Origin of the sequence: Streptococcus infantis (genome assembly GCF_047463175.1) — a bacterium.
Taxonomy (GTDB): Bacteria; Bacillota; Bacilli; order Lactobacillales; family Streptococcaceae; genus Streptococcus; species Streptococcus infantis_AC.
In genome coordinates, this window is sequence record NZ_JASHEJ010000001.1 from 689,964 (window position 1) to 735,415 (window position 45,452).

Sequence of the window (45,452 nt, forward strand, 5' to 3'; positions counted from 1 at the left end):
TAAAGCGTTCTAAGAAATCTTGATCTGATTGATGCTGACGGATAGCTGTCGCTGAAGCAAAAACAACATCCTTGTCCACAGAATGATATCCTGCCCCCTGACGCTTGATTGGATGAAGTTTGATATCTCTCCCAGCAACTGCCTTGGCGTAGGCAAGAGCTAAGACATGATTGGGCGTATCACCCGAAAAATCAAGACCTGCAAATTCCTTCCACATGGCTTGGGTTTTCTGAGGGTAGGAGAGTGAATCAGGTAGATTTTGCACATATTTCTCCATCTCAGCACCACGCTCTGCATATAAGTAAGCGATCTTTTGATAATCCAGAACTTCCTCTGTCCCAAAGGAAAGGGTATCTATGCCCAAACGAGCCAAGAGTTCAACAGCACCTTGACCGAAAAAATCTGCTGCTTGAACACTGACTAAAAAAGGCAATTCCACTACCAAGTCCGCTCCATTCTCTAGTGCCATTTGAGCCCGTGTCCACTTGTCAACGATAGCCGGCTCGCCTCTCTGCATGAAATTCCCAGACATGGCAACAATTTTCAACCCATCTGCCTGTTCTAGCAGGTATTTGTGGCCATTATGAAAAGGATTGAACTCCGCGATAATACCTGTGATGGTCATGGCAATCTCCTACTTCTGCGCGACGAAAAACCAACGGGTGCTAGTTTCTGTAGGCTCTTTATCCTCAAAGTCAGCATAAAGCTTGAAGGACTTAAAACCAGCCTGTTCCAACAAAATATCATAGGTCAAGACTTCGTAGGTTCGCTCCTCATGCACTTCATCGTGACGACTAAAAGAACCATCCGCTTCCTTGACAAAAAAGGTCAACTCATGCACGATGGAGTGAGGAGCATCGTCCTCGTAGGTATCCCAAAGCATAGCAAAGTCTTCTGCATTTTCATGATAAGAATAGCCTGGAAAAACCTCATCTGTCTGGTAGGTCGAATGCACATCAAAGATGAAGACCCCATCTTCATTAAGGGCATTATAAACTTCTTTAAAGACGTCCCCGACTTCCACCTCATCCTGCATGTAGCAGATTGAGTCCGAGTAACATGTGACATAATCGAATTTCCCTGCCTTGGATAAATCCAGCATGTTACCTTCCATAAAATCAATCTTTTGCTTGGCTGAAGTAGCTCTCTTCTCGGCAATCTTCAACATATCTGCACTCAAATCAAGTCCAGTTACATCAAAGCCTGCTTGAGAAAAGCGCACAGACTGAATCCCTGTCCCACAAGCCAATTCCAAAAGTTTCTTTCTGTCCTTGGTTTTAGGCAAATGACGCAGCGAAAAATCCGTCCATTTATCGTATAAACTATCATCCATAACTGCATCGTAAACAGCCGCAAAAGTTTCATAAGTTGCCATAATCATGATACAAAGAGCGTCTCTGGCAAATACCACTCGCTCTTACCTTTCTATCCATTTTCTTCTAAAATAAGCAAATAAAACCCAGTTGACTGCAACTGAGTTCATCTACTAGGCCAAGGTTTCAGATAAATCTACAAAATCTGCCTCATGCCATAGTTTTTCTAGGTTATAGTGAGCACGCATTTCCTCTGAGAAGATATGCACAACGACACCACCAAGGTCAAGTAAAACCCAGCCTCCAGTTGCATCACCTTCAACATGGCTACCTTTAAAGCCTGCTTGGGCTACTTTTTCACGGATATTTTCAGCGATAGCGTCCAATTGACGGCTATTCATAGAGCTCGTGATGACAAAGTAATCTGTCACACTGGTCAATTCTTGTACATCGAGTGCGAGAATGTCCTCGGCACGTTTCTCATCAGCCGCTTTCACGACTAGTTCTAATAATTCTTTTTCGTTCATTTAGTCCTCTTTCAAATAGTGCACATAGGCGTTATAGGTTTCAAGGGTTTGGGGATAAATAGGCAATCCTTGGCGAGCCAAATGTTCCACAGTGCGAGCTGTTTCATAGGCTACTGCCTTATTGAGTGACAAACTTGCAATCTCACGCGCCTGGTCCACCCCTGGAAAGGCACGATTATGCTCGATGTAGTCTGCGACGTAGATAACCTTATCAAGGTCCGTCATCTGATCAGCTCCAACTGTATGAATTTCAATAGCTCGTAGGATTTCAGAATCTTGTAAATCTAAATCTTCCTGAATCTTGTAGATACCGACCATTCCATGCCAGACATTATTACCCCAGTTTTTTAGATTAGAGTCAAGTTGATAACGATCTATCAAGTTTAAAAATTCTTGATCTGATAGCTTTTTAGCATAGTCATGAAGGAGACCTGCCAAACCAGCTTTCTCAACATCCACACCAAAGCGCTGAGCCAATTCTATGGCTGCACGCTCTACACCCAGACAATGGGTTAGACGTTTTTCAGGTAGGAGCTCTGCCATTTTTTCCAACAATTCTTCACGCGAACAGTTGATATAGTCTTGGTATGCCATCAGTAGAGACCTTCTTTCTCGATATAGTCTAACACTGGTTTTGGCAAGAGAAAGTTAGGTGTACGACCTTGGGCGATGAAATCACGTACCATACTGGATGAAATATCCATGAGAGGCACATCCACCCAAATGACTGGATAAGAAGTCCCAGCCTTGTAGCGTGGTCGTTGAACTCCTACAAACTGAACGAGGTCGACCAGTTCATCAATTCTATACCATTTGGGTAAATAGTCTACCATGTCAGCACCGATAATGAAATAGTAATCGGTATCTGGATTCTTCTCTGTCAAAATCTTCATGGTGTCGTAGGTGTAGGAAATTCCCTTGCGCTCCAGCTCGATTTTCTCAATAGCTAAACCTTCGATTCCATCAATTGCCAATTCAAGCATCTTGAGGCGATGATGTTCAGGAATGGTTTCTTTTTTGTCTACGTGAGGTGGTTGGTATTCAGGCATGAGCAGAACTTGATCCAATCCCAACTGCTGGCGCACTTGGTCTGCCACGATAAGATGGGCGTTATGAACAGGGTTAAAATTTCCCCCTAAGATTCCAACTTGCTTGCGTTTTTTATCCTTGATTTCTGGCTCTAACTCCACTTTTGTAAAGGGAGTTAATAATTCGATTGCCATAGGCTAATCTCCTTTAGTCTTCTGTAAAAACAGTTTTTTGGAGTATATTTTTAAATTTCTTTAACTTTTTTAGAAATCTTACGATTTTCTTTCTTGCTTGATTGCTTATACAAAATCAAGATACGGCCGATTTTTTGGACTGTATCCACACCGATTTCTTCTTCCAAGATTTCAGCTACTTCGTGGATGTTTTCATCTGTGTTTTGCAAGAGTGTGACCTTGATCAATTCACGGGCATCAAGTGCCTGACGAACGCTGGTTTTGATTTGGTCGTTGAGTCCATTTTTTCCAATTTGGATGATGGGTTTGAGGGTGTGTGCCTGGCTGTTGAGGAAGGCACGTTGTTTCGATGTTAATGACATAATTCATTTAAAAGAGTTTCTTTTTATACTTTTCTGAAGTGGTGACGGACGTCAGCAAAGTCCTCTGGACTTTCATGACTAAAATTTGAGCCTAAGGTCTCAAATTTTCCGCAGTTGGTACAATCACTTGTACCAACTTACACCACGGCGAAAAGTATCTTCTATGGGCTCGCAGTGCTCGCCTTTATAAAGACAACCCTTTCCTTTCTGTGTTTAAATAATTGCTTTTCGTGTGACGACTCCGACGCCTTCTGGTGCCCAGACGGCGACTTTGGCAGTTCCTGTTACACGGATCCAGCCTAGTCCTGAGATAACGAGGTCTGTCTTATCCTTGATAGCAAAGACATGTTGGACCAGTTTTGGAAAGTCTTCTTTTTCCTTGCTATTCGGTGGTGTAAGGAGGGTTCCAAGGTGCTTGTCGTAAAAGGCACTCGCTCCTTCAAGCTTAGTACGATGAAGTTTGAGTTCATTATCAAAGAAAGCTGTAAATCCTTGCTTTTCTCCTGCAATGAAATCAAATCGTCCCAAGCCACCTAAAAATAGAGTTTGCTCAGGATTGAGCTGGTAGGTTTTAGGTTTGATTTCCTTTTTAGGACTGACATACTTGAGATTTTTGGCCGTCAAGTAATGGGCCATCTGATGACGATGGATAATTCCCGGTGTATCATAGATATAAGAACCATCATCAAGTGGGATCTCAATCTTATCTAAGGTTGTTCCTGGGAAACGTGAGGTTGTGATGACGTTCTGGTCACCCGTAATTTCCTGGATAATAGCATTGATAAGAGTTGATTTCCCAACATTGGTAACCCCAACTACATAGACGTCACGACCCTTACGATAGTGCTCAATTTTATCAATGACTTCCTTGATAGCATGCTTGTTTTGGGCTGAAGTCAGAACGACGTCAACAGGACGTAGACCTTCTTCGTGGGCACGTTCCATGAGCCATTGACTAATCTTACCAGGCTTAACAGACTTAGGAAGGATATCTTTTTTATTTCCAACCAAGAGCACATCATTGCCTGATACAAAGCGAGGCAAGCCTGGGATAACAGAGCCATTAAAGTCAAAGATATCAATCACATTGACCACCAAGGCATCACTGTCTCCCACCTCGTGCAAGAGTTTTAGGAAATCATCATCCGTCAGTTGCACATCCGTGATTTCATTGTAATGACGAAGACGAAAACAACGTTGGCAATAAACTTCACCAGTCTCCAAACCTTTTTCGAGTGCTGACTGAGGCGTAAACCCTAGACCAGTCTTATCTGTCGTCTGAATGGTTGCTCCACAACCAATACAGAGAATTTCTTCCATAGTTAGATTCCTTTTTTATATGTGATAGGCCCGTACTTTTCAGTGATTTGTTTTATGACACGACGCTCACGAGCACGGTTAATCTGTGTTTTGATAGAGTCGTGCTGAACTAAGGGCTTGACCAAAATCGAACGAATCCCAGCACGGTGAGCCGCTCGAATATCCGTCATGAGCTGATCTCCAACCATGACCACTTCGTTTTTCTCATAGTGAAATTCCTTCATGGCGCGGTCAATCCCGAAAGTAAAGGGCTTCAAAGCCCAATAAACATAGTCAATCCCAAATTTTTCAACCGCACGTTGAACTCGTTTTTTAGAGTTGTTGGACACTACGATAATGCGAATACCAGCATCACGAAGGTCATGTAACCACTGCTTCATTTCTGGAGTCCCATCAGGGTTATTCCAAGCAATCAGAGTGTTGTCCAAATCCACCAAAACAGCTTTGATCCCTTGGTTTTTCAGGCTTTGGACTGTCAAATCATAAACTGCTTCCACAGCAAAATCTGGCATGTAATTTTCAATCGCCATTCTGGCTCCTTCTCTTTTATTTTCTAGTAATTTTCTTCAGCCATTGAGATAAGGCTGCCCATAAAATCAAGCTAGCCATTAAGATATAAATCCAAGCATTTGGCTCTTCTGTAAATGGTAGAGGAACATTCATTCCGAAGAAACCTGTAATAACCGCAAGTACTGCTAGTAAGACGGAGATAATAGTCAAAACTGTCAAACTATCATTCAGGTTATTGTTTAGGATGTTGTTGTAAGAAGATGAGAGTTGTTGCAAGACTTGAGAAATCAAGTCTGTCATAGACACCAACTGATGGGCTTCAATCATTGCATCATCAAACTGCTCTCGTTCGACTTCATTAAATCTCCGATAAAGAGCATGGCCCTGGATATGTTCTAAGAGGAGTCGATTTTGTTTTGCCGCTGCTGTTAAGTAAACCATACCAGTCTCCAAGTCAGAGAGGGCGAAGAGATTTTTCTTTGTTGTTCTCTGACGAAGTAAGCTGTTGACTTCATCTTTACTCTTATCCATCTTTTCAATGATTGGATAATAGGCGTTACTAATGATTTCTAGACTAGCAAAAAGAAATTTGTAAATAGAAAGCGACTCATGGCTATCCAGATAAGCTAACATCTGATCAATGACATAAGCATTCTTATGGTTGCTGATGGTAATCATTCGTTTGTTTTCAACGATAAAGGTCATGGGAATCGCTTCATAGTAATCCTTGTCCTTTTCTAAGTCCAGAACATTGTAGATAAAGGTCACAGTCCCATTCTCACGGTTGTAATCCATATGGGCACGTTCATTTTTATCCAGCGCATATTCGATGGTTTCCTTATCCAATCCGTAGATTTCAGATAAATCTTCAAGATTTTTAATTTTTTCTACATCTAGATTGATCCAGACACAACCATTTCCTAATTGCTCATCTAAAAACATCGTTTCTCCTTTACCAAACTCTTTCTATTGTACCATAAATCAAGTAAAATTTCAGTTTAACTCGTCCCTTGAAAAATTGCTAACCACAGTAATATTACGGTTGGGAACAAAGTGGAGAGCCTGGTCTTCACCTCTTAGCTGAGTGGTTCGAATTCCGACACTAACTACTTTTCCCGATACAGTAATGGGACCATTTGTCAAAACAACTTCATCTCCAACATCTAACTGGCGTTCAAAGAGGATGAAAAAGCCATTAACCACATCCGATAAAAAGCCTTGAGCACCCATCCCTATTGCCACCCCAGCAATCCCAGCACCTGCCAGTAGACTTGATACAGGTAAGCCTAGAGTAGATAAAACAAAGTAGAGTAAAAAGAAATAGAGGGTGTAGTTCAAAATATTTTCAATCAATCTAGAAATTGTCTTTTGGCGAGCCTCATCTTTCTGGGAAAATTTTAAGGATGGTTTAACAACTCTTTTCACAACTTGATGGAGAATTATTTTAACGATATAAAAGACAATAAAAAGAAGGACTAGAGAGACTGATTTTGAAAACAACTCTTCTAGAATACTGCTGATATTTAACTTATCGATATAATTTTGAATAAATGTTGGCATAGTAAGCTCCTTTCCTAACATTATACCATAAAACGATATCTGAACCAGTTTGGTAAATATTCATTCTGCCTATACTATTATTAGATTCACTTGATTTCAAAACATATTTATACTATAATCAAACCACTACATGGAGAACAAATTATTTTCTCAATAACTCTCTTGGAATAGACCTTTCTACCTCATCTACTACCAAAACTTTAAAGCATTTATCTCAAGGAAAGTATTCTATGTCTATCACACAACGCACTCTTAAACTAGTCCTAGCAACTTGTTTTGCTTGTTTACTAGCTTACTTTTTTGATTTGTCATCAGCTGTTTCAGCTGGTATCATTGCTATTTTGAGCCTCTCTGATACACGAAGAAGCACGATCAAGCTAGCCCGCAATCGACTTTTTTCAACTCTTCTAGCTCTCTTAGTTGGTGTTATTGCCTTTCAACTAACTGGTTATCATATCTGGAGTTTTGGACTCTACTTAGCAGTCTATGTTCCCCTTGCCTATAAACTGGGTTGGGAAATTGGAATCACTCCTAGTAGCGTTCTGGTTAGCCATCTCTTAATCCAACAATCAACAGCACCAGCACTTTTACTGAATGAGCTCTTACTCTTCCTAATCGGTACTGGCTTTGCACTTCTGGTCAATCTCTACATGCCTTCACGTGAAAAAGAAATTCAACATTATCATACTCTTGTTGAAGAAAAACTCAGGGATGTTCTTCTACGGCTTTCTTACTATCTGAAAAGAGGAGATGGCCGTAATCAAGCTCAACTTGTAAATGAACTTGACCAACTACTTGATGATGCTCTTAAGCTAGTTTACCTCGATCACTCTGACCATCTCTTTCACCAGACAGATTATCATATTCACTACTTTGAGATGCGACAAAGACAAACGCGTATCTTAAGAAATATGGCTCAACAGATCAACACATGCCAACTAGCCGCTAGTGAGAGTTTGATTGTCGCTCAGCTCTTTTCAAAAACAGCTAGTCAATTGAGTCAAACCAATCCAGCCTATAACTTATTGAATGATATTGAGAGCTACCTAGAGGTGTTTCGCAATCGATCTCTCCCTAAAACTAGAGAAGAGTTTGAGACACGGGCTACGCTTCTACAACTCTTTCGTGAATTAGAGCATTTTATCCAGATAAAAGTAGATTTCTACAACCGTTATTCTGACAAAAACAGTAACAAATAAAAACTTCTATCGGCAACTCAGTTGCTGATAGAAGTTTTTTTGTTATGAATAGATTTAATTTTCGCGCTTCTTTCGAATCGATATGAGACTGATATCTCTCAAACTAAAGTAAGTAAGAGCCAGCATTCCCAATGTAATAAAGATTTCTGCTGGAAGTTGGAAAATCTGTAGGGCAGACAAGAGCAACAAGATTACGAGGGCAACAAGTCCAAAGACTAATATTACAACATTGACCGTCCCCTTGATACTTTGAGGTGTCGCAAATACATAGAGTAGTAATAAGAGTATCCCTATGATTAAATAGACCATCTTTATCTCTTTCTAGCTCTTATTCAGCTGATTTTTTCTTTTTGTTTGCTTTCTCACGCTCTGCCTTGTTAAGGATTTGTTTACGCAAACGAATCGATTCAGGCGTTACTTCCATATACTCATCGTCGTTCAAGAACTCAAGTGATTCTTCAAGAGTCAAGATACGAGGAGTTTTGATAACCGCTGTTTGGTCCTTAGTAGCAGAACGAACGTTAGTCATTTGTTTTGCTTTCGTGATATTAACAGTCAAGTCATTTTCACGAGAGTTTTCACCGATGATCATTCCTTCGTAAACCTCAGTACCTGGGTTGACAAAGATCGTACCACGTTCTTCGATAGACATGATAGAGTAGGTTGTAGCCTTACCAGCATCGATCGAAACAAGGGCACCACGGTGACGTCCACCAATTTCCCCTGGAATCAATGGCAAGTATTGATCGAAGGTATGGTTCATGATCCCGTAACCACGAGTCATTGACAAGAACTCAGTTGAGTATCCGATCAAACCACGCGCAGGAACTAGGAAGACCAAACGAGTTTGACCATTACCTGTTGCAATCATATCCAACATTTCACCCTTACGTTCAGAAAGGCTTTGGATAACAGAACCTTGGTATTCTTCTGGTGTGTCGATTTGCACGCGCTCAAATGGCTCGCACTTCACACCGTCAATTTCTTTGACGATAACTTCTGGACGAGATACTTGAAGCTCATAACCTTCACGGCGCATAGTCTCGATGAGGATTGACAAGTGCAATTCCCCACGTCCTGAAACTGTCCATTTATCTGGTGAGTCTGTTGGATCTACACGAAGAGATACGTCTGTTTGCAACTCAGCTTGAAGACGCTCTTCAACCTTACGAGAAGTGACCCATTTACCTTCACGACCAGCAAATGGTGAGTTGTTAACCAAGAAGGTCATTTGAAGAGTAGGTTCGTCGATGTGAAGAACTGGAAGAGCTTCAACTGCATCTGTTGGAGTGATTGTTTCCCCAACGAAGATGTCTTCCATACCTGATACGGCAATCAAGTCACCAGCCTTAGCTTCTTGGATTTCACGACGTTCCAAACCAAAGAAACCAAAGAGTTTTGTAACACGGAAGTTCTTGGTTGTACCATCCAATTTAGAAAGAGTAACTTGGTCTCCGACCTTAACAGTACCACGGAAGACACGTCCGATACCGATACGACCAACGAAATCATTGTAGTCCAAGAGTGACACTTGGAATTGAAGTGGCTCGTCTGAGTTATCGATTGGAGCTGGAATGTGGTCAATAATGGTATCGAAGATTGGCGCCATAGTCTTTTCTTGGTCGGCTGGATCATCTGACAACGAAGATGTTCCGTTGATTGCTGAAGCATAGACTACTGGGAAGTCAAGCTGATCATCATCGGCACCAAGCTCGATGAAGAGTTCCAAAACTTCATCCACTACTTCTGCTGGACGAGCTGATGGTTTGTCAATTTTATTGATAACAACGATTGGGACAAGGTCTTGTTCCAAAGCTTTTTTCAATACGAAACGAGTTTGAGGCATAGTACCTTCGTAAGAATCCACTACCAAGACTACACCGTCAACCATTTTCATGATACGTTCAACTTCTCCACCGAAGTCCGCGTGTCCTGGTGTGTCCATGATATTGATACGAGTTCCGTTGTAGGCAACTGCTGTATTCTTCGCAAGGATGGTAATTCCACGCTCTTTTTCAATATCGTTTGAGTCCATTGCACGTTCAGCTAATTCTGTACGCGCATCAAGAGTTTCAGATTGTTTTAATAATTCGTCAACGAGGGTTGTTTTACCGTGGTCGACGTGGGCGATAATCGCGATATTACGGATATCTTCTCTTAATTTTGTCATGATTTCCTCTGTTATATTCAAAAATTTATTTTCTAACTGAGCAATTATACCACAATTTTAAGCAAATGACTTAACTCAAGTAAGTGTAAATGTTTTCAAAAGAAAATTCATGACTTATCTTTTCTTTTCAAAAATCCCGACTTGTGATAAGATAGGCTGGTATGCGTTTAGATAATTTATTAGCCCAGGAAAAAATCAGTCGAAAAGCCATGAAACAGGCTCTCCTAAAAAAAGAAATCTTAGTAGATGGAGTCCCTGCTACTTCCCTTGCACAGAATGTTGATACGGGATTACAAGAGTTGATTTTTCAGGATAGAAAAATCCAAGGATATGAGCACACCTATCTCATGCTTCACAAACCAAATGGTGTCGTGACAGCAAGCAAGGACAAGAAGCTCCCAACGGTTATGGACTTACTACCTCAACACCTCCAATCAGACCAACTCTATGCTATCGGTCGGCTAGATCGAGATACGACAGGGCTCCTCCTCTTAACGGACAATGGACCTCTAGGTTTTCAACTTCTCCACCCTCAATATCATGTCGATAAAACCTATCAAGTTGAGGTGAACGGCTTGCTCACACCAGATCACATCCAGCAGTTCAAAAACGGGATTGTCTTTCTTGATGGAACTATTTGTAAACCTGCTCAGCTTGTGATTCTATCTTCAAGCCCTAGTCTCAGCCGAGCCACCATCACCATCTCTGAAGGGAAATTTCATCAGGTCAAGAAAATGTTTCTCTCAGTTGGTGTCAAGGTCACTGCCCTCAAACGAGTTCAGTTCGGAGATTTTCTATTAGATCCTGACCTAGCAGAAGGTCAATACCGACCCATGAATCAAGAGGAATTGAAAATCATTAAAAACTATTTAGAGAAAAGTAGATAAAACAAAAAAGCTTTAAATTTAAAGCTTTTTGTTTATTGCTTATCTAAAAAATACTGCGACGGCTACAATCCAGTTAAGTACAGAAATGACAATCCCTACGATATTAAGAATTTTTTCTGTTTTATACACTAGTTCAGATTGTTTTTCGTGCGAATTAGCCAAAACAAGTCCAACGATACCCAAAATAAGACCTACGACTGGAGATAACAAACCAAGGACGATAGATAGGATACCTAAAACAAGTGAGGCTTTTTTCTTTTCTTGCATAATAAAAACTCCTTAAATTTAATACAAATTAATTATATCACAAAAAGCTAAAACTTTATATTAAACATATGTGACAGATTTATTTCACATTGTTAGCTAGTCTTAACCTTGCCTGTCCAAGAATCTAACCCGTAAGAAAGGATATAAATTTCTGAGAAACCTTGTTTTTTCAAGAAAAGTGCTGCATTGGTTACACGTTGCGCACGTTGGTTTTCATATAGAAGGACAGGCTTATCCTTGCGAAGAGCTGCAAGACTTGTCTTCAATTGATTTGAAGGAATATTACGAGCTCCGAGGATATGTTTTCTGTGGAAGTCAGCTGGCTCACGCAAGTCAATTAGCTGACCTTTACGAATCAAAGATTCAAACTCTGCATTGTCTACAATTTTTGCTGCACGGCGAATACGAAGATAGTTGTATCCCATCCATCCCAACATCGCCACTACAAGTCCCCATAATACCCAAGTTACCATAATATCTAATCTCCATTTTTTTCTAAATAGTCTAATTCTAGTTTGTGCTCTCTGCGAAGAACAGCCTCCGCTTCTAGATAATCCAGTTTATCCATCAAACCTGCATCATAGATTCGAGATAGTTCAATCTTCATTAATTCAATGTCATAAAGACGTTTGCCCATATAGACAAGAATGCCGAACTGTTTGAGAAATTGTTGCACATCGTAGAGTGTTTTCATAGCTTTCATTTTAGCAAATAATCAGATTTTTTTCAATAGTTCCCAGGGAAGACTTCTACTGCTTACTAATTTTCTTAATACTCTGATAGAGAAGATACCCAACAATCATTCCAACAAAATTCTGCAACAAATTGTGAGGAATATCTGTCAGAGCTACACCCCAACCTTTCATCCAAGATGTCGCACATGCATATCCAGCTACCATGAGAAAAGTTGCTAAAACTAATCCAAGCCACTGCCATTTTCCTTTAAAACCTGCAAAGTAACCCTGCAAACCATGGAAAAGCAAGCTGAAGAACATCCAATGAGGATAGCCTGAGATCAGGTCAATAATGAAACCTCCTAGACCTCCCACAATAGCTCCTTCTCGTTTTCCATAATAAAAAGCAGTGAAAAAGATACCAGCATCTAAAAGAGTTAAGATTCCTGTTTGGGTTGGGATTTTGACAATATAACCTAAAACTACCGATAGGGCAGTCAGTATTGATAATAGGGCGATTTTACTTGTTTTTGTTTGCTTCATATTGTCTTACTCCATACTGATCTGCTTGTGCAATGGCACGGTAAACAAAGGCTTTGGAACTTTCAATTGCTGGTAAGAGCTCCTCTCCCTTGACTAACTGACTGGCAATGCTTGATGCAAAGGTACATCCTGCACCAGCATTCTGTCCTTCAATAACAGGATTTTCCAAAACTGTAAAGTTCTTTCCATCATAAAATACATCTAATGCCTTATCTTGACCGAGGCGATTCCCACCTTTAATAATGACTGCTGGTGCACCCAAGTCATGTAATTTTTGAGCTGCAACCTTCATATCGTCTAAGGTTTCAATCTTTTGGCCTGCTAGCAATTCTGCCTCAGGTAGATTGGGTGTAATTACAGTCACATAAGGGAAAAAGCGAATCAACTCTTGACAAAGCTCGCTGACAGCAACATCATGCGTTTCCTTACAAACGAGAACTGGATCCAATACCACTGGAACTCCTGTGCGTTCCTTGATAAAGTTAAGAGCTTTCTCAGCAACACCAACAGTCGGTAAGAGACCAATCTTAATCCCTCCAAACTCTACGCTCTTGAGGCTATCCAACTGTTGTTGGAAAATAGTCTCATCTGTTGGGAAGACCTCAAAACCATTTTCCGTCAAAGCAGTTAAACAAGTCATAGCTACAAAACCATGCAAACCATTTAAAGTATAGGTCGCAAGGTCAGCAGCTAGTCCACCACCACTAAAAATATCATTTCCTGAAAGTGCCAAAATACGATTATTCTTCATAACGAATCTCCTTCAAATACAAACCATTGGGTGCTGCAGTTGGACCTGCCAACTGTCTGTCTTTTTTCTCCAAAATCAGGTCAATCTGCTCTATCGGCATTCTGTTATTACCAATTTTCAGCAAGGTCCCGACCATATTTCGAATCTGCTTATAGAGGAAGCCATTGCCAGAGAAAGTAAAGGTCAAAAATTGACCGGTCTCGTCAACCCTAAGACTGGCTTCCGTGATCGTTCTTACCTTGTCCTCCACACTTGTTCCGGCAGCAGTAAAACCGGTGAAATCATGGGTTCCTTCTAATTTCTTCACAGCCTTTTGCATGCGTTCCACATCTAGTGGATAGGGATAGTGGGTGGCATAATGACGTCTCATAGGATTTTTAGGACGCCCTCTATCCACGATAAACTCATAGGTCTTGCTATGCTTGGCATAACGGCAATGAAAATCATCAGCCACTACCTCAATCGAAATGACATCTATATCTTCAGGACTTTGAGTATCGAGAGCAAAGCGAAGCTTTTCCTCATCCATCTGATAGGGAAGATCAAAGTGGATAACCTGCCCTAGCGCATGAACACCACTATCCGTTCGCCCTGCACCATGGATGGTAATGGCCTGCCCTTTATTTAATTTGGTTAAAGTTTTTTCAATTTCCTCTTGGACACTACGCGCGTGTGGTTGCCGTTGAAAGCCAGCAAAGGCGTAGCCATCATAGGAAATGATTGCTTTATATCTAGTCATGTATCTATTTTATCAAGAAAATTTCTCTGCAACAAGTTTGAAAACCAAAAATTGTACGGGTGCAGTTTTAGATATCAACTAGTCCTTACCTCGATTTTCTCATTATATATTTTCGTACAGGTACTTCAACCATTTGAACGATTTCAAATCCCTCTTTTTGGTAAAGATTTTTTGCTCTTTGATTTGCCTCGTAGACATTTAGAGAAATAGTATCTATGTCTTCATTTTCAAAGGCCAAACTAACAAATTTCCTTAAAGCCTGGCTACCTAATCCCTGCCCCTGTTTCTGAGGATTGATAAAAAATCTCCCGATATGAAGATTCCTGTCTTCTAGCCTGATTTTCTGGATAAGCCCCACAAACTCTTGTCCTTCAAATATTGAAAAAATTCCTTCCAGCTTTTGTAAGGATTGGACAATCAAGGGATAAGAAATTTTGGGTCCCATCCATTGCTTCTGAAAACTCTCTCCCAAAGCATTAGACCAGCGACAAATGAGTTGGGCATTTTCTATCTGAAGTCCTTTTTCAAAGTGAATTTTCATATTTGCTCCTAAAATTTCTCCTTTATCCAACTATTATACTCTTTCTCTTATTTTTTCCGAATTAATAAGTATGATTCATCTTTACTTTTTTCTTGTTGGAGCTATTCTTGCTTCCTTTCTAGGCTTAGTCATTGATCGTTTCCCTGAGCAATCCATTGTTTTCCCTGCTAGTCACTGTGATTCTTGTCAGACTCGCTTGAGACCACTGGATTTGATTCCATTTCTCTCACAGGTATTCAATCGCTTTCGCTGTCGCTATTGCAAGTCAAGCTATCCTGTCTGGTATGCTTTCTTTGAGTTGTCCTTGGGACTGCTCTTTCTAGCTGAGTCTGTGGGATTTTTAACTTTGGGGCAAGTCATCTTGATAACTGCCGGCTTGACTTTGGGCATCTACGACGTTCGTCATCAGGAATATCCCTTGATCGTCTGGCTAATTTTTCACTTAATCCTCATGTTTTTCTGTAGTTGGAATCTGGTTATGATTTTCTTTCTTATCTTGGGAATTTTGGCTCACTTCATCGATATCCGCATAGGTGCAGGGGATTTTCTCTTTCTGGCCTCTTATGCACTTATTTTTAGCCTAACTGAAATGCTGATTTTAATTCAATTCGCTTCCACTACCGGCATTCTAGCCTTTCTCCTACTAAAGAAAAAGAAAAGACTACCTTTTGTGCCTTTCCTCTTGCTGGCTGCTTGTATGATTATTTTTGGTAAGCTACTGCTTCTCGGATAAAGTCAGCGATTTCTGCTACTTGTCCTTCATGTAGAGCCTTAACAATCTTGGATCCGACGATGACGCCGTCTGATACTGCATTAAAGCGTTCTACATCATCCTGTGTAGATACACCAAATCCTGTCAAGACTGGAATATCTGCTACTTGATGAAGTTGAGCCAAGTGCTTGTCCAAATCATCTCGGTAGTTTCCTGATTTCCCTGTGATCCCATTGATAGCAACGGCATAGACAAAACCTTCAGCTCCCTCAATGAGTTCCTTTTGACGCTCCATTCCTGTCGTCAAGCTGACAAGTGGGATCAAAGCAATGTCTGTACCTGCCAAGAAGGGCTCTACAAAATTAGCATGTTCATGAGGTAGGTCTGGAATAATCAATCCCTTAACCGCTGTATCAGCAAGATCTCTGACAAATTTCTCCACACCGTACTGAAAGAGGGGGTTAAAGTAGGTCATGATAACAAGTGGAACTTCTGTTTCAATAGTCTTCAAAGTTTCAACTAGAGCCTGTGTAGAAGTACCACTAGCTAGACTGCGCAAGCCTGCTTCTTCGATAACTGGACCATCTGCAACTGGGTCTGAGAAAGGAACTCCCACTTCAATAGCAGACACACCCAAGTCTTCTAAAAAGTGGATTGTTTCAGCAAGTCCATCCAAACCTTTTTCATGGTCTCCAGCCATGATATAGGGAACAAAAATTCCCTTTTTTGCTGCTTTAAGAGTTGTCAGTTTTTCTGTTAAAGTCTTAGGCATGAGCTTCTCCCTTCTTTGCTGCATCTGCTTCCAAGCGGTCTTTGACTTGAACCACATCCTTGTCTCCACGGCCCGATAGGCAGACAATTATAGACTTATCTGGTCCAAGTTCTTTGGCCAATTTCACTGCGAAAGCGATAGCGTGACTAGACTCCAATGCTGGGATAATCCCTTCCACACGAGACAAGAGTTGGAATCCTTCCAAGGCTTCCTCGTCTGTCACTGGTACATAGGTCGCACGTTTGATATCATGGTAATGAGAATGTTCTGGACCGATACCAGGATAGTCCAAACCTGCTGAGATTGAGAAAGCTTCTAGGATTTGACCATGAGCATCTTGGAGCACATCCATGAGAGAGCCGTGGAGAACACCTGGACGACCCTTGGTCAAGGTAGCTGCGTGGTGCTCTGTATCCACACCGAGTCCTGCTGCTTCAGCACCATACATAGCTACTGTCTCATCTTCCACAAATGGATGGAAGAGCCCGATAGCATTCGAACCACCACCAACACAGGCTACTAGGGCATCTGGCAGATTTTCACCTGTCAAATCACGGTACTGTTGCTTGGCTTCTCGACCGATAACACTTTGGAAATCACGAACAATTTCTGGGAAAGGATGGGGCCCTAAGGCTGAACCTAGGATATAGTGGGTATCATCGATATTTGCCACCCATGAACGAAGGGCTGCATTGACCGCATCCTTGAGCACGCGTGAACCATCTGTCACAGCCTCTACCTTGGCACCCAAAAGTTCCATACGAAAGACATTGAGGGCTTGGCGTTTGACATCTTCCTCGCCCATGTAGATGGTACATTCCATGTTAAAGAGTGCCGCAGCTGTTGCAGTTGCCACACCATGTTGACCAGCACCTGTTTCAGCAATAATTTTCTTCTTGCCCATGCGTTTAGCCAGAAGAACTTGTCCCAAGGCATTGTTAATCTTGTGGGCACCTGTATGGTTGAGGTCTTCACGTTTGAGGTAAATCTTGGCTCCGCCAATATGCTGGGTCAAGTTTTTTGCGTAGTAAAGAGGAGTTTCACGACCTACATACTGGCGCAAAAGTTGGTTTAACTCCTCTTGAAAACTTGGATCTGCCTGACTTTCACGATAAGCCTCTTCCAATTCCAATACTGCTGTCATCAATGTTTCTGGGACAAAACGTCCACCGAATTTCCCGTAAAATCCATCTTTATTTGGTTCTTGATATGCCATTCTTTACCCTCTCTATAAATCTTCTAATCTTTTCATGATCTTTTTGTCCGTCTGTTTCTACTCCGCTTGATACATCTACTGCAAAGGGAGAGAAATGCTGAATTGCTCTTGCTACATTGTCCTCATTTAGCCCACCTGCGATGAAGAAAGGCTGAGATAGTTCTGTCGTATCCAGTTGCCCCCAGTCAAAGGTTTGTCCACTTCCTGCAACAGGAGCGTCAAAGAGTAGATAATCTGCCTGAGAATTGGGTACATGCCCCCCTTCATCAACCTGAACAGCCTGAATGCTGCCACAAGGCAAATCCTCAAACAAATCATCCGCCACCTGACCATGAACCTGCACAAAGTCCAAACCAACTTTGTCTACCGCTCCTAACAGTTCTGCCCGACTGGGTGAAACAAATACCCCAACTTTTTTTACATTTGCAGGAATAATCTCAGTCAACTCTGCTGCTTGTTCTACGGTCACCTGTCTTTTGCTAGGTGCAAAGACAAAACCGATATAGTCTGCTCCAGCTGACACAGCCGTTTCTACCGCTTCTATATTAGATAGTCCACAAATCTTAACCTTTGTCAATCTGCAACTCCTTGATTCTCTGGGCTACGTCTTCTGCTTGCATGAGGGCTGTTCCCACCAAAATTCCGTTAAAGTATGGTGAAACACGTTTTGCATCCTCCTCTGTAAAAATAGCAGATTCGGAAATGTAGAAGCAATCATCCTTGAAGTGTTTGGCCAAGTCTACACTGGTCTGCAAGTCGACTTCAAAGGTTGTTAAATTGCGATTGTTAACACCGATAATTTGAGCTCCAAGGCGGTGAGCAACTTCCAGTTCAGCCAAATTATGAGTTTCCACTAACACTTCCAGACCAAGCTCTGTCGCGTAGTCGTAAAGCTCCTTCAGTCGTTTTTCAGATAAGGCCGCTACGATGAGCAAGATGACGGTCGCACCTGCATTGCGAGCACGGATGATTTGCTTTTCATCGATGATAAAGTCCTTGTTGAGCGTCGGAATCTCTACCTGACTGGAAATTTCCCTCAGATAATCCAAATGACCTTTAAAGAAAACCTCATCTGTCAGAACAGAAATCATAACCGCGCCGTTAGCCTCGTAAGTCTGGGCCTGTTGTACGATATCCACATCAAGATTGATATCACCTAGACTTGGGCTTGCCTTTTTGACCTCAGCAATGATTTGCAAACGGTCTTGGTGATTCTTCAAAAATTCTGCCAAACGATAGGTCTGGCGCAAGGGCTGAACTTCCTCTCGCTCCATCTTTTCAACTTCGCGCGCCTTTTGCTCTAGGATACGTGATAAAAATTCCTGACTCATCTTTGATACTCCTGTAATAGTCTGAGTTTTTCAAGGGCCTTACCACTGGCAATCACTTGACGTGCCAATTCAACTCCGTCCTTGATACTGTCTGCTTTACCATTGGCATAGAAACCGAGACCTGCATTTAAGACTGTTGTTTCCAAGAATGGACTTGGTTCGTTATTAAGAACACTGACAAGGATGGCTGCATTCTCATGAGCATTTCCACCACGAATGTCCTCAATAGCAATGCGTTCCATTCCCAAATCTTCTGGAGTAAAGGTTGATAAAGTAATTTCACCATTTTCAAGAAGGGCAATGCTGGTAGTTCCATTCAAACCAGCCTCATCCAATCCTTCTGGACCAGCTACTACAATGGCACGTTTGCGACCCATGTTTTTCAAGACCTGAGCAGTACTTTCCAGAAGTTCAGGACGACTGATTCCTAGAAGCTGTGTTTCCAAAACCATTGGATGGATGAGCGGTCCTGTCAAATTCATGATAGTTGGAATTCCCAACTCCAAACGAGCTGGCATAATGTATTTCATGGCTGGGTGCATGTTTTTGGCAAAGAGAAAGACGATTCCTGTTTGGTCAAATACCTTACCCAATTGTGATGGTTTAAGGTCAATATTGATTCCCAAAGCTTGCAAGACATCTGCTGACCCAGATTTAGAAGAAATAGAGCGATTTCCATGTTTGGCCATGTGGATTCCCCCACCTGCCAAAACAAAGGCTGCAGTTGTTGAGATGTTAAAGCTAAATGACTTATCTCCACCTGTACCACAGTTATCCATAGCATCTTGGATGCTTGTTGGAATGTGTTGAGCATGTCCTCTCATGACTTGAGCAAGGGCTGTTCTTTCTTCCGGTGTCTCCCCTTTCATCTTGAGTGCTAAAAGGAGTGATGCGATTTGTGCTTCTGTTACTCGCCCTGTCACGATACGTTCGATAACATCTGTCATTTCAACACTTGATAGATCTTCAAAGTTCGCTAATTTTTCAATAATTTCTTTCATTTTATGTTCCTCACTTTACAACTTTCTCGATAAAATTCTGAATAGAAGATAGGCCATCTGGTGTTCCTATACTTTCTGGATGATATTGTAAGCCATAAATCGGCAAGTTTTTGTGTTGAATACCCATAATAGCTTGGTCATCTGTCGAACGAGCTGTCACTTCAAACTCTTCTGGCATCTCTTCAATTAAAATACTGTGGTAACGCATGACTGGACGATTGTCCTCAATCCCTTGATAGAGAATGGAAGGAGTCTCAAACCGAATCTGGCTTTGCTTACCGTGCATAACTTTAGGAGCCAAGCCCAACTTACCACCAAAGACTTCTGCGATGGCTTGGTGTCCCAAACAAATCCCTAGAATAGGTTTCTTACCTGCAAAATCACGAATCATTTCTTCCATTTTCCCAGCATCAGCTGGCCAACCTGGACCAGGAGAAAAGACCAGTCCATCTGCCTTTTCAGCATGTTCATAAAGATGTGGATCATCATTTCTCAAAACCTGAACTTCTGCGAAATTCCCGATATATTGAGCTAGGTTATAGGTAAATGAATCATAGTTGTCAATCAATAAGATCATGGTCTTAGTTCTCCCATTCTTGTCATAGATTTAGCTTTGTTAATCGTTTCTTGGTATTCGTTCTGAGCGATGGAATCATAAACAATTCCTGCACCAGCCTGCACGTAGGCTCTTTTATTTTTAAGAATCATGGTTCGAATAGCAATGGCAAAATCCATGTCTCCAGTTGCTGATAAGTAACCGATAGCTCCTGCGTATACGCCTCGCTTCTCTGTTTCTAGTTCATAGATGCGTTTCATGGCCCGAATCTTTGGTGCCCCCGATACTGTTCCTGCCGGAAGAGTCGCCTTCAAGGCATCCATAGCAGTCAGTTCTGGTAACAAACGTCCTTTAACCACGCTGGTCAAATGCATGACATAGCGGAAAAGTTCGACTTCCATATACTTAGTTACTTGGACACTTGCTGTTTCAGCAATTCTACCGATATCATTTCGTCCCAAGTCCACCAACATTCGGTGTTCTGCCGTTTCCTTTTCATCAGAGAGGAGATCACTTGCAAGTGCCGCATCTTCCTCGTCATTGGCACCTCTAGGACGTGTACCTGCAATTGGATTGGTTGTCACTATACCATTCTTGACGGAAACCAAGCTCTCAGGACTGGCACCGATAATTTGATAATCTCCAAAATCATAAAAGTAGAGGTAATTTGACGGATTGGTCACTCGGAGATTTCTGTAGAAGTCAAAAGGATTTCCAGTTACCTCTGCGGAGAAGCGCTGGCTAAGCACACATTGGAACATATCTCCATTGCGAATCAAGTCGCGAGCTGTTTCTACCATTTCTTCAAATTTCTGAGGTGCAATATGTGGTCTAAACTGAAGTGGAGAAACGTCCAAATCTTCAAATTCATTTGGAGCAGGGATTTTCAACTCTTCTAAAACCTGATCTAAAGCCACTTCTAGTTCTTCATTACTACGTTCACTGTAGAGAGCATCCTCGATGATATGAATTTTTTCTTTCTTATGGTCAAAAACTATATAACTCTCATAGACGAAGAAATGCATATCTGGCGTCCCAATCGTATCCTCAGGGAGCTGGCCAATTTCTTCATAGAGAGAAATCATATCGTAGCCAACAAAGCCAATAGCTCCACCACCAAAAGGTAGTTCTGAATGGTGCTGACTCTTATGAGTTACTTCATAAAGGAAATCCAAGGGATCACGATCAATCACTTGTCCATTTTGATAAAGGACTCCATTTTCGAACTTAATTTCAAAAACTGGGTTATAGGCCAAGATAGAAAAACGAGCATTTTCCTTTTCTCTTGGGATACTTTCAAGTATGACCTTGTGTTGTCCGTTTAAGCGCATATAAGCCAAGATTGGTGATAAAACATCTCCATGAATGATTCGTTCCATTGTAATTTCCCTTTCAGTTCTTCTTAAATTCCGTGTTGATTCTACAAAAAATCCCCACGCAAAATAACTTGCGTGAGGACGAAATTCGCGGTGCCACCTCAATTATAGGATTTCTCCTATCTCTCATTCCTGTCTCAGATAGCTCCTGTAACAGGTTGTGCGATAAAGGGCACTCCCTTGAGAATTATGTTTTCTTCTCTCATTTCAGATGGACCCAACCTTACAGCTTTCTCTGCTTGTTTTCAGCAACCACAAGCTCTCTGTGAGAGAAATCTCTGTATATTTTCCATCTTTTATTTTTTAGCTTCAAGGTAGTCTGCAATGGCAGCTACGTCCTTGTCTCCACGACCAGAGACATTGATGATGATAATCTCATCTTTACTTAGTTTTGGTGCACGTTTGACTGCTTCAGCGATAGCATGTGAGCTTTCAATTGCAGGGATGATTCCTTCTGTTTTGCTTAATAAAAGCAAGGCTTGGACAGCTTCTTCGTCTGTCGCTGCTACATATTCTACTCGACCAGAGTCTTTAAAGAAGGCATGTTCTGGACCAACCCCTGGATAGTCCAAACCTGCTGAGATAGAGTAAACTGGCGCGAGCTCTCCATCTTCCTTAAAGACTGCATAGGTCTTCATTCCATCAACGATACCAACACTACCCTTAGTCATAGTTGCTGCGTGCTTGTCTGTATCAAGTCCATGACCAGCAGCTTCTACCCCAACCAATTTTACTTCTTCATCAGCTACATACTGTGAAAAAGCTCCGATAGCATTGGAACCACCGCCCACACAGGCAATGACGTAGTCTGGTAGACGTCCTTCTTTTTCCAAGATTTGACGACGTGATTCTTCACTGATGACTTTTTGGAATTCATGAACAATAGTTGGATAAGGGTGAGGACCTACAGCAGAACCTAAAACGTAGAAAGCTTCAAGGTCATTCATCCATGCTCCAAAGGCTGCATCGACCGCATCCTTCAGAGTACGTGTTCCTGTTTCAACTGCATGAACAGTTGCTCCCATCATCTCCATACGGAAGACATTGAGACGTTGACGCTCCACATCTTCTGCTCCCATATAGACATCACATGCCATACCAAATTTGGCCGCAGCTGCAGCTGTCGCAACACCGTGCTGGCCAGCTCCTGTCTCAGCAATGACACGCTTTTTACCCATGCGTTTTGCTAGAAGGATTTGTCCCAAAACATTGTTCAGTTTGTGAGAACCCAAGTGGTTAAGGTCTTCACGCTTGAGATAAATCTTAGCTCCGCCTAGGTGCTCTGTCAAACTTTCTGCAAAATAGAGCGGTGTTTCGCGACCTGAATAATCCTTCAAGTAATGACGAAACTCAGCTAAAAACTCTGGATCATCCTTGTATTTTTCAAAAGTCACTTCTAATTCATCTAGTAAAACCTGAATTGGTTCTGGTACAAAACTACCACCAAATTGTCCAAAATATCCTTTAGTTGTCATAAATTTTTCCTCCTTCTGTATGAATCCGGCTTTTTGTTTGCTTTTGGTAGTGAAATGGTCTGGGGGACCATTTCAGCCTTTACTTAAAGAACAAGTAAAACTTGAATATTACTCTAAGTTCATGCCCTAATAAAAGATATACAAAATGACGGATAGAAAAAGCCCACACACGGAATATATTTCCATGTGAGGGCGTTCGTAACGCGGTACCACCTCAATTGTAAAGAGAATATCCCCTTTACATCTCTGCCTTGTCTAACAACAAGTTGCACTGTAAGGTGTGCCTACCGAATTTTCATTGTTTCAAATTCATTTTTTCAAATCAGCCCAATTTCACTACTTTCAACCACCTGTTCACAGTAACCACAGGCTCCCTGAAGATCAAAAATAACTACTTTTCTGATTTGTTGAGTTAATTATATGTTATTGTTTTTTCTTTGTCAATCGTTTTCATTCATTTTTTACTAATTTTTTTAATTATTTTTGTGAAGCACCTAGAATTTCTTCAGAAACTCTGACAAAAGTCTCAATGATATAATCTACTTCTTCGTCCGTTAATTTCGTGTGAAGTGGTAGTGTAATCTCGTTTACAAAGAAGGCATAAGCTCGCGGATAATCTGCCATATCGAAACCAAGATTCTTATAGGCTGTCAAAAGCGGAAGCGGTTTGTAATGAACATTACTTGCGATTCCTGCCTTGGCCAATTCTTGAATAATTTGGTTGCGTTGTTCGAGATTTGCTCCATCTACATGGGTGATGTAGAGGTGACGACAAGATTCAACAGTATCTGTCTCATGAGCCAATGGATGGATAGGAGTTCCTACAAATCCACGGTCATAGCGATCCACGATGTCCTTACGACGTTGTAATAAAGCAGGATAACGATCTAGCTGAACTAGACCTAGTGAAGCCATGATATCTGTCATGTTGCACTTGTAGGCTGGAGTTACGATATCGTATTCCCATGAACCTAGTTGCATCTTAGCAAGCGCATCTTTTGTTTGACCATGAAGAGATAGGATTTGGAATTCCTTATACATTTCTTCATCGTCAATCGCTGGATTGGCTTTCCAAGTGGCACTTCCTCCTTCTGCAGTTGTAAAATTCTTGACTGCATGGAAAGAGAATGATGTGAAGTCAGCGATTGAACCGGCTGGTTGTCCCTTATAGGTTGAACCTAAAGCATGGGCACTATCAGAGACAATCACAATACGGTTAAAGGCCTTTTGCCACTTGCTAGCAGCTGTAAAGAGGTCACGTTTCTTTTCTACAACTTGGAACAAACGGTCATAGTCACAGATAATCCCTGCAAGTTCAACTGGGATGATAACTTTAGTCTTCTCAGTAATAGCATGCTCAAGCTTGTCATAGTCCATTTCAAAGGTATTATCTTGGATATCAACCATCACTGGTATCGCACCTACGTGAGTGATGACACTACATGATGCTGTGTAGGTCATAGCTGGAACGATGACTTCGTCACCAGGTCCTACTTCAAGCACGCGCAAAATCAATTCAAGAGCTGCTGTTGCAGAGTTGAGGCAGACTGTCTTAGGCGTTTGAGTATAGACGGACAGACGACGCTCTAATTCTTTTGTCTTTGGACCTGTTGTGATCCAACCAGAACGAAGGGTATCGGCTACTTCAGCAATTTCAGCTTCGGTAATATCGGGTGGTGAAAATGGAATATTGTAATTTGGCATTGATTTACTCCTTTAACTGTATTCACTCTTGTGACTACTTTATTTTAAAACTTCAACTACAGTCTGGAACATGATCTTGATATCTCCGAAGAAATTAAAATCACGTAGGTAGGCTAGGTTAAAGTGCATTTTCTCTGGAAGAACTCTTTCTACATAAGTCTGATCAACTGTCATACCCTTTGACGTCATTTGACTGATAATAGTATCCTCGTCCTTATAGTTGATACTAGCCAGAGACGTAATTCCCGCCGGCAATAACAAGGTCGCCATCATCTCAGGACTATATTGCTCAGTGTAGCGTGGCACTTCAGGTCGTGTTCCTACAAAGGACATTTCCCCTTTTAGAACATTGACCAACTGAGGTAGTTCATCCAAACGAACCCGGCGAATGAAATTTCCAACCTTGGTGATGCGGCTATCATTTGCAGAAGTCACCAGACTTCCTTTCTTGTCCGCATCGGTTACCATGGTCCGGAATTTCCAAATCTTGAAATGTCGGTTGTACTGGGTTACCCGCACCTGCTTGTAAATGACTGGACCCTTACTATCTAGTTTGATCCAAATGCTTAGAATCAGAAATACGGGTGAGGTCAAGATTAACAAGATCAAGGCTAGAAACAAATCTAGACAGCGCTTGAGAATCAGAGAGCCTTTTCTTTTAGAAACAAGCTGGTAGTATGGTTTTACCTCACTTAATTGCATTTCTTGAGGTAGTTCATCCCATTTCAGCATGCACATTCTCCTCTGTTTTTAATATGTAATCTTTATTAACATTCTACATTATACCACAAAATGAAAGAGGCAGTGCAAGAAATATGTATTTTAAAGGAATTCTTCCCTAGGAAAGAGCCCCTGCCTGCAAGCTATACATCTTGTGATAGGTACCTCCCAAGGCCAAAAGTTCCTCGTGGGTGCCACTCTCGATGATTCGTCCCTTATCTAGTACATAGATACAATTAGCATCTTGGATAGTAGAAAGACGATGGGCAATGGCAATGGTTGTCCGTCCTTGTCTCATCTTGGCTAGGGAATTTTGGACCAAGGCTTCTGTTTCAGAGTCGATATTGGCTGTCGCTTCATCCAAAATCAGAATTTTCGGTTGACTGGCAACGGTTCTAGCAAAAGCAAGAAGCTGACGTTGACCAGTTGAAAAACTAGAACCACGCTCAGATACAGGAGCATCATAACCTAAAGGGAGATCTTGAATGAAGGAATCTGCATCAACAAATTCTGCTGCTATCTTAACCTGGTCATCGCTGATATCTTGGTACATGGCGATATTGGACTTGATGGTCCCATGATAGAGGAAGGGGTCCTGTAGAACCAAACCGATGTTTTTTCTCAGCTCCTCTTGACTATACTCTCGAATATCCACACCATCTAGGAGAACCCGACCTGACTGGAATTCATAAAAGCGCATGAGAACATTGATGATTGAAGATTTTCCCGATCCTGTATGTCCGACAAAGGCAATGGTTTCGCCTTTATTGACAGTAAAGGAAATATCATCGAGAATTTGGTGTTTTCCATCATAAGAGAAGGACACATGCTCAAAGCGAATATTCCCTTCTTGAATCTCAGCCTGGCCATTTTCTTGGACCGGTTCATAGTTGGTCTCATCGATCAGTGCAAAAACACGACCTGCTGACACCATGGATGTCTGAAGAGTAGAAAAGTTTTGCGTTACCTCGATGAGCGGATCAAAGAGGCGGTTGATGTACTGGATAAAGGCATACATAGTTCCTGCCGTTATTCCTAGATAAAGTCCACGATAGCCAAAGTAAGCCATCAAAACCGCATATCCCAACAGCTTCAACAAACTCATAACTGGACGTAAAAAGAGAGAATCCAAGGCTACTGAACGGTTAGCGTAGACTAAGTGTTCCTGGTTTATCTCATCAAACTCTTCTTGCAGGCGTTTTTCTTGGTTAAAGGCTTGAATAATACGAATTCCTTCGATATTTTCTGCCAGCTTACTGTTAATATCTGACAGTAGACTTCTGGTTTTTTCAATGACCTTGACCGATTTTTTACGGTAGAGATTAACCAAAAGGAAAATCAAAGGCAGAAAGAGCAAGACTAAAGCAGTCAGACGATAGTCCAAAACTAACATGGTATAAAGGGTCGTCACGAATATAAAGACTGCCGAGATAAAGCTAGATAAGATTCCCGAAAACATATCACTGATAGTCTCGGTGTCATTTGTCAAACGAGAGACAATAGAACCTGCAGGCGTTTTATCAAAGTAAGACATGCCTAGCTTCTCCATATTGGCAAAGGCATCACGTCGGATATCTCTAACGATGCTGTAGGAGACGCGCGCAAAAAGGAGATTCCCCACATATTGGACAATAGTTTGAAGAATGTAGAGACCATAGTAAACTAACAAAACTGTAACAGCAAGCTGATTAAGGTTGTTTAGATACTGGTCGATAAAGTGAGAAGCTACCAGGGGGATAATGCTCTTAACAACAGTCGTCGCAAGGAGAAAAGCTAAGGCTAAAAAGGTGAGGAGCCCATAGGGCTTAAGATAAGACAACAAACGCTTTAATACAGCCCATTGTTCTTGTTTATTCCGCATCTTCTTCTCCCTTCATTTCTAACTGTTGAGACTGGTAGGTCTGGGCATACCAACCATCCAAGGCTAGTAAGTCTTCATGCCTACCTCGTTCAATGATGCGACCATCCTGCATGACCAAAATCAAATCCGCATGAACAACTGCACTGAGACGATGGGCAGTGATGATAGTCGTTTTATCTTTGCGAGTTTCCTTGAGATTATCGATGATTGCGAACTCTGTCTTAGCATCCACTGCTGACAAAGAATCATCTAAAATCAAGATATCAGGATTTAAAATCATAGCCCGACTCATAGCCAGACGTTGCTTTTGCCCACCAGATAGACTAACACCTTTTTCCCCGATAACTGTATCAAATCCCTCAGGCATGGCTTGAATTTCTTGATAGACTTGAGCCAGCTTAGTTGCTTTCTCTACTGCAGAGAAAGGTAGGTTAGGATTTCCAAAACAAATATTCTCTAAGATGGAACTAGCAAAGAGAAATTGGTCCTGTGGGACGTATCCCATCAAACTTCGTAAGTCAGCTAGTCGATAGGCTCGAATGTCATGACCATTTAGATAAATAGCACCTTGGTCAACGTCATACTCACGTAGGAGCAATTTAATCAAAGCAGTTTTCCCTGAACCAGTCTGCCCAACCAAGCCCAAGGTTTGCCCTTTTTCGAGACTAAAATGTATATCTCTCAGCGTCTCTTCGTCTTCAAAGGCAAAACTATCAATAGCATATTCCAAGCGCCCATTTTCAATCCCGTCAAGTGGAGATTCTGGATCTTTGACAGGTGATTCTTGAGACAAAAGACTCTCAATTCGTTGATAAGAAACCTTCCCTCTTTGAGTAATATTAAATAGAAAACCAATCGCCATCAAGGGCCAGACCAACATATCTAAGTAAGAGATAAAGGTGACAAGATTACCAACGGTTACTTGTCCTGCTTGCACCATAAAGGCACCGACTAAGAGAGTTAAGGCATAGGAAGAACCAACAAAGAGTAGAACCATGGGGTCAAAGAGACTATCATATTTCATGGTTTGCAGATTCTTTTGGAAGGTCAAATTATTGACTTCCTGGAAAGATGCCAATTCATCAGACTGATAGCCAAAGGACTTGGTTACCTTAATACCTGATACAGACTCCTGAACCTTATTATTAAGTTCAGAAAAGGCTGCTTGTGATTCTCCGAAAGCCTTATGGGTCTTTCTCCCCAGACGACTAGTCGCATAGGCCATAAATGGCAAGGGTATAATGGCAACCAAGGTCATCTGCCAAGAAATGCTAAAGAGCATGGTCAAGAGAGTCACCAAGGCCGTGATAGAGGCATCCACCGCCGACATGACACCACCACCTGCTAGACGAGTCAGAGCATTGATATCATTGGTTGCGTGAGCCATCAAATCCCCAGTTCGATAATTCTGATAAAAAGCGGGAGACATCTTTGTAAAGTGTTCAAATAGCCTTGAACGCATGATTTGTCCAAGTCGGTAGGAGGTTCCTAGGATATACATGCGCCAAATATAACGCAGGTAGTACATTCCGAAAGCTGCCAGCAGGAGATAAAAGAGATGAAGCAGGAGCTCATCTTGTGTTAATCGTCCCGAAGTGATGGCATCGATCACGCGCCCCATGACCATAGGTGGGATGAGGTTTAGCACAGATACCAAGACCAGAGCTACAATTCCAACTAGGTAACGGCGTTTTTCTAATTTAAAAAACCACCAGAGTTTTTGGATGATGGACATAAAATTCCTTTCTAATGACAAATGGAAACCTGAGGCGACTGCCTCAGGTTTTTCCTATTCATAGGTGATGACACTAACTTAAACTTTGTCATATTTAGCGATAAAGATACTCAAAGGAGTAACATTTCATTTATTTTCAATCTTTTACATAAATCATTCTTTATTATATAGGAATGACCTGGATTTTTCAAACCATACGCTGGGGAATTGCTTCTTTTTCTGGTATAATATTGTCTATAATCTGAATGAAAAGGTAAACATTATGAAATTGATCTCATGGAATATTGATTCCCTCAATGCAGCATTGACGAGCGACTCTGCGCGTGCGAAATTATCACAAGACGTCCTCCAAACCTTGGTAGCCGAAGACGCTGATATCATCGCTATCCAAGAAACCAAGCTTTCAGCTACAGGGCCTACTAAAAAACACCTCGAGGTGTTAGAAGAACTCTTCCCTGGATATGAAAATACTTGGCGTTCCTCTCAAGAACCTGCTCGTAAAGGCTATGCTGGAACCATGTTCCTCTATAAGAAAGAACTGACTCCAACTATCAGCTTCCCAGAAATCGGTGCCCCTTCTACTATGGATTCTGAAGGACGCATCATTACCCTAGAATTTGATACATTTTTCGTGACTCAAGTTTACACACCAAATGCTGGTGATGGACTCAAACGCTTGGAAGAACGTCAAGTCTGGGATGTCAAATATGCTGAGTACTTGGCTCAACTAGACAAACAAAAACCTGTCCTAGCAACCGGAGACTACAACGTTGCCCACAAGGAAATTGACCTTGCAAACCCAGCCAGCAACCGCCGTTCACCAGGATTTACAGATGAAGAACGTGAAGGATTTACAAACCTTTTAGCCAAAGGATTTACAGATACCTTCCGCCATATCCATGGCGATGTGCCAGAACGCTATACTTGGTGGGCACAACGCAGCAAGACTTCAAAAATCAACAACACAGGCTGGAGAATCGACTACTGGCTCACAAGTAACCGTGTAGCAGACAAGGTTACCAAGTCAGACATGATTGACTCAGGCGCACGCCAAGACCATACACCAATTGTCTTGGAGATTGAATTGTAAGGAGTTTCTTTATGGACTACAATGCAGTTATTCCCGAGTTTATAGTCTCGAATCTAGAACAGTCTCGTTCCTTCTACTGCGACTTATTGGGATTCTCTGTCGAATACGAGCGTCCAGAGGAAAAATTTCTCTTCCTTTCGCTTGAAGACTGCCAACTTATGCTAGAAGAAGGCAACGCAGAAGAATTATCCCAACTGACTTATCCTTTCGGGCGTGGTGTCAATATTTCCTTTGGTATCAAGGATGTCCCTAGGCTCCATCAGAAATTGTTAGAATCCAACTATCCTATTCATCGTCCATTGACCAAAAGAGAATTTCGTGTTGGTGAACAATATATCTACCCTCATGAATTTGCAGTTTTAGACCCAGATGGCTATTTTTTAAGATTTAGCGAATAGAATGATAAATCATTAGAGTGAAAAAGTAATAAAAAAAGAGGCATGTGCCTCTTTTTTGTTTCCTATATCCTCACCTGTCTATCTTCAGATCGTTGTCCTGTGACAAACATGGTGAAGGTTGCCTTGCAGACATTTCGGCCATCTTGGTTGATGATGTCAACATCGACGACACAAGTGGTACGTCCTTGGTGGACACATTCTCCCTTGATAGTGAGAACATCGCCTAGATTTCCGGCTTTCAGATAGTTGATGGAAGACTGGAGTGTCACCCCGTCTAATCCTAGCGAAATCACCACAAGACCACTGATTTGGTCACAAAGGGTAAATAGATAGCCTCCATGGGCATTTCCATAGTAGTTGAGTGAAGAGTCCACTACTTTTGTCGTCACCACCACGTGACCGTCTCTCATTTTTTCAATTTCGTAATTTTCAAAGGCAGATATAGCGTCAAAGTGAAAATCTTTCATACGTTCCTCCTGATATTTCAAACGACACTATGATACTACTTTTCAAGACTCTGTGCAAGGGAGAAGCACTTATTCGGGCAAAATACCAACCTGCTCTACAAAGCGCATAAAGGCAGCTTGTCCTTCTTCTGTTTGCTTGTAAACTCCTGCATCTTCCAAAACTCGAGCAAAGATTTTTCCAACAGATTCTTGGACGATATTAAGAGCTTGGTCTTTGTCAGTCAATCCAGGATGGGCTTCTTTCAATTCATCCGCCCATTCTTGGTGATAATCCGCAATAGAAACATCCTCTCCGACTAGGTAAGCTGCTACTTGCTCCACTTCTTCCTTCAAGCGTGGTGGCAAGATTGCCAAGCCCATGACCTCTATCAAGCCGATATTTTCCTTCTTGATATGTTGGACATCCTTGTGGGGATGATAGATACCATCTGGGTGTTCTGGAGATGTTTGATTATCCCGCAAGACCAAATCCAACTCGAACTGCCCATCTCGTTTACGGGCTATCGGAGTAATGGTATGGTGCGGTGTTCCATTACTTTCTGCCAAGACCTGTACCCTTGGGTCAGAATACTGACGCCAAGCCAGCAAGATTTTATTCGCTAGCTCTGTCAAATCATCTTTTGAAGCCGAGGTCAAGCGAATGACTGACATAGGCCACTGAACAATCCCTGCTTTAACCGTTTTAAAACCTGCAAAGGTAAAGCTTTTCTGAATAGAAGCCACTTCCATTGGGAATACATGGCGCCCACCTTGGTAATGATCATGGGTCAGGATGGAGCCACCCACGATTGGCAAATCAGCATTTGAACCAGCAAAGTAGCCTGGAAACTGCTCCACAATTGCTAACAAACGTTCAAAACTTTGGCGACTAATGGCCATAGGACGATGCTTGCTATCTAGGAAAATACAGTGCTCATTAAAGTAAGCGTAAGGCGAATATTGGAAGCCCCACTCCTGCCCAGAAATATCAAAACGGATTATACGATGATTGCTTCTAGCTGGATGGTTGACACGACCATGGTAGCCCTCATTTTCCATACAGAGCTGACATTGAGGATAGTTACTGGATTTAACCAACTTAGCTGCTGCTATCTCTTTTGGATCCTTTTCAGGCTTAGAGAGATTGATGGTAATCTCTAGTTCACCGTAGTCAGATGGTACACGATAAGCAATATTCTTTGCGATGGCCTTTAGTTTGATGTAGTCATTTTTCTGACTGAGTTGGTAGAAGTCCGCAATCGCCTGCTCTGGCGACTGGGCATAGGTTGTCCAAAAGTCACGATTAACCTGGCTCGGACAAGGGGTTACCAAGTCCATGAGGTCAGCACCGAGAATTTCGCGCGCAGCCAGACTATCTTCAATCGTCCCTAATCGAACGGCTTCCTCGACAAGCTGGTCTTTGAGGTCACTCAAGTTATCTTGGTCAGTCTCAACTTCGAGAACTTCATCTCCAACCAATGCTAAGACGCGATTGGTCAAATAAATCCGATCCAACTCTTCAAAGGTGCTTTCTGCAATGACTTTGGTAACAAATTTTTCTACTAAGGTCACTAGAAAACCTCCTTCTTACTTTCTAAATAGTCTCTAACAGCATCCAAATCCTGAAAAACTTGTTCTGTTTTATTTAAGAAAGACTGTGCTGGTATTTTTAAATCTGGAATACAAATAACTGGAATCCCAGCTCTAGATGCCGCTTCAATCCCTGCTTCGCTATCCTCTAGTACCAAGCAATTCTCTGGTAAAACGTTCAAATCACTACAGGCCTTTAAAAATATATCAGGGTATGGTTTGCTTCGCTTTACATCTTTTGCAAAAACTAAATGGTCAAATAGGGACAGTATACCATTGCTATCCAATATCATTCTAGCCCGAGATTCAACACTTGAAGTTGCTAAAGCGATTGGAACGCCTTCTTTTTGCAAATAAGTGAGCAAATTTTTAGCACCTTTTTTTAAATTTACACCTTGAGCTAAGATTTGAGCTTCCAGTTCATAAACTTTTGCCAAGGTTTGGTCAAAATTCCAAGGTAAATCATAGGTGTCCAAAAATCGTTGAACATTCTCCTCTTCCCTATATCCACTGTAGTCTCTAGAATAAGTTTCTTCTATGAAAGGAATTCCAAAATCTCTAAGCAATTCTTGATAAACTTTTAGAGAAATGATTTCAGTATCGGCTAATAAGCCATCTAAATCAAATATTACAGCTTCCATTTACTTCTCTCCTAGTCTAAAACGCGAGTGCCACCTGCAACTTCAGCGATATAGAAGCTTGGTGCATAGCCAACAATTTCTTCGTAGTGTTTGCCAACAGCTTCTTTAAAGTTCTCAACCGCATCTTTTTGAACCAAGGCGATCGCACAGCCACCAAAGCCTGCTCCCGTCATACGAGCACCAAGAACACCTTCTTGAGCCCAAGCAGTATGAACAAGGGTATCTAATTCCAAGCCAGTTACTTCGTAATCATGCTCAAGAGAAACATGAGACGCATTCATCAAACGACCAAACTTGTCCAAATCCCCCGCTTGAAGAGCGGCTTGCGCTTTAAGGGTACGTTGATTTTCAAGAACGGCATGGCGAGCACGTTTCAAACGATTTTCGTCTTTGATCAGATAGCTATATTCGTCAAAAGCCCACTCGTCCAATTCACCCAAGGTTTGGATATCCAAGGACACTTGAAGTTCTTCCACTGCTTTTTCACACTCAGCACGGCGTTCATTATATTTAGAATCTGCAAGTTCACGGCGTTTGTTGGTATTCATGATAACAACAACATTGTCTTTCAAATCAAGAGGAACCAAGTCGTATTCTAACGTATTAGTATCTAGGTAAATAGCACGTTGGTCTGCACCCATACCGATGGCAAATTGGTCCATAATCCCAGAGTTAACGCCGATAAAGTTATTCTCTGTCAGTTTTCCGATTTTAACTAAGTCTAGACGGTCCAATTTTAGGTCAAAGAGGTATTCTGCTACGACACCTGTCAAAAGCTCCAAAGATGCAGAAGAAGACAAGCCCGCACCATTTGGGATATTCCCAAAAACATAGAAATCAAAACCTTTATCAATCACATGCCCAGCTTCTTTTAAGAAATGAAGGACACCTTTTGGATAGTTGGTCCAGTTGTGCTCTTTCTCAAACTTAAGGTCAGCTAGAGGAACTTCGATGATGCCTTTGTCCTCAAAGTTTGCTGAGTAAAAACGCAATACTTGGTCATCACGCTTGCGTGCGGCCCCATAAGTTCCTAGTGAAATAGCAGCTGGGAAAACATGGCCACCATTATAGTCAGTATGTTCCCCAATCAAGTTGATACGGCCTGGTGAGAAGAAGGTTTGATCTGCTTCTTGACCAAAAATCGCAAGAAAATCCTTGCGAAGTGCTTCAGCAGTAAGATGTTGTGTCATATGAATTCTCCTTTGACAATTTGTTAGGTAAAAAAGTTTACCTTGTAATCGTTTTCTTCTATTGTACCCAAGGGTTTTGCTTTGGTCAACAATTTTACCGATATTTTACTAAACTATGAGTAAAAAGTAAGAAAAATATGCTATAATAACCTAAAAAGGAGGGGAATTATGGCTACACTCAAAGATATCGCTCAGCTAGCCTCTGTTTCAATCGCAACTGTATCCCGTGTTCTCAATCGCGATCAGAGTCTATCTGTCACAGAAGAAACCCGACATCGTATTTTAACTGTCGCTGAAGAACTAGGTTATACCAAACATCTTAAAACAGGCGAAAGTCACAAACTTAAACAAAAGATTGCCATTATCCAGTGGGTCAGCGAACAAGGTGAGTTGGAAGACCTCTACTACTACCAGATTCGACTAGGAATCGAAAATAGAGCCCAAGAGTTAGATTACGAAATCTTGCGTTATTTCAACGATCAACCTTTCACGCTTAGCGAAGAAGTCATTGGAATTCTTTGTATTGGAAAATTTAGCCAAGCACAGATTGCTTCATTTGAAGAATATCAAAAACCTCTAGTTTTTCTTGATAGTGACACCATCGCCTTGGGCCATACCTGTGTCATTACAGATTTTAATAATGCTGTTAGACAGGTGGTTGATTACTTTACAGACCACGGGATTAAGAAGATTGGTATCTTATCCGGTCTTGAAACTACTACTGACCAAGAAGAAGTCATCGTAGACAAGCGTTTAGATTACTTCAAATCTTATACGCAAGAAAAAGGAATTTATAACGAGAAATTCGTTTTCCAAGGTCTATTTACTGCTCAATCTGGATATGACTTAATGAAAGAAGCTATCGAAAAATTAGGAGAGAAGCTTCCACAGGCCTTTTTTGCAGCCAGTGATAGTTTGGCCATTGGTGCCCTTCGCGCCCTTCAAGAAGCCAGCATCAGCATACCGGAGCGCGTCAGTATTATTTCCTTTAATGATACCATTCTAACCAAGCAAGTGTTCCCTCCACTTTCCAGTATTACCGTCTACACCGAAGAAATGGGACGCACAGGAATGGATATTCTGAACAGAGAAGTCCTTCACGGCCGTAAAATTCCAAGCCTTACTATGCTGGGAACCAAACTAACCTTAAGAGAAAGTACCTTGCATTAAGCACAACAACTGAACATAAAAAATCCTAATAAAGATTCTCAAATCTCTATTAGGATTTTCTTTTTATACTCAATGAAAATCAAAGAGCAAACTAGGAAGCTAGCCGCAGGTTGCTCAAAGCACTGCTTTGAGGTTGTGGATAAGACTGACGAAGTCAGCTCAAAACACTGTTTTGAGGTTGCAGATAGAGCTGACGTGATTTGAAGAGATTTTCGAAGAGTATTAATCCATCACAATCATAGACTTGATAGTCTTACGTTCATCCATGTCCTTATAAGCTTGGTCGATATCTTCCAGTTTATAGCTTGAGGTAAAGACACGACCCGGATTGATATCACCGTCAAGGACGGCTTTGACCAAGAATTGCTTATCGTATGTTGTCGCAGAAGCAGCTCCACCCGCAACAGAAATATTCTGAGCAAAGGTCGAACCAAGGGCACGGTTATTATAGTGAGGCACACCAACAATTCCCATACGACCGCCATTATGAAGGACACCCAGTGCTTGCTCAACAGCCGCCTCAGTACCAACACACTCAAGTGCTGCATCTGCTCCTCCTCCGAGGATTTCACGCACCTTGGCAATGCCTTCTTCACCTCGCTCAGCTACAACTGCTGTCGCTCCTGACTCCAAGGCCATTTGTTGTCGATCTTCGTAACGACTCATAAGGATAATTTGTGAAGCTCCACGCATCTTAGCAGCAATGACAGCACATTGGCCAACAGCCCCATCCCCAATAACGACAACCTTGTCGCCTTTTTGCACATTAGCCACACGCGCTGCATGGTAACCGGTCGGCATGACATCAGCAAGTGTTAAAAGTGACTTGAGCATGCCTTCGCTATAATCTGAAGGTTGACCTGGAATTTTCACAAGTGCCCAATTGGCAAAATGGAAACGGATATACTCAGCCTGGACACCACCTGACCAGTTGGTGCCAATATGGCGGTCACAAGTCCCATCATAACCAGCACGACAGGCATCACACTCTCCACAACCATGAGTGAAAGGCGCGATGACAAAGTCACCTGGTTTTACAGTAGTGACAGCCTCACCAACTTCTTCAACGATTCCAATTGCTTCGTGTCCACTATTTTTGTGACCCGCTTTAATATCTGGATTTCGGTAACTCCATAGGTCTGAACCACAAACACAAGCACGTACCACACGGATAATAACATCATCCGCCTCTTGAATGCTTGGACGCTTGACTTCTTCGATACCGACCTGACCTGCTTTGATATAAACTGCTGATTTCATAAAATTTCCTCTCTGTATCTAACTACTCTAAGTATACACTTTTTATCAAGCTTTCGCTTATTTATACTACATCTCATTAATAATGATGTTCATGTCCATGGTTTTGGACTGCTTCTATCTCTTTCATATTGCGCTTATGGGCTTGGTGAGTTTCTAGGTCTGCATCAACCTCAATGGTGATATTTTGGAAACCACAATCTTTGAGTAAGCTTCGAATCACTTCTTTACAAACCTCCATGTGGTTGACATGCTCTAGACAAACATGGACAATGGCATTTTTCTCCAAACCATCCATGGTCCAGAGGTTTAGCTGATTGATACTAGCCACATGGTCCAGTTGCTCCAAATCACTCTTTACTTGCTTGATATCCACTCCTTCTGGCACGGCATCGAGGAAAATCTTGAGCGTGCTCAAAAAACGTGGAATGGCTTTTGACAGAATAAAGAAGGAAATTACAAGGGATAGGAGGGGATCCAGAATATACCAGTCGGTAAATCGCAGAACAATGGCCATTAGGATGACGGCCACCCAACCCAAAGTATCTTCCAGAAAGTGTAGGCTAAGGATGGATTCGTTTTTTGTTTTTCCTTTACGAACGACAAGACTGGCTAGCACATTAATGCTAACAGCAATGATTCCTAGCCAGAGGATTCCCTCATCATTGACCGGTTGTGGATGAAAGAGTTTCGTTATATTTTCCAAGATAACCAGAACAGAGCCTGTCATGAGAATCACAGCCGTTACCAAGGCGCCTAGAAGGCTAAACCGTTTGTAACCTAGGGTGTATTGACTATCTTCTTCACGATTGGAGATTGTTTCAAGAAAGGCTGATACCCCAATTGCGATTGCATCTCCCATGTCGTGGATGGAATCCGCAAGGACTGCACTGGATCCAAAAATCCCACCTGCGATAAACTCAATAATGGCATAACTCAAATTCAAGAAAAAAGCTAACCAAACTGCATGTTTTGTCTTCATAATCATGTTTCCTCTGATATAATAGATTCATGAACATCCTGTTCATTATCATTATCTAACATTCATTACAGAAAGGATAGGAGCAAACTGTTTACTTTATAAGTTACTGAACAGTTTGTTCAAAGTGTCCATATGACTAGTCAAGATCGTCGCATTAGCAAGACTCGAAAAGCTATTTATACTGCTTTTTTACAATTACTAAATCAAAAAAATTTTGAATCCATCACTGTTCAGGAGATTATTGACCTAGCAGATGTCGGTCGTTCCACCTTTTATAGCCATTATGAAAGTAAGGAATTACTCCTAGATGAGCTTTGCCGCTATCTCTTTCATCATCTTTTTGAACGCGAGGAAAATATAACTACAGAAGCTTATTTGTCCCATATCTTTTCACATTTTAAGAAAAACCAGGACCACGTCACCAATCTTCTTTTCTCTAAAAACGACTACTTCCTCCGTCAATTACAGAAAGAGCTAGAACATCATGTTTACCCCATGGTAGCAGAGGACTTGCAAGTTTCCTATCCTAATATTCCTACTTCCTATCTCAAGCATTTTGTCGTAACTAACTTTATCGAAACATTGACCTGGTGGATCAAAAAAGGAAAATCCTATAAGGAAAACCAAGTCGTGAGATTTTACTTAGACGTAATGGAAATGAACTCTAAAAAATTATAGATTTAAATACTAAATGAAAGGAAGAATCCTATCTACACCTTTATCTTTCTTGCACTCATCATTCTTATACTCACTCTCCCTTTCTCACTCTACCATCTGATAGTTGCATCTTTAGAGGTTAAAAAAAGAAACTTTAACAGAGGAATCAAATGCATCCTCTTTGGTAGTATTCTCACGATGCTTTCTCTTTTCCTTCATTTCTATATGCCTATTATGTTTGAGATTTTTATCCCCATCATTTCTCTATTACTTTGGATAATCGGAGTTTTCCTCATCTGTTACGGAGCCTATTGGAATGACAAACAGAAAGGCACCTTTAAAAAGTCTCATCACATCATAAGGATTTCACTAGCTGTCTTGTTAACACTTATACTACTTTTAATCTAATTCAAAAACCCTATCTTGTCTTAAGCAAGATGGGGTTTTTGTTAGTATAAAGTCTTTTCTACGTTTATTTTTGAAGAATTCCTTCTTGAAGGAGAAACTCATGCGCAACCTCTTCAGCTGATTTCCCTTCCACACCAACTTGGTAGTTCATCTGACTCATCTGGCTTTCAGTGATTTTACCAGCTAGTTTATTAAGAACAGCTTCCAACTCAGGATGTTTTTCGAGTAATTCAGCTTTCATCAGCGGAGCGCCTTGATAAGGTGGGAAGAGGTGTTGATCATCTTCTAAAATCATCAAGTCATACCGAGCAATTTCAGCATCTGTTGAGTAAGCATCTGTAATTTGGATGTCACCTGACTGGATGGCTTGGTAGCGAAGAGCTGGTTCCATAGTGGCTACATTGAGATTTAATCCATAAACAGACTGCAAGCCCTTGTTTCCATCCTCACGGTCATTAAACTCCAGAGTAAACCCCACCTTGAGCTGTCCTTCTACTTTTTTCAAGTCTGAAATCGTCTTAAGCCCATATTCTTGCGCAATTTTTTTAGGAACTGCTATAGCATAAGTATTTTGATAAGCCATGGGTTTAAGAAAGGCTAGTTGATCCTGTTTGGCAATGCCGTCACGAGCCACCTCGTAAACCTTTTCTGGGTCATGCCCAATTTGTGGAGATGGTTGGAGGAGACTCTCTGTCACTGTTCCAGAAAATTCTGGATAGATATCAATGTCCCCTTTTTTCAGCGCTTGATAAAGGAAATCTGTCTTCCCAAAGTTAGGCTTGACCGTCACCGTCATATCTGTATTTTCCTCGATGAGAAGTTTATACATATTCATAAGAATTTCTGGCTCAGGTCCCAACTTCCCAGCTATTACCAGATTTTCTTTCTCTTTATTAGGAATCATGCTTGGAGCATAACTAGCTCCCAAACCAAGCACCATAACAGCAAAGGCTGCAACAATTGTACGTAACTTTGCCTTTTCCAACCATTTGAGAACAACATTAAAGAGAATGGCCAAAATAGCTGATGAGATTGCACCGATTAAAATCAGACTAGCATTCCGACGATCAATTCCCAAAAGGATAAAGGAACCCAATCCTCCAGCTCCAACAAGAGCGGCTAGAGTTGCTGTCCCAATGATCATAACGGTTGCTGTACGAACTCCCGATACAATGACAGGCATGGCCAGTGGAATTTCAAACTTCTTGAGTCGCTCCCACTTGGTCATTCCAAAAGCAATTCCTGCTTCCTCAAGATTAGGATCAATGCCGTTCAAGGCTGTGATTGTATTTTCTAAAATCGGAAAAATAGCGTAAATGACAAGGGCTGTGAGGGCTGGTAAGGTTCCAATTCCCATAATGGGAATGAAGAGGCCGAGAAGTGCCATGGAAGGAATGGTCTGGAAGATCCCAGCAACTTGTAGCACCCAATTCGCCACTTTTTTGTGGCTATTTAGATAAACCGCAAGCGGAATCGTCAGAAAAATAGCAACCAATAAGGTCAAAAGAGACAATTGCAAGTGTTGTCCAAGGGCTGTTAACCATTCCCCAAAACGCTCTTGAAAGGTTGAAATGAAATTAGACATGAAGGCTACCTCCAAACAAGTTTGCTACAAAGTCCGTCGCAGGTGCTTGTAAAATTGTTTCAGGGGCTGCCACCTGACGAATTTCTCCATCCTGCAACACTGCAATTCGATCCCCTAATTTTAAGGCCTCGTCCGTATCATGGGTTACGAAGATTGTCGTCATGCCGAATTCTTTATGTAAATCTTTTGTAAGAGCCTGCAACTGCTTGCGAGAGATGGCATCCAAGGCTGAAAATGGCTCGTCCATCAATAGAATCTTTGGTTCCCCAATGATGGCTCGTACAATGCCAATCCGCTGTTGCTCCCCACCAGATAATTCACTAGGCATGCGCTTTGCATACTCTGCAGCAGGCAGGCCAACCTTGTCCAAGAGTTCCTCTGTTTTAGAAGCAATTTGCTCCTTGCTCCAACCCTTCATTTCAGGAATGAGAGCTATATTTTCAGCAACTGTCAAGTTAGGAAATAGGGCAATGGCTTGTAGGACATAACCGGTACTGAGACGTAACTCCAGTTCATCATAGTCCTTGATGCGTTTCCCATCCATATAGATATTGCCATCTGTCGGCTCCAAAAGACGGTTCACCATCTTGATCATAGTAGTCTTACCAGATCCTGAAGGACCCACTAGCACCATGAATTCTCCATTTTCAATACGGAGATTGACATCTTTTAAAATGTTTTTATCCGTGTAGCGCAAGGCTACATGTTTGTATTCAATCATATTTTTCCTCAATAAGTTTTCTGTCTCTAAGAATATCCAATAAACTACTTGCTGGATGCCCTAGGACTTTTTCGACATCTGTAGAAACCCCAGCTTGTTCCCCAGCTTTAATCGCTGTATAGGTGCTGACCCAGGCATCGTACTCCCAAGTTTGTGCTGGCCATTTTTTCCGTGACTCATAGGCTTCTTCTACTAATTCATCCACATACGTGATGGTTTTACCGCTCTCTTTTGAGAGGAGCGCTACGATTTCTTCCATGGAAAGATCCTCTGGCCCTGTCAGATTCAAGCTTTGATTCTCCCACTCCTTAGGGTTTAAAAGAATTTCTGCTGCAACCCTAGATGTGTCCTTACGGGCAACAGCTGATACCAGGCCACTACCGGCCGGACCACGAATCTCTCCATTTTCAAGCGCAATATCAATCAAAAAGTCCAAGTAAAAATTATCTCTCAAAAAAGTGTAGGTGAACCCTAACTCCTTGATATAGGCTTCCGTCTGGGCATGATCTCGAGACAAGGTAAAAGTTGCCTTCTCATCTGCCCCATAAAAGGAGGTATAAACAATATGCTGCACCCCCGCTAGCTTTGCAGCATCTAAAAACTCCTTGTGCTCCTTGACACGCTCTGGATTTTCCCGAGCAGAGACCATCAACAAGGTATCGATACCCTTTAAGGCCTCAACTACTTTTGGAGTATTGGCATACACCATCTTACGAATTTCCGCTGACGCGTAGACTTTTGCACGCTCTGGGCTTCTTGCCAGATGGATAGAAGCAATTCCTTGCTGATCGACAAGATCCGCTACATAAGAGCCTAATTTCCCTGTTACACCTGTTATTCCAATCATAACTGTTACTCCCTTTCCCTACATATCATTTTCTTTAGCTTTTAGATTTGTGATAATACGCTCCTGATAGGCCTCAAATTCTCGGATTTCTTGATCTGAAAAGCCTTGATAGAAAATCTCTCCAAGTTCCCGACTAACACGGTCTCCAATTTCTTTTTGCGCCCAACCGAGGTCTGTCAAAGAAATATATTTTTTCCTTTTATCCTGTGTGCAAGGTTGAATCGTAACCAAGCCTTGTTCTTCCAATTTCTTAACCATACTGGTTAATGTATTATTGGCTAGACCCGTCGCAAGAGCGATATCGGTCGCGGTAGCACACCCCAACTCTTGCTTCCACAAAATCGTTAAAATTTTTCCCTGTTCACTTCGGTATTGAGCATCTGATTCCTTGCTAAGCAACTTTTGAAAGATACGTCCATTCAATAATCGAATCTGTAGAGCTTGATAGCCCCCTAACATCTTGTCCATTTTGCCTCCTTTTTGTTCTATATCGAACTTTTGAACTATTGTAACACTCTAGATTACATCTGTCAACTATTTCGATATCGAAATATTATTTTTATAAAAAAAGAGCTTAGCCAAGCTAAACTCTTTTTCTTTTACTCTTCTTCCACCAAACGTTTAAACTCTGCTTGGATTTCTGTATTTTCTGTCGGTTTTAAGTACATGATTCCACCATTTGTCGTTGGAGAATGAAAAACAATCACTTCTCCTGTGTTAGTAATCGTAAAGAAGTAACTGTGCACATCCGGATATTTATCCCAGTTACTATAGCGCTCCACGATTCTGTACTTAGCGTTCCCTAAACCTGTATCCGTGTATACAGCATCCATTTTTTCGCTCGGTCCATTTCCAAAGGTATAGAGATTATCCGCACCAACATCTCCTCCTGAAATTCCCTTTTTGTAATTGGGTTGCCCAAGTCTTTCTCCCCATCCTTTAATAAAGGCTTCTAATTTCGCAGATTTATTCGTATTCCAAGGAGCCTTTTGTTTCTCACCAGAAATAGTCCTGCTAGTAGAAGTTTCGAATTTCTGCCAATCAAGTTGTTTAAAATCCAGCAATTCAGCTTCACTCTTACCAAAAACCGAATACAAGCTTTTATTCCCAGGGACTCGAATATCCTGTTCTTGCAGTTTGCTAGCAGCTTGAGGATTTAAATTAAGACGATAAAGGACTCCTCTCCCTTCTCCAGTACCAGAGGACCAACTCAATTCTAGGATATCTCCACCCTTATAGATATTCATAGAATTTCTTGCACCACCATGACCAGCTACAAATCCTTCTGCTAAAAGGACAGGTTTCTCGTTCACCAAATAATATAAACCTGATATAAAATAATCACCACTAGATTGTTCAACACCTATTAATAATTCTTCAACACCATCCTGATTCAGATCTGTATAAACATAGTGCATCTTATCCGCTTGATAAACTGCATTTTCAACAGACCAACTATTGATCGGGCGTTCAGCCCCTTGTAAATTCTTATAGAGATCAGCGATTGCATTAACATCCTTCGATGTAGAAAGAATTTTTTGATAATTATCAAAAACTGGCTTGTAGAATTCTTTAAAATTTTTCTTAGACTCTACGGATGTTAGTTTACTAGTAATTGGTTGATTGACAGTTGTTGATAAACTAAAATACTGACTTGAATTTTCGGAACTTTGACTACTACAGCCAAACATAAAAAGATTTATGAAAAGAACTAGCAAGCTACCTAAAAACTTCTTAGATTCCATAACGAACTCCTTTGTAGTTAACTAATTATTGTAGTGATTTCACTTACATTATATCAAATGTTTAACAGTTATAAAAAAAATAATACAAGACTAAGAAAATAAAAAAAGAGCTTTTCAGCTCTTTAATGACGGAGAATAAGGGATTCGAACCCTTGCGCCAGTTACCCGACCTAACGATTTAGCAAACCGTCCTCTTCAGCCTCTTGAGTAATTCTCCTATTAATGGGCACGAGTGGACTCGAACCACCGACCTCACGCTTATCAGGCGTGCGCTCTAACCACCTGAGCTACGCGCCCAAGTAAAAACTTGGTAATGAACAAAGTTCAAAGCGGGTGACGAGAATCGAACTCGCGACAACAGCTTGGAAGGCTGTAGTTTTACCACTAAACTACACCCGCATAGTATCATATTAAAAAAATGGCGCGAGACGGAATCGAACCGCCGACACATGGAGCTTCAATCCATTGCTCTACCAACTGAGCTACCGAGCCAAATATTGCGGGAGCAGGATTTGAACCTACGACCTTCGGGTTATGAGCCCGACGAGCTACCGAGCTGCTCCATCCCGCGTTAATAATAAATAAAGGAGGATGTGGGATTCGAACCCACGCACGCTTTTACACGCCTGACGGTTTTCAAGACCGTTCCCTTCAGCCGGACTTGGGTAATCCTCCATCATTCCAATGGACCTTGTAGGACTTGAACCTACGACCACTCGGTTATGAGCCGAGAGCTCTAACCAGCTGAGCTAAAGGTCCAACAAGATCATTATAGCGGCGAAGGGGATCGAACCCCCGACCTCCCGGGTATGAACCGGACGCTCTAGCCAGCTGAGCTACACCGCCATCAATCGGGAAGACAGGATTCGAACCTGCGACACCTTGGTCCCAAACCAAGTACTCTACCAAGCTGAGCTACTTCCCGAGTTAAATGTTTAATGCACCCTAGAGGAGTCGAACCTCTAACCGCCTGATTCGTAGTCAGGTACTCTATCCAGTTGAGCTAAGGGTGCTCTTCAATATATGCCGAGGACCGGAATCGAACCGGTACGATCGTTACCAATCGCAGGATTTTAAGTCCTGTGCGTCTGCCAGTTCCGCCACCCCGGCCTCTATAAGCGAACGACGGGATTCGAACCCGCGACCCCCACCTTGGCAAGGTGGTGTTCTACCACTGAACTACGTTCGCATCGACTCTGGTTTATATTAAAAAAAATGCCGGCTACATGACTTGAACACGCGACCCTCTGATTACAAATCAGATGCTCTACCAACTGAGCTAAGCCGGCTGATTTCTATTATGCGGGTTAAGGGACTTGAACCCCCACGCCGTTAAGCGCCAGATCCTAAATCTGGTGCGTCTGCCAATTCCGCCAAACCCGCAAATATGACCCGTACTGGGCTCGAACCAGTGACCCATTGATTAAAAGTCAATTGCTCTACCAACTGAGCTAACGAGTCAAATAACTTTCGTTATTACGGTCCCGACGGGAATCGAACCCGCGATCTTCGCCGTGACAGGGCGACGTGATAACCGCTACACTACGGGACCTATGGGAGTTAACGGGATCGAACCGCTGACCCTCTGCTTGTAAGGCAGATGCTCTCCCAGCTGAGCTAAACTCCCTCGAGCTAAGCGACTTCCATATCTCACAGGGGGCAACCCCCAACTACTTCCGG

49 protein-coding genes, 17 tRNA genes and 2 other annotated features (1 of these 68 only partly in view) are annotated in these 45,452 nt (G+C 41.8%); of the genes, 7 read left to right on the forward strand and 59 right to left on the reverse strand.

Features of this window, described 5'->3' with window-relative positions:
• The 10 genes from QM859_RS03555 to QM859_RS03600 all read right to left on the reverse strand — a co-directional run.
• Window positions 1-625: the 5' portion of a nucleotidyltransferase gene (locus QM859_RS03555; protein WP_414262146.1), read on the reverse strand. Its footprint begins 473 nt before the window's first position; the window shows 625 of its 1,098 coding nt (coding positions 1-625); it begins with the start codon at window positions 623-625; the stop codon falls past the left edge of the window.
• 9 nt (window positions 626-634) lie between these two features.
• Entirely contained in the window at window positions 635-1,375 is a 741-nt protein-coding gene (locus QM859_RS03560) for a class I SAM-dependent DNA methyltransferase (RefSeq protein ID WP_414262190.1), read from the reverse strand.
• A 111-nt stretch (window positions 1,376-1,486) separates the two neighbouring features.
• Complete coding sequence (rsfS, locus tag QM859_RS03565) at window positions 1,487-1,840, reverse strand: ribosome silencing factor (RefSeq protein ID WP_414262147.1); 354 nt, start codon at window positions 1,838-1,840, stop codon at window positions 1,487-1,489.
• A complete protein-coding gene (yqeK, locus tag QM859_RS03570; RefSeq protein ID WP_414262148.1) occupies window positions 1,841-2,434 on the reverse strand; it encodes a bis(5'-nucleosyl)-tetraphosphatase (symmetrical) YqeK in 594 nt (197 codons plus the stop codon).
• Window positions 2,434-3,063 carry a nicotinate-nucleotide adenylyltransferase gene (locus QM859_RS03575; protein WP_414262149.1) on the reverse strand — a complete coding sequence of 210 codons (630 nt, stop codon included), beginning with the start codon at window positions 3,061-3,063 and terminating at the stop codon, window positions 2,434-2,436. Before QM859_RS03575 ends, yqeK begins: the two co-directional genes overlap by 1 nt.
• Before the next feature lie 50 nt (window positions 3,064-3,113).
• A complete protein-coding gene (yhbY, locus tag QM859_RS03580) occupies window positions 3,114-3,425 on the reverse strand; it encodes a ribosome assembly RNA-binding protein YhbY (RefSeq protein ID WP_000060171.1) in 312 nt (103 codons plus the stop codon).
• Window positions 3,426-3,638: 213 nt separating this feature from the next.
• Entirely contained in the window at window positions 3,639-4,745 is a 1,107-nt protein-coding gene (gene yqeH, locus QM859_RS03585) for a ribosome biogenesis GTPase YqeH (protein WP_414262150.1), read from the reverse strand.
• Between the two features lie 2 nt (window positions 4,746-4,747).
• Complete coding sequence (locus QM859_RS03590) at window positions 4,748-5,275, reverse strand: YqeG family HAD IIIA-type phosphatase (RefSeq protein WP_006148952.1); 528 nt, start codon at window positions 5,273-5,275, stop codon at window positions 4,748-4,750.
• Between the two features lie 16 nt (window positions 5,276-5,291).
• Window positions 5,292-6,197, reverse strand: a complete 906-nt coding sequence (locus QM859_RS03595; RefSeq protein WP_371500483.1) for a magnesium transporter CorA family protein — start codon at window positions 6,195-6,197, stop codon at window positions 5,292-5,294.
• Window positions 6,198-6,248: 51 nt separating this feature from the next.
• Entirely contained in the window at window positions 6,249-6,815 is a 567-nt protein-coding gene (locus QM859_RS03600; RefSeq protein WP_414262151.1) for a mechanosensitive ion channel family protein, read from the reverse strand.
• A 230-nt stretch (window positions 6,816-7,045) separates the two neighbouring features.
• On the opposite strand from QM859_RS03600, the gene QM859_RS03605 reads away from it, so the two are divergent.
• Window positions 7,046-8,014 carry an aromatic acid exporter family protein gene (locus tag QM859_RS03605; RefSeq protein WP_414262152.1) on the forward strand — a complete coding sequence of 323 codons (969 nt, stop codon included), beginning with the start codon at window positions 7,046-7,048 and terminating at the stop codon, window positions 8,012-8,014.
• 54 nt (window positions 8,015-8,068) lie between these two features.
• On the opposite strand, the gene QM859_RS03610 is transcribed toward QM859_RS03605, so the two are convergent.
• Together QM859_RS03610 and typA are read right to left on the reverse strand one after the other, a co-directional pair.
• Window positions 8,069-8,323 carry a DUF3165 family protein gene (locus QM859_RS03610; RefSeq protein WP_006148956.1) on the reverse strand — a complete coding sequence of 85 codons (255 nt, stop codon included), beginning with the start codon at window positions 8,321-8,323 and terminating at the stop codon, window positions 8,069-8,071.
• Window positions 8,324-8,342: 19 nt separating this feature from the next.
• On the reverse strand, window positions 8,343-10,184 hold the full coding sequence (gene typA / locus QM859_RS03615) for a translational GTPase TypA (protein ID WP_006148957.1): 1,842 nt from the start codon (window positions 10,182-10,184) through the stop codon (window positions 8,343-8,345).
• A gap of 161 nt (window positions 10,185-10,345) precedes the next feature.
• Between typA and QM859_RS03620 the strand changes: the two genes are divergently transcribed.
• Window positions 10,346-11,071, forward strand: coding sequence for a 16S rRNA pseudouridine(516) synthase (locus tag QM859_RS03620; RefSeq protein ID WP_414262153.1), 726 nt, complete (start codon window positions 10,346-10,348; stop codon window positions 11,069-11,071).
• Window positions 11,072-11,110: 39 nt separating this feature from the next.
• Here the strand turns inward: QM859_RS03620 and QM859_RS03625 are convergent, their stop codons facing one another.
• The 7 genes from QM859_RS03625 to QM859_RS03655 all read right to left on the reverse strand — a co-directional run bounded on the left by QM859_RS03625 (window position 11,111) and on the right by QM859_RS03655 (window position 14,586).
• Window positions 11,111-11,338: a DUF4190 domain-containing protein gene (locus tag QM859_RS03625; RefSeq protein ID WP_414262154.1), complete on the reverse strand. Its 228-nt coding sequence runs from the start codon at window positions 11,336-11,338 to the stop codon at window positions 11,111-11,113.
• 92 nt (window positions 11,339-11,430) lie between these two features.
• Window positions 11,431-11,811 (reverse strand): rhodanese-like domain-containing protein, encoded by a 381-nt coding sequence (locus QM859_RS03630; protein ID WP_414262155.1) that lies wholly within the window; start codon window positions 11,809-11,811, stop codon window positions 11,431-11,433.
• Window positions 11,812-11,816: 5 nt separating this feature from the next.
• Complete coding sequence (locus QM859_RS03635; RefSeq protein ID WP_024053574.1) at window positions 11,817-12,041, reverse strand: YqgQ family protein; 225 nt, start codon at window positions 12,039-12,041, stop codon at window positions 11,817-11,819.
• Window positions 12,042-12,087: 46 nt separating this feature from the next.
• On the reverse strand, window positions 12,088-12,555 hold the full coding sequence (locus QM859_RS03640) for an ECF transporter S component (RefSeq protein ID WP_414262156.1): 468 nt from the start codon (window positions 12,553-12,555) through the stop codon (window positions 12,088-12,090).
• Window positions 12,533-13,306 carry a bifunctional hydroxymethylpyrimidine kinase/phosphomethylpyrimidine kinase gene (locus QM859_RS03645; protein WP_414262157.1) on the reverse strand — a complete coding sequence of 258 codons (774 nt, stop codon included), beginning with the start codon at window positions 13,304-13,306 and terminating at the stop codon, window positions 12,533-12,535. The genes QM859_RS03640 and QM859_RS03645 overlap by 23 nt, the downstream gene beginning before the upstream one ends.
• Window positions 13,296-14,045 (reverse strand): tRNA pseudouridine(38-40) synthase TruA, encoded by a 750-nt coding sequence (truA, locus tag QM859_RS03650; RefSeq protein ID WP_006148963.1) that lies wholly within the window; start codon window positions 14,043-14,045, stop codon window positions 13,296-13,298. The genes QM859_RS03645 and truA overlap by 11 nt, the downstream gene beginning before the upstream one ends.
• Window positions 14,046-14,130: 85 nt before the next feature.
• On the reverse strand, window positions 14,131-14,586 hold the full coding sequence (locus QM859_RS03655) for a GNAT family N-acetyltransferase (RefSeq protein WP_414262191.1): 456 nt from the start codon (window positions 14,584-14,586) through the stop codon (window positions 14,131-14,133).
• A 70-nt stretch (window positions 14,587-14,656) separates the two neighbouring features.
• On the opposite strand from QM859_RS03655, the gene QM859_RS03660 reads away from it, so the two are divergent.
• Window positions 14,657-15,319 (forward strand): prepilin peptidase, encoded by a 663-nt coding sequence (locus tag QM859_RS03660; protein WP_414262158.1) that lies wholly within the window; start codon window positions 14,657-14,659, stop codon window positions 15,317-15,319.
• On the opposite strand, the gene trpA is transcribed toward QM859_RS03660, so the two are convergent.
• The 12 genes from trpA to QM859_RS03720 form a co-directional block, all read right to left on the reverse strand.
• Complete coding sequence (gene trpA / locus QM859_RS03665; RefSeq protein ID WP_414262159.1) at window positions 15,288-16,070, reverse strand: tryptophan synthase subunit alpha; 783 nt, start codon at window positions 16,068-16,070, stop codon at window positions 15,288-15,290. The two genes, QM859_RS03660 and trpA, sit on opposite strands and share 32 nt — an antisense overlap.
• Complete coding sequence (gene trpB, locus QM859_RS03670) at window positions 16,063-17,286, reverse strand: tryptophan synthase subunit beta (protein ID WP_414262160.1); 1,224 nt, start codon at window positions 17,284-17,286, stop codon at window positions 16,063-16,065. The genes trpA and trpB (QM859_RS03670) overlap by 8 nt, the downstream gene beginning before the upstream one ends.
• Window positions 17,264-17,863 carry a phosphoribosylanthranilate isomerase gene (locus QM859_RS03675; protein ID WP_195183895.1) on the reverse strand — a complete coding sequence of 200 codons (600 nt, stop codon included), beginning with the start codon at window positions 17,861-17,863 and terminating at the stop codon, window positions 17,264-17,266. The genes trpB (QM859_RS03670) and QM859_RS03675 overlap by 23 nt, the downstream gene beginning before the upstream one ends.
• Window positions 17,850-18,617, reverse strand: coding sequence for an indole-3-glycerol phosphate synthase TrpC (gene trpC, locus QM859_RS03680; protein WP_414262161.1), 768 nt, complete (start codon window positions 18,615-18,617; stop codon window positions 17,850-17,852). Before trpC ends, QM859_RS03675 begins: the two co-directional genes overlap by 14 nt.
• On the reverse strand, window positions 18,614-19,618 hold the full coding sequence (gene trpD, locus QM859_RS03685; protein WP_195183897.1) for an anthranilate phosphoribosyltransferase: 1,005 nt from the start codon (window positions 19,616-19,618) through the stop codon (window positions 18,614-18,616). Before trpD ends, trpC begins: the two co-directional genes overlap by 4 nt.
• Window positions 19,619-19,628: 10 nt before the next feature.
• Window positions 19,629-20,195, reverse strand: a complete 567-nt coding sequence (locus tag QM859_RS03690; RefSeq protein WP_195183898.1) for an aminodeoxychorismate/anthranilate synthase component II — start codon at window positions 20,193-20,195, stop codon at window positions 19,629-19,631.
• Complete coding sequence (trpE, locus tag QM859_RS03695) at window positions 20,192-21,553, reverse strand: anthranilate synthase component I (RefSeq protein ID WP_070677735.1); 1,362 nt, start codon at window positions 21,551-21,553, stop codon at window positions 20,192-20,194. Before trpE ends, QM859_RS03690 begins: the two co-directional genes overlap by 4 nt.
• A 71-nt stretch (window positions 21,554-21,624) precedes the next feature.
• Window positions 21,625-21,850, reverse strand: a binding site (T-box leader).
• Entirely contained in the window at window positions 21,847-23,025 is a 1,179-nt protein-coding gene (trpB, locus tag QM859_RS03700) for a tryptophan synthase subunit beta (protein ID WP_004251478.1), read from the reverse strand. Its footprint overlaps the feature before it by 4 nt.
• 185 nt (window positions 23,026-23,210) lie before the next feature.
• Window positions 23,211-23,442, reverse strand: a binding site (T-box leader).
• A gap of 60 nt (window positions 23,443-23,502) precedes the next feature.
• Complete coding sequence (locus QM859_RS03705; RefSeq protein WP_414262162.1) at window positions 23,503-24,729, reverse strand: DegT/DnrJ/EryC1/StrS family aminotransferase; 1,227 nt, start codon at window positions 24,727-24,729, stop codon at window positions 23,503-23,505.
• A 39-nt stretch (window positions 24,730-24,768) separates the two neighbouring features.
• Window positions 24,769-25,461 (reverse strand): sugar transferase, encoded by a 693-nt coding sequence (locus QM859_RS03710; protein WP_414262163.1) that lies wholly within the window; start codon window positions 25,459-25,461, stop codon window positions 24,769-24,771.
• 106 nt (window positions 25,462-25,567) lie between these two features.
• Window positions 25,568-27,310, reverse strand: coding sequence for an ABC transporter ATP-binding protein (locus QM859_RS03715; RefSeq protein WP_414262164.1), 1,743 nt, complete (start codon window positions 27,308-27,310; stop codon window positions 25,568-25,570).
• A complete protein-coding gene (locus QM859_RS03720) occupies window positions 27,300-29,045 on the reverse strand; it encodes an ABC transporter ATP-binding protein (protein ID WP_414262165.1) in 1,746 nt (581 codons plus the stop codon). Before QM859_RS03720 ends, QM859_RS03715 begins: the two co-directional genes overlap by 11 nt.
• Before the next feature lie 262 nt (window positions 29,046-29,307).
• Here QM859_RS03720 and QM859_RS03725 point away from each other — a divergent pair, with 262 nt between their 5' ends.
• Both QM859_RS03725 and QM859_RS03730 read left to right on the forward strand, forming a co-directional pair.
• A complete protein-coding gene (locus QM859_RS03725; protein ID WP_006152698.1) occupies window positions 29,308-30,135 on the forward strand; it encodes an exodeoxyribonuclease III in 828 nt (275 codons plus the stop codon).
• Window positions 30,136-30,146: 11 nt separating this feature from the next.
• Window positions 30,147-30,533 carry a bleomycin resistance protein gene (locus QM859_RS03730; protein ID WP_006152765.1) on the forward strand — a complete coding sequence of 129 codons (387 nt, stop codon included), beginning with the start codon at window positions 30,147-30,149 and terminating at the stop codon, window positions 30,531-30,533.
• Between the two features lie 62 nt (window positions 30,534-30,595).
• Here QM859_RS03730 and QM859_RS03735 read toward each other — a convergent pair whose 3' ends face one another.
• The 4 genes from QM859_RS03735 to QM859_RS03750 form a co-directional block, all read right to left on the reverse strand.
• On the reverse strand, window positions 30,596-31,000 hold the full coding sequence (locus QM859_RS03735; RefSeq protein ID WP_006152721.1) for a PaaI family thioesterase: 405 nt from the start codon (window positions 30,998-31,000) through the stop codon (window positions 30,596-30,598).
• Window positions 31,001-31,069: 69 nt separating this feature from the next.
• Window positions 31,070-32,551, reverse strand: coding sequence for a UDP-glucose--hexose-1-phosphate uridylyltransferase (locus tag QM859_RS03740; protein ID WP_414262166.1), 1,482 nt, complete (start codon window positions 32,549-32,551; stop codon window positions 31,070-31,072).
• Window positions 32,551-33,210 carry an HAD family hydrolase gene (locus QM859_RS03745; protein ID WP_414262167.1) on the reverse strand — a complete coding sequence of 220 codons (660 nt, stop codon included), beginning with the start codon at window positions 33,208-33,210 and terminating at the stop codon, window positions 32,551-32,553. Before QM859_RS03745 ends, QM859_RS03740 begins: the two co-directional genes overlap by 1 nt.
• An 11-nt stretch (window positions 33,211-33,221) precedes the next feature.
• Window positions 33,222-34,400 carry a galactokinase gene (locus tag QM859_RS03750; RefSeq protein WP_414262168.1) on the reverse strand — a complete coding sequence of 393 codons (1,179 nt, stop codon included), beginning with the start codon at window positions 34,398-34,400 and terminating at the stop codon, window positions 33,222-33,224.
• A 168-nt stretch (window positions 34,401-34,568) separates the two neighbouring features.
• On the opposite strand from QM859_RS03750, the gene QM859_RS03755 reads away from it, so the two are divergent.
• On the forward strand, window positions 34,569-35,570 hold the full coding sequence (locus QM859_RS03755; RefSeq protein ID WP_414262169.1) for a LacI family DNA-binding transcriptional regulator: 1,002 nt from the start codon (window positions 34,569-34,571) through the stop codon (window positions 35,568-35,570).
• 222 nt (window positions 35,571-35,792) lie between these two features.
• Here the strand turns inward: QM859_RS03755 and QM859_RS03760 are convergent, their stop codons facing one another.
• Entirely contained in the window at window positions 35,793-36,830 is a 1,038-nt protein-coding gene (locus QM859_RS03760; protein ID WP_414262170.1) for a zinc-binding dehydrogenase, read from the reverse strand.
• A gap of 76 nt (window positions 36,831-36,906) precedes the next feature.
• On the reverse strand, window positions 36,907-37,809 hold the full coding sequence (locus QM859_RS03765) for a cation diffusion facilitator family transporter (protein ID WP_414262171.1): 903 nt from the start codon (window positions 37,807-37,809) through the stop codon (window positions 36,907-36,909).
• 132 nt (window positions 37,810-37,941) lie between these two features.
• Between QM859_RS03765 and QM859_RS03770 the strand changes: the two genes are divergently transcribed.
• Complete coding sequence (locus QM859_RS03770; RefSeq protein WP_414262172.1) at window positions 37,942-38,487, forward strand: TetR/AcrR family transcriptional regulator; 546 nt, start codon at window positions 37,942-37,944, stop codon at window positions 38,485-38,487.
• Between the two features lie 451 nt (window positions 38,488-38,938).
• On the opposite strand, the gene QM859_RS03775 is transcribed toward QM859_RS03770, so the two are convergent.
• The 22 genes from QM859_RS03775 to QM859_RS03880 form a co-directional block, all read right to left on the reverse strand.
• Window positions 38,939-40,459 carry an ABC transporter permease/substrate-binding protein gene (locus tag QM859_RS03775; protein ID WP_414262173.1) on the reverse strand — a complete coding sequence of 507 codons (1,521 nt, stop codon included), beginning with the start codon at window positions 40,457-40,459 and terminating at the stop codon, window positions 38,939-38,941.
• Window positions 40,452-41,180 (reverse strand): ABC transporter ATP-binding protein, encoded by a 729-nt coding sequence (locus QM859_RS03780; protein WP_414262174.1) that lies wholly within the window; start codon window positions 41,178-41,180, stop codon window positions 40,452-40,454. The genes QM859_RS03775 and QM859_RS03780 overlap by 8 nt, the downstream gene beginning before the upstream one ends.
• Window positions 41,173-42,027, reverse strand: coding sequence for an SDR family oxidoreductase (locus QM859_RS03785; protein ID WP_414262175.1), 855 nt, complete (start codon window positions 42,025-42,027; stop codon window positions 41,173-41,175). Before QM859_RS03785 ends, QM859_RS03780 begins: the two co-directional genes overlap by 8 nt.
• A gap of 18 nt (window positions 42,028-42,045) precedes the next feature.
• Window positions 42,046-42,495 (reverse strand): MarR family winged helix-turn-helix transcriptional regulator, encoded by a 450-nt coding sequence (locus QM859_RS03790; RefSeq protein WP_414262176.1) that lies wholly within the window; start codon window positions 42,493-42,495, stop codon window positions 42,046-42,048.
• A 131-nt stretch (window positions 42,496-42,626) separates the two neighbouring features.
• Complete coding sequence (locus tag QM859_RS03795) at window positions 42,627-43,772, reverse strand: DUF4767 domain-containing protein (protein ID WP_414262177.1); 1,146 nt, start codon at window positions 43,770-43,772, stop codon at window positions 42,627-42,629.
• Between the two features lie 129 nt (window positions 43,773-43,901).
• Window positions 43,902-43,989: transfer RNA gene (locus QM859_RS03800), tRNA-Ser, on the reverse strand.
• Window positions 43,990-43,995: 6 nt separating this feature from the next.
• Window positions 43,996-44,069: transfer RNA gene (locus QM859_RS03805), tRNA-Ile, on the reverse strand.
• 31 nt (window positions 44,070-44,100) lie between these two features.
• Window positions 44,101-44,171: transfer RNA gene (locus QM859_RS03810), tRNA-Gly, on the reverse strand.
• Between the two features lie 20 nt (window positions 44,172-44,191).
• Window positions 44,192-44,264, reverse strand: a tRNA-Phe gene (locus QM859_RS03815).
• 5 nt (window positions 44,265-44,269) lie between these two features.
• Window positions 44,270-44,343 (reverse strand) — tRNA-Met (locus QM859_RS03820).
• A 14-nt stretch (window positions 44,344-44,357) separates the two neighbouring features.
• Window positions 44,358-44,447, reverse strand: a tRNA-Ser gene (locus QM859_RS03825).
• Window positions 44,448-44,457: 10 nt separating this feature from the next.
• Window positions 44,458-44,531: transfer RNA gene (locus tag QM859_RS03830), tRNA-Ile, on the reverse strand.
• A 13-nt stretch (window positions 44,532-44,544) separates the two neighbouring features.
• Window positions 44,545-44,618: transfer RNA gene (locus tag QM859_RS03835), tRNA-Met, on the reverse strand.
• Window positions 44,619-44,623: 5 nt separating this feature from the next.
• A tRNA-Pro gene (locus tag QM859_RS03840) sits at window positions 44,624-44,697 on the reverse strand.
• 14 nt (window positions 44,698-44,711) lie between these two features.
• Window positions 44,712-44,785: transfer RNA gene (locus QM859_RS03845), tRNA-Arg, on the reverse strand.
• Window positions 44,786-44,796: 11 nt separating this feature from the next.
• Window positions 44,797-44,882: transfer RNA gene (locus QM859_RS03850), tRNA-Leu, on the reverse strand.
• Window positions 44,883-44,889: 7 nt separating this feature from the next.
• Window positions 44,890-44,961, reverse strand: a tRNA-Gly gene (locus tag QM859_RS03855).
• A gap of 27 nt (window positions 44,962-44,988) precedes the next feature.
• A tRNA-Thr gene (locus tag QM859_RS03860) sits at window positions 44,989-45,061 on the reverse strand.
• Window positions 45,062-45,073: 12 nt separating this feature from the next.
• A tRNA-Leu gene (locus QM859_RS03865) sits at window positions 45,074-45,155 on the reverse strand.
• Between the two features lie 5 nt (window positions 45,156-45,160).
• Window positions 45,161-45,233: transfer RNA gene (locus tag QM859_RS03870), tRNA-Lys, on the reverse strand.
• Between the two features lie 18 nt (window positions 45,234-45,251).
• Window positions 45,252-45,324 (reverse strand) — tRNA-Asp (locus QM859_RS03875).
• Window positions 45,325-45,326: 2 nt separating this feature from the next.
• Window positions 45,327-45,399, reverse strand: a tRNA-Val gene (locus QM859_RS03880).
• Between the last annotated feature and the right edge of the window lie 53 nt (window positions 45,400-45,452).

Coding starts and splice junctions, on each gene's coding strand:
- QM859_RS03560 (WP_414262190.1), bottom strand. CDS start 1,375: ATGGCAACTTATGAAACTTTTGCGGCTGTTTACGATGCAGTTATGGAT.
- rsfS (WP_414262147.1), bottom strand. CDS start 1,840: ATGAACGAAAAAGAATTATTAGAACTAGTCGTGAAAGCGGCTGATGAG.
- yqeK (WP_414262148.1), bottom strand. CDS start 2,434: ATGGCATACCAAGACTATATCAACTGTTCGCGTGAAGAATTGTTGGAA.
- QM859_RS03575 (WP_414262149.1), bottom strand. CDS start 3,063: ATGGCAATCGAATTATTAACTCCCTTTACAAAAGTGGAGTTAGAGCCA.
- yhbY (WP_000060171.1), bottom strand. CDS start 3,425: ATGTCATTAACATCGAAACAACGTGCCTTCCTCAACAGCCAGGCACAC.
- yqeH (WP_414262150.1), bottom strand. CDS start 4,745: ATGGAAGAAATTCTCTGTATTGGTTGTGGAGCAACCATTCAGACGACA.
- QM859_RS03590 (WP_006148952.1), bottom strand. CDS start 5,275: ATGGCGATTGAAAATTACATGCCAGATTTTGCTGTGGAAGCAGTTTAT.
- QM859_RS03595 (WP_371500483.1), bottom strand. CDS start 6,197: ATGTTTTTAGATGAGCAATTAGGAAATGGTTGTGTCTGGATCAATCTA.
- QM859_RS03600 (WP_414262151.1), bottom strand. CDS start 6,815: ATGCCAACATTTATTCAAAATTATATCGATAAGTTAAATATCAGCAGT.
- QM859_RS03605 (WP_414262152.1), top strand. CDS start 7,046: ATGTCTATCACACAACGCACTCTTAAACTAGTCCTAGCAACTTGTTTT.
- QM859_RS03610 (WP_006148956.1), bottom strand. CDS start 8,323: ATGGTCTATTTAATCATAGGGATACTCTTATTACTACTCTATGTATTT.
- typA (WP_006148957.1), bottom strand. CDS start 10,184: ATGACAAAATTAAGAGAAGATATCCGTAATATCGCGATTATCGCCCAC.
- QM859_RS03620 (WP_414262153.1), top strand. CDS start 10,346: ATGCGTTTAGATAATTTATTAGCCCAGGAAAAAATCAGTCGAAAAGCC.
- QM859_RS03625 (WP_414262154.1), bottom strand. CDS start 11,338: ATGCAAGAAAAGAAAAAAGCCTCACTTGTTTTAGGTATCCTATCTATC.
- QM859_RS03630 (WP_414262155.1), bottom strand. CDS start 11,811: ATGGTAACTTGGGTATTATGGGGACTTGTAGTGGCGATGTTGGGATGG.
- QM859_RS03635 (WP_024053574.1), bottom strand. CDS start 12,041: ATGAAAGCTATGAAAACACTCTACGATGTGCAACAATTTCTCAAACAG.
- QM859_RS03640 (WP_414262156.1), bottom strand. CDS start 12,555: ATGAAGCAAACAAAAACAAGTAAAATCGCCCTATTATCAATACTGACT.
- QM859_RS03645 (WP_414262157.1), bottom strand. CDS start 13,306: ATGAAGAATAATCGTATTTTGGCACTTTCAGGAAATGATATTTTTAGT.
- truA (WP_006148963.1), bottom strand. CDS start 14,045: ATGACTAGATATAAAGCAATCATTTCCTATGATGGCTACGCCTTTGCT.
- QM859_RS03655 (WP_414262191.1), bottom strand. CDS start 14,586: ATGAAAATTCACTTTGAAAAAGGACTTCAGATAGAAAATGCCCAACTC.
- QM859_RS03660 (WP_414262158.1), top strand. CDS start 14,657: ATGATTCATCTTTACTTTTTTCTTGTTGGAGCTATTCTTGCTTCCTTT.
- trpA (WP_414262159.1), bottom strand. CDS start 16,070: ATGCCTAAGACTTTAACAGAAAAACTGACAACTCTTAAAGCAGCAAAA.
- trpB (WP_414262160.1), bottom strand. CDS start 17,286: ATGGCATATCAAGAACCAAATAAAGATGGATTTTACGGGAAATTCGGT.
- trpC (WP_414262161.1), bottom strand. CDS start 18,617: ATGAGTCAGGAATTTTTATCACGTATCCTAGAGCAAAAGGCGCGCGAA.
- trpD (WP_195183897.1), bottom strand. CDS start 19,618: ATGAAAGAAATTATTGAAAAATTAGCGAACTTTGAAGATCTATCAAGT.
- QM859_RS03690 (WP_195183898.1), bottom strand. CDS start 20,195: ATGATCTTATTGATTGACAACTATGATTCATTTACCTATAACCTAGCT.
- trpE (WP_070677735.1), bottom strand. CDS start 21,553: ATGGAACGAATCATTCATGGAGATGTTTTATCACCAATCTTGGCTTAT.
- trpB (WP_004251478.1), bottom strand. CDS start 23,025: ATGACAACTAAAGGATATTTTGGACAATTTGGTGGTAGTTTTGTACCA.
- QM859_RS03705 (WP_414262162.1), bottom strand. CDS start 24,729: ATGCCAAATTACAATATTCCATTTTCACCACCCGATATTACCGAAGCT.
- QM859_RS03710 (WP_414262163.1), bottom strand. CDS start 25,461: ATGCTGAAATGGGATGAACTACCTCAAGAAATGCAATTAAGTGAGGTA.
- QM859_RS03715 (WP_414262164.1), bottom strand. CDS start 27,310: ATGCGGAATAAACAAGAACAATGGGCTGTATTAAAGCGTTTGTTGTCT.
- QM859_RS03720 (WP_414262165.1), bottom strand. CDS start 29,045: ATGTCCATCATCCAAAAACTCTGGTGGTTTTTTAAATTAGAAAAACGC.
- QM859_RS03725 (WP_006152698.1), top strand. CDS start 29,308: ATGAAATTGATCTCATGGAATATTGATTCCCTCAATGCAGCATTGACG.
- QM859_RS03730 (WP_006152765.1), top strand. CDS start 30,147: ATGGACTACAATGCAGTTATTCCCGAGTTTATAGTCTCGAATCTAGAA.
- QM859_RS03735 (WP_006152721.1), bottom strand. CDS start 31,000: ATGAAAGATTTTCACTTTGACGCTATATCTGCCTTTGAAAATTACGAA.
- QM859_RS03745 (WP_414262167.1), bottom strand. CDS start 33,210: ATGGAAGCTGTAATATTTGATTTAGATGGCTTATTAGCCGATACTGAA.
- QM859_RS03750 (WP_414262168.1), bottom strand. CDS start 34,400: ATGACACAACATCTTACTGCTGAAGCACTTCGCAAGGATTTTCTTGCG.
- QM859_RS03755 (WP_414262169.1), top strand. CDS start 34,569: ATGGCTACACTCAAAGATATCGCTCAGCTAGCCTCTGTTTCAATCGCA.
- QM859_RS03760 (WP_414262170.1), bottom strand. CDS start 36,830: ATGAAATCAGCAGTTTATATCAAAGCAGGTCAGGTCGGTATCGAAGAA.
- QM859_RS03765 (WP_414262171.1), bottom strand. CDS start 37,809: ATGAAGACAAAACATGCAGTTTGGTTAGCTTTTTTCTTGAATTTGAGT.
- QM859_RS03770 (WP_414262172.1), top strand. CDS start 37,942: ATGACTAGTCAAGATCGTCGCATTAGCAAGACTCGAAAAGCTATTTAT.
- QM859_RS03775 (WP_414262173.1), bottom strand. CDS start 40,459: ATGTCTAATTTCATTTCAACCTTTCAAGAGCGTTTTGGGGAATGGTTA.
- QM859_RS03780 (WP_414262174.1), bottom strand. CDS start 41,180: ATGATTGAATACAAACATGTAGCCTTGCGCTACACGGATAAAAACATT.
- QM859_RS03785 (WP_414262175.1), bottom strand. CDS start 42,027: ATGATTGGAATAACAGGTGTAACAGGGAAATTAGGCTCTTATGTAGCG.
- QM859_RS03790 (WP_414262176.1), bottom strand. CDS start 42,495: ATGGACAAGATGTTAGGGGGCTATCAAGCTCTACAGATTCGATTATTG.
- QM859_RS03795 (WP_414262177.1), bottom strand. CDS start 43,772: ATGGAATCTAAGAAGTTTTTAGGTAGCTTGCTAGTTCTTTTCATAAAT.